The 55,949-nt window shown below is 63.1% G+C and carries 55 protein-coding genes and 2 pseudogenes (2 of these 57 cut by a window edge); 27 read left to right on the forward strand and 30 right to left on the reverse strand.

Translation table 11 applies throughout. The features are described 5' to 3' along the window. The 8 genes from paaB to paaZ all read left to right on the forward strand — a co-directional run. Positions 1-202, forward strand: partial view of a 1,2-phenylacetyl-CoA epoxidase subunit PaaB gene (gene paaB / locus QOS90_RS14345; RefSeq protein ID WP_004374528.1) — the 3' portion only. 80 nt of this gene lie to the left of the window's left edge; only the last 202 of its 282 coding nucleotides appear in the window; its start codon lies beyond the left edge, outside the window; it ends in the stop codon at positions 200-202. Positions 203-210: 8 nt separating this feature from the next. Next, positions 211-969: a 1,2-phenylacetyl-CoA epoxidase subunit PaaC gene (gene paaC, locus QOS90_RS14350; protein WP_027593243.1), complete on the forward strand. Its 759-nt coding sequence runs from the start codon at positions 211-213 to the stop codon at positions 967-969. Next, entirely contained in the window at positions 956-1,489 is a 534-nt protein-coding gene (paaD, locus tag QOS90_RS14355) for a 1,2-phenylacetyl-CoA epoxidase subunit PaaD (protein WP_085272846.1), read from the forward strand. Before paaC ends, paaD begins: the two co-directional genes overlap by 14 nt. Before the next feature lie 15 nt (positions 1,490-1,504). Further along, complete coding sequence (gene paaE, locus QOS90_RS14360; protein ID WP_085272845.1) at positions 1,505-2,581, forward strand: 1,2-phenylacetyl-CoA epoxidase subunit PaaE; 1,077 nt, start codon at positions 1,505-1,507, stop codon at positions 2,579-2,581. Positions 2,582-2,666: 85 nt separating this feature from the next. Then, a complete protein-coding gene (locus QOS90_RS14365) occupies positions 2,667-2,975 on the forward strand; it encodes a DUF485 domain-containing protein (protein ID WP_027593240.1) in 309 nt (102 codons plus the stop codon). Beyond that, positions 2,972-4,534, forward strand: coding sequence for a cation acetate symporter (locus QOS90_RS14370; RefSeq protein ID WP_027593239.1), 1,563 nt, complete (start codon positions 2,972-2,974; stop codon positions 4,532-4,534). The genes QOS90_RS14365 and QOS90_RS14370 overlap by 4 nt, the downstream gene beginning before the upstream one ends. A 32-nt stretch (positions 4,535-4,566) precedes the next feature. Further along, on the forward strand, positions 4,567-5,799 hold the full coding sequence (locus QOS90_RS14375; RefSeq protein ID WP_027593238.1) for an OprD family porin: 1,233 nt from the start codon (positions 4,567-4,569) through the stop codon (positions 5,797-5,799). A gap of 38 nt (positions 5,800-5,837) precedes the next feature. Further along, a complete protein-coding gene (gene paaZ, locus QOS90_RS14380) occupies positions 5,838-7,892 on the forward strand; it encodes a phenylacetic acid degradation bifunctional protein PaaZ (protein WP_085272844.1) in 2,055 nt (684 codons plus the stop codon). Positions 7,893-7,946: 54 nt separating this feature from the next. Here paaZ and QOS90_RS14385 read toward each other — a convergent pair whose 3' ends face one another. The 3 genes and pseudogenes from QOS90_RS14385 to QOS90_RS14395 form a co-directional block, all read right to left on the reverse strand. Then, positions 7,947-8,216: a DUF6555 family protein gene (locus tag QOS90_RS14385; RefSeq protein ID WP_027593236.1), complete on the reverse strand. Its 270-nt coding sequence runs from the start codon at positions 8,214-8,216 to the stop codon at positions 7,947-7,949. 90 nt (positions 8,217-8,306) lie between these two features. Continuing rightward, a pseudogene (locus QOS90_RS14390) lies at positions 8,307-8,462 on the reverse strand (con-10 family general stress protein); the annotation flags it as partial. Positions 8,463-8,655: 193 nt separating this feature from the next. Then, positions 8,656-9,207, reverse strand: coding sequence for an ATP-dependent Clp protease proteolytic subunit (locus tag QOS90_RS14395; protein ID WP_027593234.1), 552 nt, complete (start codon positions 9,205-9,207; stop codon positions 8,656-8,658). 216 nt (positions 9,208-9,423) lie between these two features. Between QOS90_RS14395 and QOS90_RS14400 the strand changes: the two genes are divergently transcribed. The 4 genes from QOS90_RS14400 to QOS90_RS14415 are packed head-to-tail and all read left to right on the forward strand — an operon-like array spanning position 9,424 to position 13,269. Continuing rightward, positions 9,424-10,341, forward strand: a complete 918-nt coding sequence (locus tag QOS90_RS14400; RefSeq protein ID WP_027593233.1) for a DUF72 domain-containing protein — start codon at positions 9,424-9,426, stop codon at positions 10,339-10,341. Further along, a complete protein-coding gene (locus QOS90_RS14405) occupies positions 10,338-11,123 on the forward strand; it encodes an endonuclease/exonuclease/phosphatase family protein (protein ID WP_027593232.1) in 786 nt (261 codons plus the stop codon). The genes QOS90_RS14400 and QOS90_RS14405 overlap by 4 nt, the downstream gene beginning before the upstream one ends. Continuing rightward, complete coding sequence (gene clsB, locus QOS90_RS14410) at positions 11,120-12,322, forward strand: cardiolipin synthase ClsB (protein ID WP_027593231.1); 1,203 nt, start codon at positions 11,120-11,122, stop codon at positions 12,320-12,322. Before QOS90_RS14405 ends, clsB begins: the two co-directional genes overlap by 4 nt. Next, the gene (locus QOS90_RS14415) at positions 12,322-13,269 is read left to right on the forward strand and encodes a lysylphosphatidylglycerol synthase domain-containing protein (RefSeq protein WP_027593230.1); all 948 of its coding nucleotides are present in this window, start codon (positions 12,322-12,324) and stop codon (positions 13,267-13,269) included. Before clsB ends, QOS90_RS14415 begins: the two co-directional genes overlap by 1 nt. 168 nt (positions 13,270-13,437) lie before the next feature. Here the strand turns inward: QOS90_RS14415 and QOS90_RS14420 are convergent, their stop codons facing one another. Together QOS90_RS14420 and QOS90_RS14425 are read right to left on the reverse strand one after the other, a co-directional pair. Beyond that, complete coding sequence (locus QOS90_RS14420; protein WP_027593229.1) at positions 13,438-13,899, reverse strand: hypothetical protein; 462 nt, start codon at positions 13,897-13,899, stop codon at positions 13,438-13,440. Positions 13,900-13,963: 64 nt separating this feature from the next. After that, on the reverse strand, positions 13,964-14,665 hold the full coding sequence (locus QOS90_RS14425; RefSeq protein WP_085272843.1) for a FadR/GntR family transcriptional regulator: 702 nt from the start codon (positions 14,663-14,665) through the stop codon (positions 13,964-13,966). Between the two features lie 97 nt (positions 14,666-14,762). Here QOS90_RS14425 and QOS90_RS14430 point away from each other — a divergent pair, with 97 nt between their 5' ends. After that, complete coding sequence (locus QOS90_RS14430; RefSeq protein ID WP_027593227.1) at positions 14,763-15,506, forward strand: FadR/GntR family transcriptional regulator; 744 nt, start codon at positions 14,763-14,765, stop codon at positions 15,504-15,506. Here the strand turns inward: QOS90_RS14430 and QOS90_RS14435 are convergent. The 8 genes from QOS90_RS14435 to QOS90_RS14470 all read right to left on the reverse strand — a co-directional run bounded on the left by QOS90_RS14435 (position 15,494) and on the right by QOS90_RS14470 (position 25,667). Then, on the reverse strand, positions 15,494-17,305 hold the full coding sequence (locus QOS90_RS14435; protein ID WP_085272842.1) for a glycosyl hydrolase family 28 protein: 1,812 nt from the start codon (positions 17,303-17,305) through the stop codon (positions 15,494-15,496). The genes QOS90_RS14430 and QOS90_RS14435 overlap by 13 nt on opposite strands. 143 nt (positions 17,306-17,448) lie before the next feature. Beyond that, positions 17,449-18,222: an ABC transporter ATP-binding protein gene (locus tag QOS90_RS14440; RefSeq protein ID WP_027593225.1), complete on the reverse strand. Its 774-nt coding sequence runs from the start codon at positions 18,220-18,222 to the stop codon at positions 17,449-17,451. A 10-nt stretch (positions 18,223-18,232) separates the two neighbouring features. Beyond that, entirely contained in the window at positions 18,233-19,072 is an 840-nt protein-coding gene (locus tag QOS90_RS14445) for an ABC transporter ATP-binding protein (RefSeq protein WP_027593224.1), read from the reverse strand. Positions 19,073-19,083: 11 nt separating this feature from the next. Then, positions 19,084-20,001: an ABC transporter permease gene (locus tag QOS90_RS14450; protein ID WP_033694009.1), complete on the reverse strand. Its 918-nt coding sequence runs from the start codon at positions 19,999-20,001 to the stop codon at positions 19,084-19,086. A 62-nt stretch (positions 20,002-20,063) separates the two neighbouring features. Next, the gene (locus QOS90_RS14455) at positions 20,064-21,674 is read right to left on the reverse strand and encodes an ABC transporter substrate-binding protein (RefSeq protein WP_085272841.1); all 1,611 of its coding nucleotides are present in this window, start codon (positions 21,672-21,674) and stop codon (positions 20,064-20,066) included. Positions 21,675-21,728: 54 nt separating this feature from the next. Continuing rightward, positions 21,729-22,766, reverse strand: coding sequence for an ABC transporter permease (locus tag QOS90_RS14460; RefSeq protein WP_027593221.1), 1,038 nt, complete (start codon positions 22,764-22,766; stop codon positions 21,729-21,731). A 66-nt stretch (positions 22,767-22,832) separates the two neighbouring features. Next, complete coding sequence (locus QOS90_RS14465; RefSeq protein WP_027593220.1) at positions 22,833-24,443, reverse strand: ABC transporter substrate-binding protein; 1,611 nt, start codon at positions 24,441-24,443, stop codon at positions 22,833-22,835. Positions 24,444-24,512: 69 nt separating this feature from the next. Next, positions 24,513-25,667, reverse strand: coding sequence for a mandelate racemase family protein (locus QOS90_RS14470; RefSeq protein WP_085272840.1), 1,155 nt, complete (start codon positions 25,665-25,667; stop codon positions 24,513-24,515). Between the two features lie 360 nt (positions 25,668-26,027). On the opposite strand from QOS90_RS14470, the gene QOS90_RS14475 reads away from it, so the two are divergent. Further along, positions 26,028-26,753 (forward strand): oligogalacturonate-specific porin KdgM family protein, encoded by a 726-nt coding sequence (locus QOS90_RS14475; RefSeq protein WP_027593218.1) that lies wholly within the window; start codon positions 26,028-26,030, stop codon positions 26,751-26,753. A gap of 84 nt (positions 26,754-26,837) precedes the next feature. Continuing rightward, positions 26,838-27,668: an NAD-dependent epimerase/dehydratase family protein gene (locus tag QOS90_RS14480; RefSeq protein WP_085272839.1), complete on the forward strand. Its 831-nt coding sequence runs from the start codon at positions 26,838-26,840 to the stop codon at positions 27,666-27,668. Between the two features lie 53 nt (positions 27,669-27,721). Here the strand turns inward: QOS90_RS14480 and QOS90_RS14485 are convergent, their stop codons facing one another. After that, positions 27,722-28,639, reverse strand: a complete 918-nt coding sequence (locus QOS90_RS14485) for a LysR family transcriptional regulator (RefSeq protein ID WP_027593216.1) — start codon at positions 28,637-28,639, stop codon at positions 27,722-27,724. A 107-nt stretch (positions 28,640-28,746) separates the two neighbouring features. Between QOS90_RS14485 and araD1 the strand changes: the two genes are divergently transcribed. The 9 genes from araD1 to QOS90_RS14530 all read left to right on the forward strand — a co-directional run bounded on the left by araD1 (position 28,747) and on the right by QOS90_RS14530 (position 39,998). After that, positions 28,747-29,745 carry an AraD1 family protein gene (araD1, locus tag QOS90_RS14490; protein WP_085272838.1) on the forward strand — a complete coding sequence of 333 codons (999 nt, stop codon included), beginning with the start codon at positions 28,747-28,749 and terminating at the stop codon, positions 29,743-29,745. A 64-nt stretch (positions 29,746-29,809) separates the two neighbouring features. Then, positions 29,810-31,126 carry an MFS transporter gene (locus tag QOS90_RS14495; protein WP_172960359.1) on the forward strand — a complete coding sequence of 439 codons (1,317 nt, stop codon included), beginning with the start codon at positions 29,810-29,812 and terminating at the stop codon, positions 31,124-31,126. Between the two features lie 27 nt (positions 31,127-31,153). Then, a complete protein-coding gene (locus QOS90_RS14500) occupies positions 31,154-32,707 on the forward strand; it encodes a UxaA family hydrolase (protein ID WP_085272836.1) in 1,554 nt (517 codons plus the stop codon). A gap of 44 nt (positions 32,708-32,751) precedes the next feature. Beyond that, complete coding sequence (locus QOS90_RS14505) at positions 32,752-34,332, forward strand: aldehyde dehydrogenase (NADP(+)) (RefSeq protein WP_085272835.1); 1,581 nt, start codon at positions 32,752-32,754, stop codon at positions 34,330-34,332. 114 nt (positions 34,333-34,446) lie between these two features. After that, complete coding sequence (gene ligD, locus QOS90_RS14510) at positions 34,447-36,939, forward strand: DNA ligase D (RefSeq protein ID WP_085272834.1); 2,493 nt, start codon at positions 34,447-34,449, stop codon at positions 36,937-36,939. Beyond that, complete coding sequence (locus tag QOS90_RS14515; RefSeq protein ID WP_027593210.1) at positions 36,939-37,982, forward strand: acyl-CoA dehydrogenase family protein; 1,044 nt, start codon at positions 36,939-36,941, stop codon at positions 37,980-37,982. Before ligD ends, QOS90_RS14515 begins: the two co-directional genes overlap by 1 nt. Beyond that, a complete protein-coding gene (locus tag QOS90_RS14520) occupies positions 37,979-38,728 on the forward strand; it encodes a PIG-L deacetylase family protein (RefSeq protein WP_033694007.1) in 750 nt (249 codons plus the stop codon). Before QOS90_RS14515 ends, QOS90_RS14520 begins: the two co-directional genes overlap by 4 nt. Before the next feature lie 11 nt (positions 38,729-38,739). After that, on the forward strand, positions 38,740-39,339 hold the full coding sequence (locus QOS90_RS14525; protein ID WP_085272833.1) for a class I SAM-dependent methyltransferase: 600 nt from the start codon (positions 38,740-38,742) through the stop codon (positions 39,337-39,339). Beyond that, positions 39,336-39,998, forward strand: coding sequence for a glycosyltransferase family 2 protein (locus QOS90_RS14530; protein ID WP_027593207.1), 663 nt, complete (start codon positions 39,336-39,338; stop codon positions 39,996-39,998). Before QOS90_RS14525 ends, QOS90_RS14530 begins: the two co-directional genes overlap by 4 nt. 56 nt (positions 39,999-40,054) lie before the next feature. Here the strand turns inward: QOS90_RS14530 and ku are convergent, their stop codons facing one another. The 9 genes and pseudogenes from ku to QOS90_RS14575 form a co-directional block, all read right to left on the reverse strand. Further along, on the reverse strand, positions 40,055-40,897 hold the full coding sequence (gene ku, locus QOS90_RS14535; RefSeq protein ID WP_027593206.1) for a non-homologous end joining protein Ku: 843 nt from the start codon (positions 40,895-40,897) through the stop codon (positions 40,055-40,057). A gap of 111 nt (positions 40,898-41,008) precedes the next feature. Next, on the reverse strand, positions 41,009-41,590 hold the full coding sequence (locus QOS90_RS14540) for a phosphorylase family protein (protein WP_027593205.1): 582 nt from the start codon (positions 41,588-41,590) through the stop codon (positions 41,009-41,011). A gap of 46 nt (positions 41,591-41,636) precedes the next feature. Beyond that, positions 41,637-42,788: a carboxylate-amine ligase gene (locus QOS90_RS14545; protein ID WP_085272832.1), complete on the reverse strand. Its 1,152-nt coding sequence runs from the start codon at positions 42,786-42,788 to the stop codon at positions 41,637-41,639. A gap of 6 nt (positions 42,789-42,794) precedes the next feature. After that, the gene (locus QOS90_RS14550; RefSeq protein WP_085272831.1) at positions 42,795-43,748 is read right to left on the reverse strand and encodes a methyltransferase; all 954 of its coding nucleotides are present in this window, start codon (positions 43,746-43,748) and stop codon (positions 42,795-42,797) included. Then, on the reverse strand, positions 43,748-45,082 hold the full coding sequence (locus tag QOS90_RS14555; RefSeq protein ID WP_085272830.1) for an iron-containing redox enzyme family protein: 1,335 nt from the start codon (positions 45,080-45,082) through the stop codon (positions 43,748-43,750). The genes QOS90_RS14550 and QOS90_RS14555 overlap by 1 nt, the downstream gene beginning before the upstream one ends. A 67-nt stretch (positions 45,083-45,149) precedes the next feature. Then, positions 45,150-45,269: pseudogene (locus QOS90_RS14560) on the reverse strand (con-10 family general stress protein); the annotation flags it as partial. Between the two features lie 223 nt (positions 45,270-45,492). Beyond that, positions 45,493-46,776, reverse strand: a complete 1,284-nt coding sequence (locus QOS90_RS14565) for an NTP/NDP exchange transporter (protein ID WP_085272829.1) — start codon at positions 46,774-46,776, stop codon at positions 45,493-45,495. A 4-nt stretch (positions 46,777-46,780) separates the two neighbouring features. Then, positions 46,781-47,689 (reverse strand): aldo/keto reductase, encoded by a 909-nt coding sequence (locus tag QOS90_RS14570; RefSeq protein ID WP_085272828.1) that lies wholly within the window; start codon positions 47,687-47,689, stop codon positions 46,781-46,783. Positions 47,690-47,777: 88 nt separating this feature from the next. Then, on the reverse strand, positions 47,778-48,659 hold the full coding sequence (locus QOS90_RS14575; protein ID WP_085272827.1) for a Dyp-type peroxidase: 882 nt from the start codon (positions 48,657-48,659) through the stop codon (positions 47,778-47,780). 197 nt (positions 48,660-48,856) lie between these two features. Between QOS90_RS14575 and QOS90_RS14580 the strand changes: the two genes are divergently transcribed. Beyond that, the gene (locus tag QOS90_RS14580; RefSeq protein WP_027593198.1) at positions 48,857-49,756 is read left to right on the forward strand and encodes a bile acid:sodium symporter family protein; all 900 of its coding nucleotides are present in this window, start codon (positions 48,857-48,859) and stop codon (positions 49,754-49,756) included. 12 nt (positions 49,757-49,768) lie between these two features. Here QOS90_RS14580 and QOS90_RS14585 read toward each other — a convergent pair whose 3' ends face one another. After that, positions 49,769-50,236: a sterol desaturase family protein gene (locus QOS90_RS14585; RefSeq protein ID WP_027593197.1), complete on the reverse strand. Its 468-nt coding sequence runs from the start codon at positions 50,234-50,236 to the stop codon at positions 49,769-49,771. Positions 50,237-50,651: 415 nt separating this feature from the next. Between QOS90_RS14585 and QOS90_RS14590 the strand changes: the two genes are divergently transcribed. Beyond that, the gene (locus QOS90_RS14590; protein ID WP_085272826.1) at positions 50,652-51,365 is read left to right on the forward strand and encodes an MgtC/SapB family protein; all 714 of its coding nucleotides are present in this window, start codon (positions 50,652-50,654) and stop codon (positions 51,363-51,365) included. Between the two features lie 34 nt (positions 51,366-51,399). Then, positions 51,400-51,906 (forward strand): GNAT family N-acetyltransferase, encoded by a 507-nt coding sequence (locus QOS90_RS14595; protein ID WP_085272825.1) that lies wholly within the window; start codon positions 51,400-51,402, stop codon positions 51,904-51,906. Between the two features lie 33 nt (positions 51,907-51,939). Here QOS90_RS14595 and QOS90_RS14600 read toward each other — a convergent pair whose 3' ends face one another. From QOS90_RS14600 to QOS90_RS14625, 6 genes are all read right to left on the reverse strand, one after another. Continuing rightward, positions 51,940-53,508 carry a sensor domain-containing diguanylate cyclase gene (locus tag QOS90_RS14600; protein ID WP_085272824.1) on the reverse strand — a complete coding sequence of 523 codons (1,569 nt, stop codon included), beginning with the start codon at positions 53,506-53,508 and terminating at the stop codon, positions 51,940-51,942. A 43-nt stretch (positions 53,509-53,551) separates the two neighbouring features. Then, positions 53,552-54,346 (reverse strand): exodeoxyribonuclease III, encoded by a 795-nt coding sequence (gene xth / locus QOS90_RS14605; protein ID WP_027593193.1) that lies wholly within the window; start codon positions 54,344-54,346, stop codon positions 53,552-53,554. Further along, positions 54,343-54,585 (reverse strand): hypothetical protein, encoded by a 243-nt coding sequence (locus tag QOS90_RS14610; protein ID WP_085272823.1) that lies wholly within the window; start codon positions 54,583-54,585, stop codon positions 54,343-54,345. The genes xth and QOS90_RS14610 overlap by 4 nt, the downstream gene beginning before the upstream one ends. A 172-nt stretch (positions 54,586-54,757) precedes the next feature. After that, complete coding sequence (locus QOS90_RS14615; protein ID WP_027593191.1) at positions 54,758-55,033, reverse strand: type II toxin-antitoxin system RelE/ParE family toxin; 276 nt, start codon at positions 55,031-55,033, stop codon at positions 54,758-54,760. Beyond that, on the reverse strand, positions 55,033-55,305 hold the full coding sequence (locus tag QOS90_RS14620) for a CopG family ribbon-helix-helix protein (protein ID WP_027593190.1): 273 nt from the start codon (positions 55,303-55,305) through the stop codon (positions 55,033-55,035). Before QOS90_RS14620 ends, QOS90_RS14615 begins: the two co-directional genes overlap by 1 nt. 74 nt (positions 55,306-55,379) lie before the next feature. Then, positions 55,380-55,949: the 3' portion of a DNA-binding protein gene (locus tag QOS90_RS14625; RefSeq protein ID WP_085272822.1), read on the reverse strand. It continues 408 nt past the right edge of the window; the window shows 570 of its 978 coding nt (coding positions 409-978); the start codon falls outside the window, past its right edge; the stop codon is at positions 55,380-55,382.

Raw genomic sequence — 55,949 nt, forward strand, 5'->3', positions numbered from 1 at the left:
CGCCGACGCCGCCATGGCCATCGAGAATGCCCGTGAGCTGTACACCCGCCGCAGCGAAGGCGTGAGCCTGTGGGTGGTGCCATCGGCGCTGATCACCGCCTCCTCCCCTGACGAGAAAGACCCGCTGTTCGCCCCCTCGGACGACAAGGTCTACCGCCATGCCAGCTTTTACGAGCTGCCCGACGAAGTCGGACACATGTGAGGTTGGCCATGCATAAAGAAGCGCTTATCCCCTATTTGCTGCTCCTGGGCGACAGTGCCCTGGTGCAGGGCCAGCGGCTCTGTGAATGGTGCGGCCACGCACCGGCCATCGAGGAAGAACTGGCCTTGATGAACGTCGGCCTCGACCTGGTCGGCCAAGCCCGCAATTGGCTGGACTACGCCGCCGAATTGCTCGACGACGGCCGTGACGCCGATGCCCTTGCCTACCGCCGTGACGAACGCGCCTACCGCAACCTGCTGCTGGTCGAACAACCCAATGGCGACTTCGCCGTGACCATGACCAAGCAGTTTTTATACGACGCCTGGCACTTCGCGGTGCTGCAGGGCCTGGCTGCGTCCCGCGATGAGCGTATCGCCGGCATTGCTGCCAAGGCACTCAAGGAGGTCACCTACCACCTGCGTCGCTCCGGTGAGTGGGTGCAACGCCTGGGCGGTGGCACCGACGAAAGCCGTCGGCGCATGCTAGACGCCATCCCAGCGCTGTGGCGCTTCACCGTTGAACTGACCGCGGGTAGCGACAGCGAAGTTCAGCTGGCCGAAGCCGGCATCGCTGCTGACCCGGCCGCCGTCGGCGCGGCCTGGCTCAAGCAGGTAAGCGCGATTTTCGACTCGGTCGAGCTGCCGCTGCCCAAAGCCGCCAGCTATTTCTACCTGGACGGTCGCAAAGGCCTGCACACCGAGCACTTGGGGCTGTTGCTGGCCGAAATGCAGTTCCTGCCACGGGCCTACCCCGATGCGACCTGGTGAGCTGATCGCCAGCGACCTCGGCGCCCGTGCCGCCCGAGGCGACGACCTGGCCCGGGCCTGGGCGGTGCTGGAGCAGGTCATGGACCCGGAAGTGCCGGTGGTGAGCGTGGTTGACCTGGGCATTGTCCGCGACCTGGACTGGCGCGCCGGCCACCTGCACCTGGTCGTCACGCCAACCTATTCCGGTTGCCCGGCGACCGAGGTGATCGAGGCCGATATCCGTGACGCGCTGCAACAGGCCGGTTTTGCTGCCCCCGCACTGGAGCGGCGCTTGACCCCGGCCTGGAGCACCGACTGGATCAGCGACCTGGGCCGCCAACGCTTGCGCACCTATGGCATAGCGCCGCCCGAAGGCAGCACCAGCAAGCGCAGCCTGCTCGGTGAGGCGCCCCAAGTGTGCTGCCCGCAGTGTGGCAGCGCGCATACCGAACTGCTCAGCCAGTTCGGCTCCACGGCTTGCAAGGCGCTGTACCGCTGCCGCGAGTGCCTGGAGCCATTCGACTATTTCAAATGCATTTGAGCCGTGGAGAACACCATGAGCCAGTTTCACAGCCTGACCATCAAGCAAGTACGCAACGAGACCCGCGACGCCGTGTCCATCGTCTTTGACGTACCCGAGCACCTGCAGACGCAATTCCGCTTCACCCAGGGCCAGTACCTGGTCATGCGTACCCAGCTGGATGACGAAGAAGTGCGTCGTTCCTATTCGATCTGCAGCGCCGTGCAGGACGGCGAACTGCGTGTGGCTGTCAAGCGCGTGCCAGGTGGGCGTTTTTCGGCCTTTGCCAATGAAGAGCTCAAGGCTGGCCAGCAACTGGAGGTGATGCCGCCGTCGGGCAGCTTCTTCGTGCCGCTCGACCCCGCCCGCGAAGGCCACTACCTGGGCGTTGCCGCCGGCAGCGGCATTACGCCGATCCTGTCGATCATCGCCACCACCCTGGCCACTGAACCGCACAGCCGTTTCACCCTGCTCTACGGCAACCGCTCAAGCTCCGGTGCGCTGTTCCGCGACAAGCTCGAAGACCTGAAAAACCGTTACCTGGACCGCCTGAACCTGATTTTCGTGTTCAGCCGCGAGCAGCAGGACGTCGACCTGTACAACGGCCGGATCGATGCCGACAAATGCGGCCAGCTGTTCTCCCGCTGGCTGGACGTCGCCACGCTGGACGCTGCGTTCATTTGCGGCCCCCAGGCCATGACTGAAACCGTGCGTGACAGCCTGCAGGCCAACGGCATGGCCAAGGACCGCATCCACTTCGAACTGTTCGCCGCCGCGGGCAGCGAAGCGCGCCGCGAAGCCCGTGAAGCTGCGCGCCAGGTGGATTCGGCGCTCAGCCATATCACCGTGATCAGCGATGGCCGGGCGCTGAGCTTCGACCTGCCGCGCAACAGCCAGAACGTGCTGGACGCCGGCAACGCCATCGGCGCCGAACTGCCGTACTCGTGCAAGGCCGGCGTGTGCTCGACCTGCAAGTGCCGGGTGATCGAAGGCGAGGTCGAGATGGACAGCAACCATGCGCTGGAAGACTACGAAGTGGCGGCGGGGTATGTGCTGTCGTGCCAGACCTACCCGGTGAGCGACAAAGTGGTGCTCGACTTCGACCAGCTCTGATACCTGGCCCGCGTTGAGGCCCTAAGCACCACCGCAACACCTGTGTGACCTCAAAAACAACTACAACACCAAGAGATCGCTTGCCATGACCCCCGAACGCATAGAAAGCATCGCCAACCATCCCGACTTCCAGCACCTGGTCCGGCGCAAACGTCGCCTCAACGGCACCCTGACCCTGGCCATGCTGGTGATCTATTACGGCTTCGTCCTGTTGGTGGCGTTCTCCCCCAGCACCCTCGGCCAATCGCTCAGCGGTGGCGTGACTACCGTCGGCATGCTGGTGGGCGTGCTCATGGTGCTGCTGTCGTTCGCCCTCACCGGCATCTACGTGCACCGCGCCAACAACGTGCTCGACCCGCTGAACGACAAGGTCAAGCAGGAGTGCGCGCAATGAACTGGACTGCCATTTCGATGTTCATGGTGTTCGTCTGCTTCACCCTGCTGGTGACCCGCTGGGCCGCATTGCGGACCCGCTCGGCGAGTGACTTCTACACCGCTGGCGGCGGCCTGACCGGCATGCAGAACGGCTTGGCGATCGCCGGCGACATGATCAGCGCAGCGTCCTTCCTGGGCATCTCGGCCATGATGTTCATGAACGGCTACGACGGCTTGCTCTACGCCCTGGGCGTACTGGCCGGCTGGCCAATCATCCTGTTCCTGATCGCCGAACGCCTGCGCAATTTGGGCAAGTACACGTTTGCCGACGTCGTGTCCTACCGCCTGGCGCAAACCCCAGTGCGCCTGACCTCGGCATTCGGCACCTTGGTCGTCGCGCTGATGTACCTGGTGGCCCAGATGGTCGGGGCCGGCAAGCTGATCGAACTGTTGTTTGGCATCAGTTACCTGTACGCGGTGATGCTGGTCGGGGTGTTGATGGTCGCCTACGTGACCTTCGGCGGCATGCTGGCAACCACCTGGGTGCAGATCATCAAGGCCGTGATGTTGCTGTCCGGCACCAGCTTCATGGCGTTCATGGTGCTCAAGCACTTTGGCTTCAGCACCGAAGCGATGTTTGCCAGCGCCGTGGCCGTGCATGCCAAGGGCCAGGCGATCATGGCGCCGGGTGGCTTGCTGTCGAACCCGATCGATGCGATTTCCCTGGGCCTGGGCATGATGTTCGGCACTGCGGGCCTGCCGCATATCCTGATGCGTTTCTTCACCGTCAGCGATGCCAAGGAAGCGCGCAAGAGTGTGTTCTACGCCACGGGTTTCATCGGCTACTTCTACTTGCTGCTGATTGTCATCGGCTTTGGCGCCATCGTCATGGTCGGCACCGAGCCGTCCTACCGCGATGCGGCAGGCGCGATCATCGGCGGCGGCAACATGGTCGCGGTGCACCTGGCCCAGGCGGTGGGTGGCAACCTGTTCCTGGGTTTCATCTCTGCCGTGGCCTTCGCCACCATTCTTGCGGTAGTGGCAGGCCTTGCGTTGTCCGGCGCTTCGGCGGTTTCCCACGACCTCTATGCCTGCGTGGTACGCAAAGGCCAGGCCACTGAACAGGAAGAAATGCGTGTCTCGCGTATCGCCACCCTGGTGATCGGCTTGCTGGCAGTGGTGCTGGGGCTGGTGTTCGAGTCGCAGAACATCGCCTTCCTCTCCGGCCTGGTACTGGCCGTGGCTGCATCGGTCAACTTCCCGGTGCTGCTGCTCTCGATGTTCTGGAAGGGCCTGACCACCCGTGGTGCAGTGTGCGGCAGCATGGCCGGTTTGCTCTCGGCCGTGGCGCTGGTGGTACTCGGCCCGGCAGTGTGGGTCAACGTGCTGCACAACGAACAGGCGCTGTTCCCTTACAGCAACCCGGCGCTGTTCTCGATGAGCCTGGCGTTTTTCGGCGCCTGGGTGTTCTCGGTCACCGACACCTCCGCGCGTGCCAGCGAGGAGCGTGGTCGCTACCTGGCGCAGTTCATTCGCTCCATGACCGGTATCGGCGCTGCCGGCGCCAGCAAGCACTGATTTCGAGAACAACCATGTCGGGTACAACAACAATGAACCGCACTCGCTTCTCTTCTGCCGCTTGGCTTGCCACGCTCGCCCTGCCCTTGCCGGCCATGGCCGACTTCGTCAGCGACAGCCATGCACGCCTGGAACTGCGCAACCACTACATCAACCGCGATTTCCGCCAGAGCAATGCTCCGCAGGCCAAGGCCGAGGAATGGGGCCAAGGCTTTACCGCCCGCGTGGAGTCCGGTTTTACCGAAGGCCGGGTGGGCTTCGGCGTGGACGCCATGGGCCAGCTGGGTCTCAAGCTTGACTCCAGCCGCGACCGCCGCAACACCGGCTTGCTGCCCTTTGGCCCGAACAGCCACGAGCCTGTCGATGACTACAGCGAGCTGGGCTTGACCGGTAAAGCACGGGTTTCCAAGAGCACCCTGCGCCTGGGCACCCTGCAGCCGATCCTGCCGGTGGTGGTGTACAACGACACCCGTCTGTTGTCTTCCACGTTCCAGGGCGGCCTGCTGACCAGCCAGGAGCTCAATGGCCTCACCGTCAACGCCGGGCGCCTCACCAAGGCCAACCTGCGCGATTCGTCCGGCCGCGATGACATGGGCTACGGCGCAGCCAGCAGCGACCACCTGGATTTCGGCGGCGGCAGCTATGCCATCACCCCACAGACCAGCGTCAGCTATTACTACGCCAAGCTCGAAGACATCTACCGCCAGCAGTTCGTCGGCCTGGTCGATACCCGTCCACTGGGCGAAGGCCTGAGCCTGCGCAGCGACCTGCGCTATTTCGACAGCCGTAACGACGGCGCCGAGCGTGCCGGCAACATCGACAACCGTAACTTCAACGCCATGTTCACCCTCGGCGTCAGGGCGCACAAGTTCACCGCCACCTGGCAACAGATGTCCGGCGACAGCGCCTTCCCCTTCGTCAACGGCGGCGACCCGTTCACCGTCAACCTGGTGACCTACAACACCTTCACCCGCGCCGGGCTCGATTCCTGGCAGGTGCGCTACGACTACGACTTCGTCGCCATGGGCATCCCGGGCCTGAGTTTCATGACCCGCTACACCGACGGCCGCCACGCCGAGACCGCCACGGTCAGCAACGGCCGTGAGCGCGAACGCGACACCGACCTCACCTACGTCATCCAGAGCGGCCCGTTCAAAGACGTCAGCCTGCGCTGGCGCAACGTCACCTTCCGTTCCGGCAATGGCCTGACCAATGCCGTGGACGAGAACCGCCTGATCATCGGCTACACCTTGGCGCTGTGGTAACAGCGCCCTTCCCCCATTAGAACAGCATGGAGAACAGCATGTCTGACGCCCCAACCCTGCAAAGCTTCATTGCCGGTCGCTGGATCGGCCAGCACGGCGCCCAGGCCCTGCGCAGCGCCTTGAACGGTCACGTTCTGGCCTACAGCCATGAAGAGCGCCCGGATTTCGCCGAAGCCGTGGACTTTGCCCGCGCCCGTGGCCTGGCCGCCCTCATGGCCATGGACTTCCAACAGCGCGCCGCACGCCTCAAGGCCCTGGCCTTGTACCTGGCCGAGCGCAAAGAGCAGCTGTACGCCTTGTCCCACCACAGTGGCGCCACCCGCGCCGACAGCTGGATCGACATCGAAGGCGGTAACGCCACACTGTTCGCCTATGCCGGCATCGGCAGCCGCGAACTGCCCTCCGGCAACCTGGTGCACGAAGGCCCTGCAATACCGCTGGGCAAGCAAGGCCACTTTGCCGGCAGCCATATCCTGGTGCCACGTGCCGGGGTCGCCGTGCACATCAACGCGTTCAACTTCCCGATCTGGGGCATGCTCGAGAAGTTCGCCCCGACCTTCCTGGCTGGCATGCCGTGCATCGTCAAACCCGCCACCTCGACCAGCTACCTGACTGAAGCCGTGGTGCGCCTGATGAACGCGTCGGGCCTGTTGCCCGACGGCAGCTTGCAGTTGGTGATCGGCAGCACCGGCGACTTGCTCGACCGCTTGCAGGGCCAGGATGTAGTGACCTTTACCGGCTCCGCCGATACCGCCGCCAAACTGCGCGTGACGCCGAACCTGATCCGCAACTCGGTACCGTTCACCGCCGAAGCGGATTCGCTGAACTGCGCGATTCTCGGCCCGGACGTGACCCCGGACAGCGAAGAGTTTGACCTGTACATCAAGGAGGTGGCCCGCGAGATGACCACCAAGGCCGGGCAGAAATGCACCGCCATCCGCCGCGCCATCGTCCCGGTCAAGCATATCGATGCCGTCGCTACCCGCCTGCGCGAACGCCTGAGCAAGGTGGTGGTGGGCGACCCTTCAGTGGAAGGCGTGCGCATGGGCGCCCTGGCCTCGCATGACCAGCAGCGCGACGTCGGCGAGCGTGTACGCAGCCTGCTGCAGAGCTGCGACCAGCTGTTCGGCGCCAGTGACGGTTTTGCGCCGCGTGGTGAGGGTGTTGCCGAGGGCGCGTTCTTTGCGCCGACCCTGCTCCAGGCCCGCTACCCGCATGCTGAAGGTGGTGCGCACGATATCGAAGCGTTCGGCCCGGTCAGCACGCTGATGGCCTACGATGACCTTGACGAAGCCCTGACCCTGGCTGCCCGCGGCAAGGGCAGCCTGGTGGCGACCCTGGTCACTGCCGACCGCGCCGTTGCCGCCAAAGCCATCCCGGTGGCGGCTGCCTGGCACGGCCGCCTGCTGGTGCTGGACCGCGAAGCCGCGCTGGAGTCCACCGGGCATGGCTCGCCGCTGCCGCAACTCAAGCACGGCGGCCCCGGCCGCGCGGGTGGCGGTGAAGAGCTGGGCGGCCTGCGCGCAGTCAAGCACTACCTGCAGCGTGCGGCCGTACAAGGCTCACCGAGCATGCTCACGGCAGTAACGGGCGAGTACGTGCGCGGCGCAGAAGTGATCGAGAGCGAAGTGCACCCGTTCCGTCGCTACTTCCAGGACTTGCGTATCGGCGAGTCACTGTTAACCCACCGCCGTACGGTAACTGAGGCAGACCTGGTCAACTTCGGCTGCTTGTCGGGTGACCACTTCTACATGCACTTCGACGAGATCGCCGCCAAGGAATCGCAGTTTGGCAAGCGTATCGCCCATGGCTACTTCGTGCTGTCGGCAGCGGCAGGCCTGTTTGTATCCCCTGGCGCCGGCCCGGTACTGGCCAACTACGGCCTGGATACCCTGCGCTTCATCAACCCTGTAGGCATTGGCGATACGATCCAGGCGCGCCTGACCTGCAAGCGCAAGATCGACCAGGGCAAGGCTAGCCCGTTGGGGCAGCCGCAAGGCGTGGTGGCGTGGGACGTTGAGGTTACCAACCAGCTGGGTGAGCTGGTGGCCAGCTATGACATTCTGACCTTGGTATTGAAGAAGGTTGACTGAGTAGCCTACCTGCCAAACGATGGGCTGCCTCGCAGCCCATCGCTCATTCATTCATCAACCCACCACGGCTGGGTCACCCACCGATTGATTGGGCTTGCTCCCGGAAATACGCCAGCTCACGGCGGTAATCCCATACCGTTCGGCCATTGGCCTGCTGACTTTCTTGATCTTTTCCCGCCCGAATTTCGGAATGATGCCGATGCCCGCATCACAGCTGGCCCAATGCCAGGCCTCGGCATTGTCCAACCGTTCCAGGCGGATGATGAAACTGCGCGGTTGGCCATGCAGTTGGTAGTCGATGATGTACAGCTGTGGACCAGGCATCGCAGGGGCCTCCTCTTCTCCATGGATGACCTTTTGATTGATCTGGGCAGTGCCAGAAAATTCAAAAAATTTGCCAACCTAGGTCAATCGCTACGGTCGCCGTCCGCCGCCATGGCTGTTCTGGCCACCCTTGCGGCCGGCTTCAGCGGCGCGTTCACGGTCGTTGGCGAAGTTGCCGCCCGACACCTTGCCGCCTTTGTGCCCGGCGCGGGAGGCTTTTTCCCGGTCGTTGGCGAAATTGCCCGAGTTGGTTTCCTTGGTGCCGCCGCGCTGGCTGGTACGTTCTTGATCACGTGCCATGTGGTATCTCCTTGCGATGGAAAGGTTGCTGGGCCGTACCTTGATTCCGAGCCAGCAAACACGGGCAATGCTCAATCGAATTGCACACGGCTGACGGGTGGCGCCAAACGTCCCCAGGCCAAATGCTTGCGTGGCGGCATTAGGCATGCACGCTCCACTGGGTGGAATCGGACTCGATCGGCAGTTCGTCGATGGCATGGATCAGCCCGCTCTCCAGTGCCTCCTCGGGCCCCAGTATTCGCGGGTAGGCCATCAGGTAACGGGGCACGTCCAGCACTTCGGCACTGCCTTCGGTTCGCTCTGCCACGATTTGAGCGTACAGCCGCAGGTCGTAATCCAGGCTCATGGCGTATTCGGCCATCCTGGCGTGGTCGACCGACCCGTGCAGCGTCCAATGGAAGGGGTGAAACAGGAACTTGCTGAACGCGCAGGCGGTGCGATGTTCGCCCGCCAGAAACAGGATGTTGCCCATCGATTCCACCGTCCCCAGGTTGTGGGTATGCAGCGGAATCGGCAGCGCCCGCAGGAAGTTGTACAAGGTAAACCCGTAGCTGCACTCCCCGCCCATGGTCGCGATGTTCAGTTGCAGCAGCTGTGCGCCCTGCTGCATGGCGCGCGAACAGGTGTTGATCAGGTTGCCGCAAGTGGATGAGTTGATCGGCCCGGTGAAATGGATGATGTGTCTGGCCATGTTTGCCTCCAGGGTTGGCGGTTCATGCCGGTGAATGGCCAATCCGTCATGGGGGTGTAGTCGTCTTTTGCACCCGCTATGCGGTGGAGACGCCAACCGCGGCAAAGTTCAACTCTGCGTGCATTCCCCGTTGGTCAACCGTGCTGAACCTCACGGCCGCGCATCAGTCGCACCTTCAGAGCGACCTCTCAAAAAGCTGGCAATGAGGAAGGCAGCGTGAGCGAGATCCGTATTGGTATATCAGGTTGGCGCTATGGCCCTTGGCGCAAGGATTTCTACCCCAAAGGGCTGCGCCAGGACAGTGAACTCGCGTTCGCCTCGCGGGCAGTCAACAGCATCGAGATCAATGGCTCGTTCTACAGCCTGCAGACGCCCGAACGGTATCGGGGGTGGCGTGAGGAGACGCCGGACGGCTTTGTATTCTCGGTAAAGGCACCGCGCTACATCACCCATGTACGGCGGCTCAAGGACATCGAAGCGCCGGTGGCCAATTTCTTTGCTTCCGGGCCTTTGTTGCTGGGCGACAAGCTGGGCCCGTTTCTGTGGCAGTTCCCACCCAACATGAAGTTCGACGAAGCACGCTTTGCGCGGTTTCTGGCGCTGCTGCCGCGTAACCGAAAAGCGGCGCGCGAATGCGCACAAGGGTGTGACGAGCGGCTCAAGGGCAATGGCGGCACTGACATCAAAGGCAACGCACGCTTGCGCCACGCCGTGGAAATCCGCCACGAGAGCTTTCTTTGCGAAGCCTTCGTGAAGCTGTTGCGCAAACACCGTGTGGCGCTGGTCGTGGCCGACAGTGCAGGGAAATGGCCCTATGTCGAAGATGTCACGGCCGATTTCGTCTACATGCGCCTGCACGGTGATGTGGAGCTCTACAGCAGTGGCTACACGGCGCAGGCCTTGCGCCGCTGGAAACAGCGCATTCTGCGCTGGAGCCAAGGCAGCCAGGCCGACGACGCACACACCGTGCTACCCGGCGCACCGCCCAAGCGGGCCACGCGTGATATCTACTGCTACTTCGACAACGACCAGAAGGTCCATGCGCCCTACGATGCCCGGCGCCTTCTGGAGAAGTTGAAGCTGGACTATGACCTGCTCACCGAACCCGGTGTCGAGCCGGAGGTTGAGCTGTGAACAAGACCTTGCCCACACCGCGCTGCATTATCGACAACGTCACCACGGTGCAAAGGCTGACCGTGCTGACCCTCAACGTGCACAAGGGCTTCACCGCCTTCAACCGGCGTTTCATCCTGCCTGAGCTGCGCGATGCTGTGCGCGCCACCGGCGCCGACCTGGTGTTTCTTCAGGAGGTGCACGGCAGCCACCAGCAGCATGCCGAGCGCCACGCAGCCTGGCCGGAAACGCCGCAGTACGAGTTTCTGGCCGACAGCATGTGGCCGCAGTTCGCCTATGGCCGTAACGCTGTGTACCCCCATGGCGACCACGGCAATGCCTTGCTGTCGAAATTCCCCATCAGCCAGTTCGACAACCGGGATGTTTCCATCGACGGCAATGAGCAGCGTGGCCTGCTCCATTGCCGCCTGGAGGTGCCTGGGCATAAAGAGGTGCATGCAGTGTGCGTGCACCTGGGCCTGCGGGAATCACACCGCCAGCGCCAGGTGCGCCTGTTGCTGGAGCTGCTCGACAGCTTGCCGCCCGATGCGCCGGTGATCATTGCCGGCGATTTCAATGACTGGCGCCTGAAAGCGGATGTGGCGCTGTCCGAACACCTGGTCGAAGCCTTTGGCGAGCGTTTCGGCACCCCGGCGCGCAGTTTTCCGGCGCGCTTGCCGCTGCTGCGGCTTGACCGCATCTACCTGCGCAATGCCATGCCGAGCAAGGCGCAGGTGCTGTCGAAATACCCATGGTCGCACCTTTCCGACCATGCCCCCCTCACTGCGGAGATCAGCCTATGAACCGACCTTGGCTAGAGGGCAACAGCGTGCAGCTGTTGATCAATGGCGAACAGTATTACCCACGCGTGTTTGAAGCGATGGCCCAGGCGCGGGAGGAAATCCTGCTGGAGACGTTCATCATCTTCGATGACAAGGTCGGCCAGCAGTTGCAGCAGGTGTTGATAGACGCCGCGCAGCGCGGCGTGCGCGTCGAAGTGGCGGTCGATGGTTACGGCACTGCCGACCTGCCCGACACCTTCATCTCGGCCATGACCGAAGCCGGCGTCAACTTTCATGCCTTCGACCCACAGCCCAGGCTGGTGGGCATGCGCACCAACCTGTTCCGCCGCCTGCACCGCAAGATCGTGGTCATCGATGGGCAGCGCGCGTTCATCGGCGGTATCAACTACAGTGCCGATCACCTGGGCGACTACGGCCCCATGGCCAAACAGGACTATGCCGTGGAGGTTACCGGCCCGGTGGTTGCGCAAGTGCATGCCACCAGCCGTCGCCTGATGTCCCCCGTGCTGCAGCCACCCAGTGAGGTGCGGCCTGTCACCGAGCCCACCGGGGCTATCACTGCCCTGCTGGTCGAGCGCGACAATGGCCAGCGCAGAACGGCCATCGAAGCCCAGTACCTGCAAGCCTTCCGCGCTGCCCGGCAGCGTATCGTGGTGGCCAATGCCTATTTCTTTCCGGGTTACCGGTTGCTGCGGGAGCTGCGCAATGCGGCGCGGCGTGGGGTGGACGTGACCTTGATCTTGCAAGGCCAGCCAGACATGCGCTGGGTGCGGGCCTTGTCGCGGCTGCTGTACAACTACCTGCTGCGTGACGGTGTGCACATTCATGAATACTGCCGCCGGCCTTTGCATGGCAAGGTCGCGCTGGTCGATGACCAGTGGGCCACTGTCGGCTCGAGCAATCTCGACCCCTTGAGCCTGTCGTTGAACCTTGAAGCCAACCTGTTCATCCGCGATCACGGCTTCAACCAACAATTGCATCAGCACCTGCAGTCGCTGGCCAGCGAACAGTGCAAGGCCGTCACCCTGGAGCGCATGGTCCGCGGTTACTGGTGGCGGGCGCCGCTGATTTTCCTGTGCTTCCACGCCATACGTCACTTTCCGCGCATTGCCGGCTGGTTCCCGGCGCACCGCCAGCGCCTGCGCTCGGTGCAGCCGGAGGTGGAAGCCCACGGCGATATGCATGAGGGCCAGACGTGATGGCCCGTAAACGTTGGCAAATCTGGGCCAAGCGCCTGTTCACCTTGCTCTTCCTTTTGTTGATTCCAGCCTTGCTGTTCATGCTGGCGCGCAACCTGGACTGGAACGAGGTGCGCCAGTCGCTGCTGGCCTACAAGCCTGGCACTTTAGCGATCGGGTTGGCGGTTGCGCTGTTCAGCTACCTGACGTTTGCCAGCTACGACCTGCTGGCGCGTGCCTATACAGGCCACAACCTGCCTGCCAGGCAGGTGTTGCCTGTGGCTTTCGTCTGTTATGCCTTCAACCTCAACTTCACCACCTGGGTGGGCGGCGTCGCGTTGCGTTATCGGCTGTACGGCCGGCTAGGTCTGGATACCGCGACCATCACCCGCATCCTGACCCTTGGCTTACTCACCAACTGGATGGGCTACATGCTGTTGGCGGGTACGGTATTCGCCCTGCGCCTGGTAGACCTGCCGGACAGCTGGGCAGTCGGGGCAACGGGGTTGCAACTGATCGGTTTTGGCTTGCTGGCAATCGCCATCGGCTACTTGCTGGCCTGCGGCTTTGCGAAAAAACGCACCTGGCAATGGCGTGAGCACGAAGTCACCTTGCCTGGCTGGCGTCTGGCGCTGGCCCAAGTTGCCCTTGGCGCCAGCAACTGGGCGTTGATGGCCCTGCTGATCTTCTGGTTGCTGCCTGGGGAAGCCTTCTACCCGTCGATCCTCGGGATACTGCTGATCAGTTGCGTAGCGGGCGTGGTTGCGCACATCCCGGCCGGGCTTGGGGTGCTTGAAACGGTATTTCTGGCATTGCTGCATGGCCAGATGCAACAGGGCACGCTGGTAGCGGCATTGCTGGGGTATCGCACGCTGTACTACCTGCTTCCGCTGCTGTTGGCAGTGATCACGTACCTGATTCTGGAGAAACGCGCCAAGGCCATGCGCCAGCGTGATAATCCGGCCTAGCGCTCTACAGGGCCTCGGCGCGGGGAATTGGGGCTGCTGCGCAGCCCATCGCCGGCAAGCCAGCTCCTACACGGAATCTCGCTCTCCTGTAGGAGCTGGCTTGCCTGCGATGGGCCGCGCAGCGGCCCCCTTGGCCCTAACAAACGGCCAGCGTGGTACAGCGAGCGCTTAGGACTTATCCTCCTCATCAACCACATCATCGGTCCACGGCTCACCGTCCAATGGCGCCGAACGCGCCAGTTCAGCCTCATCCAACCCAAAGCCGCCGCCAATCTCATTAGCATTGACCTGCCGCAACGACTGGTCTGCCGGCCCTTCGCCGTCACCCTCTTCAAACGGGTCGCGAGCACCGGTCTCGTCCAGCAAGGTATCCGGGCTCATGTCGTCATAAGTGACGTTGTCTTCGTGCAGGCTGTCGCTCAACGCTTCGCCACCCGTCATGCCGCTTTCGGCGACGCGCTGTGGCGGAAACTCCTGCTCATCTTCACGCGCAGGTCGTTCGTCGCCCACCCGCCCTTCGCGTTCGTCGTGACGGTCACTGAAGTCCAGCTCATGGACACTGCCCATGCGGTCTTCGGTGTCGTCGATTTCGGTAGGTGTGTAAGGCTTGGGTTCATCGGGGCGAGACATGTGCGTTCTCCGTCAGTGGGCTATACACGGTCGACTGCGCCTACCACGGGAAAATTCAGAGTTTTTACGCCGGGGGCTGGGCCGCTTGTTGCGCACGGTGCAGTTCGTTGGTCAGGTGCAGCCGCATCGCTGCCCGGGCGGCATCGGCGTCCTGGTGCGCGAGTGCAGCATAAATCTGCTCGCGCTCACGCACCTGTTGTGCGCGTTGCTGTTGGGTAACGTTGCTCTGCGCGCCACGCATCAGGGTATCGGCCAGGTGGCGCATGGCATCGATAAAGAAGCTGTTGCCGGTGCACAGGGCAATTTGCAGGTGAAACTCGAATACGATGCGCGTGCTGTCCTGGTGCAACGGCCCCACAGCATTGGCTTCGCCCAGGGCGTCGGCAATGGCCTGCAACTGGCTTGACGTAGCACGCTGCGCAGCAAGCGCAGCACACTCCACCTCCAGGCTCAAGCGCAATTCGATGAGCGCCACCGCATCGAGGGCGCTGCCCTTCTCGTGCTGGCTGTCCTGAAAGTCGCCTGGCCGGGTGGTGTCGACCACGAACGTGCCGATGCCTCGGCGGGTTTCGACCAGGCCCTCTGCCTGCAGCCGCGACATCGCTTCGCGAACCACGGTACGGCTGACCTTGCGCGCCTCGGTAAAGGCTTGTTCGGTCGGCAACTTGGTGCCCGCCGGTAGCTCGCCGGCCAGAATGCTACGTGACAGTTCAAGCACCAGTTGCTGGGCCAGGCTGACACGTCGTTCAGGGTTGACACGCTCCATCAGAGGATCCATTCAAAAACCAGACGATGAACGATTGTAACCGCAGTTTTACGTCAAAACGCACTATAATGCCCGCTGATCTCACAAGAGCACGATGATGTCTGACCTCACGGCTATTGCCCGAATCAAACCTCGCCGCCTGGCCGAATCGTTGGTCGAACGCTTTGCCCAACGCATGCGTGACGGCACCCTCAAACGCGGCGACAAACTGCCCACCGAAACGCAGATCATGGCCGCCGAAAGCGTCAGTCGCTCGGTAGTGCGTGATGCCTTGTCGCGTATGCAGGCGGCAGGCCTGGTCGAGACCCAGCATGGCGTCGGCACCTTCGTCCTCGACATGCCGGCACCCGAAGGCTTCAACGTCGGGCCCGCCACCATTGTGCTGTTATCCGACGTCCTCGACCTGCTGGAGTTCCGCCTAAGCCTGGAAGTCCAGGCTGCAGGCATGGCCGCCGAACGGGCCACGCCACAGGCCATCGACGAGCTGGAGCAAGCGTTGCAGGCGTTGCTGCAAGGCCCGGAAAAGTCGGGCAGTACCACCAACGCCGACTTCCAGTTCCACCTGAAGATCGCCAAAGCGGCCGGCAACCCCTACCTCATCGACATCATGAAACACCTGGGCACCAAGCTGATCCCACGCACCCGGATGAACTCCGCCTATACCGGGCAGAGCAACCGCAGCACCTACCTGGCGGGGATCAACGCCGAACACCAGCAAATCTTCGACGCCATCGTCAGCAAGCAGGTCGATGCGGCGCGTGCGGCCATGTTCCTGCATTTGAGCAATAGCCGCATGCGCCTGCGCGAGGCGCAGAAACACCAGGCGGTCTACAGCGAGTGAGCCGCTTCAGGCGCCGGTTGCACATCCTCGAAGACCAACCCGTCGCTGGCACTGACCTGCCACGGGTTGGCACTGCCGGTTTCGCTGAAGTGGACCGTGTCGAACCGTGAGCCCTTCAAGCCATCGATCTTGGCCTTGGCCGGCCCGCTGAAACGCACGCGCTCGAAGGACAGGCCTTGGTGATAAGCGCCGTGCAGGCTGTCGCCCTTGACCTCGATCGCCGCCAGTTGGGCATTCTCGACCGTGACATTGCTAACCCGCACATCGCGGAACTGGCCGGCGATGGTCGACTTCTTGTAGTCCAGCTTGGCGTTCGGGTCGTTGTAGTCGAGGGTGAAGATGAACGCCTGCTTGACCGTATTGCGCATCGCCGAATCGCGGAACACCACGTTACGCGCGCCACCGCCCATGAAGTTGGTGCTCTTCATGCGTAAGCCGGTATCGGTGCCGTCAGAAACGTTATCTTCGGCCAGGATGTTCTGGATCCACGCCCCCGTGTGGCTGCCGGCCACGACCATGCCGTGGCCCTTGCGGAAGTAGTTGTTGAAGATCCACGCGTCTTCTTGGGGCTTTTGCTTGACCGCATCGGCGCCGGTGCCGGCTGCGAAGTTGACGCAGTCATCGCCGGTGTCGAAGAAGTTGTTGAACACCAATGCGCCGCGGCTGTTGGCGAATTCGATGCCATCGCCGTTGTTGGCGTCGTAGGTCTTGTGCGTGGTGTTGGCCAGCACCACGTTCTCGGTCTCCAGGTTCATGATGCCGTGATAAGCCGGGTTGAGCACCGTGAAGCCGCCGTAGAACACGTTCTTGACGTTGCGCAAGGTAACCAGCGACGAGCGCATTTGGCCATAGGCGTCCTTGACGTTCATGCCTTCGGCCACGGCGCGAGCGACCTGGGCCTTGGCCAGCACGCCGTCCTGCAGGTAGCGGGTGTTGTCGCTCGGCAGGTAGAACGGCAGCGGTTGGCCACGTTCATCAACGATGTCGGCGTTGCGCTTCCAGCCATTGCCATCAATGACCCCCTTGCCGACGATGCGTATGTTCTCGAATGCTTGGTGCGCACGCGGGTCACGCGGCAAGGCGTTAATCAGCGAGGCCGGGCGTACGGTGGTGGAGTACGGGTACTGGATATAGCCATCGCGGGGGTAGTCTTCGGCGCGCTCGGACCCGAGCAGGGTCGCGCCCTCGGCGATTTCCAGGGTCATGTTGCTTTTGAGGTACAGCGCGCCGCTTTTGTAGGTACCTGCTGGCAGCAGCACTTTGCAGCCGACGGTACAGGCGTCGATGGCCTTCTGGATGGCGGCGGTATCGAGGGTCTGGCCGTCGCCCTTGGCGCCATAGTGGCGCACGTCGAACAGTGCCGGCACGGCGGTCGTACGTTGGACGATTACCGGGCTGTCGGCCGATTCCTTGCCGGCGTGGTCCACCGAACGCACGGTGAAGCGGTATTCAGTGTCGGGGGCTAGGCCAACTGCGGTGTAGCTGTGGATGGCGATACGGTGGTGGAAATTGCGCGTGTCCTGCTCGTAGAAGCGGTCGATATAGGGTTTGGCCGGGGACACGTGCCCGTTGTTGGCGTTGCTGCCACCGAGCAGCTTGCCATTGGCGTAGACGTGGTAATCGGCGATGTCGGCAGGGTCGGCGGGTTTCTCCCAGACCAGGATTATCTGCTGGTCGTCGTAGGCCAGCGTCGGGACCAGGACTTTGCTCGGCGCTTCGAGTGCCCAAAGGGGTGAACTGAAGCCGAGTGCCAGGACAGTCAGCAGTGATTGGGTGGTCGCGGTGTTTGCATGCGGCATGGGGTTATCTTCCTTGTTATAGCGCTATGCACAGTCGTTGTAGGAGCAGCCTTGTGCTGCGAAGAGGCCATCCCAGCCAAAGAAAAACGGTGGGTAATACAGGCCTCTTCGCAGCGCAAGGCTGCTCCTACACAAAGCGTGTGTCAGCTGACGTTACGTACTGATTCAGCACTGAAATCGCGGCTGGCCTGCACCAGCATGCGGGTGTAGTCGTGGCTGGCCAGGTCCTGGCTCAAGGCTTGGCTGTCCAGGCGCTCGACAATCCGCCCCTGTTGCATCACCGCGACCTTGTCGCACAAATGGCTGACCACACCCAGGTCGTGGGTCACCATCAGGTAGGTGAGTTTCTCGCGCTGACGCAGGTCCGCCAGCAGGTTGAGAATCTCTGCCTGCACCGACACATCGAGCGCCGACGTCGGCTCGTCCAGCAGCAACACCCGGGGTTCGAGAATCAGCGCCCGGGCGATCGCCACGCGCTGACGTTGCCCGCCTGACAGCTGGTGCGGGTAGCGGTAACGGAAGCTGTCGTTCAAGCCGACCTTGACCAGGATGTCGTTGATGCGGTCATCGCGCTCGCCCAGGCCATGAATGGTCAATGGCTCGCGCAACGCGGTGTCGATGGTGTGCCGCGGGTGCAGCGAACCGTAAGGGTCTTGGAACACCATCTGGACCTTGCGAAAGTGCTCCTTGGGCAGTTTGTGCTGCAGCGGGACGCCGGCAATGCTCAGCGCCCCGCTCCAGTGCCGGTACTGCCCGGCCAGGCAGCGCAAGACCGTGGTCTTGCCCGAACCCGACTCGCCCACCAGGCCGAACGACTCGCCGTCTTCGACCGTCAGGTCGACATCGTGCAGCACCTGGTTGCAGGCGGCGCCCACACCAAAACTCAGGTTCAGCGATTGTGCTTGGATCATGCTCATGTCAGTTCCCTCAGCAGGTGAGCCACAGCGGGTCGCGTTGCAGGACCGGCAGGCGTGGGCGGCGGTTGTCCATGCTCGGCAGGGCCGCCAGCAGGCCACGGGTATAGGGGTGTTCGGCATATTGCAGGTCGCAGGCGGCCAGCGACTCGACCACCCGCCCGGCGTACATCACCAGCACTCGGTCGCAGTAATTGCGAACCAGGTTGAGGTCGTGGCTGACGAAAATCAGCCCCATCTGCTGGTCCACCACCAGTTCTTCGAGCACATTGAGCACCTGCTGGCGTACCGACACATCCAGCGCCGAGGTCGGTTCATCCGCGATGATCACCTCCGGGTTGGTGATGACCATCATGGCGATCATGATGCGCTGGCCCATGCCGCCGCTGACTTCATGCGGGTACAGGTTGTAGACCCGCTTGGGGTCACGGATATGAACCTTTTCCAGCATCAGCAAGACCCGCTCGCGGGCCTCGCTGCGGCTGGCCTTGTGGTGCGCCAGGTAGGCTTCGGCAATCTGATCGCCCACCTTGACCACCGGGTTGAGCGAGTACTTGGGGTCTTGCATGATCATCGAAATGCGCTGGCCGCGAATCTTCTGCATGGCCTTTTCGCTGGCACTGAGCAAGTCGACATCGCCGAACTGCAGGGCCTTGGCAGTGATCTGCGTGCTATTGGGGTGCAGCTTGAGCAAGCTGCGCCCGACGGTGGACTTGCCCGAACCGGACTCGCCGACAATGGCGAGCTTCTCGCGGCCCAAGGTGAACGACACATCGCGTACCGCGTGCATTTCTTTCTTGCCATTGACGAAGCGCACATTGAGCGAATCGACAGTGAGTTTGAGCGTCGACATAAAGCCTCCAGTTACTCGCTACGCGGGTCGAGAATGTCCCGCAGGCCATCGCCCAACAGGTTGAACGCCAGGCTCACCAGCATGATCGCAGCCCCCGGTACGGCCACCAGCCACCAGCATTCGAGCATGTAGCGTCGGCCGGTGGAGATCATCGCGCCCCACTCCGGCAACGGCGCCTGCGCGCCCAGGCCAAGAAAGCCCAATGCAGCCGCGGTGAGGATGATGCCGGCCATGTTCATGGTCAGGCGGATGATCACCGACGACAGGCACATCGGCACGATGTGGCGCAGGATGATCCGCGTCGACGACGCGCCCTGCAGCTCGACCGCAACGACGAAGTCAGCCTTGCGCAGCGACAGCGTTTCGGCCCGCGCCAGGCGAGCGATCGGCGGCCATGAGGTCAGCGCGATGGCGACCACGGCATGCTCCAGACCAGGGCCGAGCGCAGCAATGAACGCCAGCGCCAGCACCAGGCTTGGGAACGAGATGAAAATATCGGTGATGCGCATGAACACGGTGTCGACGACGCCACCGAAATACCCCGACACCGTGCCGATGAACAACCCGATCGGGCCGACGATCACGGTCACCAGGGTAATGATGTACAGGGTGATGCGTGAGCCGTACACCAGCCGGCTGAAGATGTCGCGGCCGTACTCGTCGGTGCCGAACCAGTGCGCGGCACCGGGTGCCTGCAGGGCGTTGGCGAGGTTCTGCACGACCGGGTCATGGGTGGCGATCCACGGCGCGAAGGCGGCGACCACCACCAGCAGCAAGGCCACCAGCAGGCCAGCCAGGGTCATCGGGTTGCGCAGCAGGTGGCGCAGCACCCGCAGGCTGCTTTTGTACAGCGCATCGACACTGGACGCAGGTGTGTTGTCGGCCTGCGGCTTGTCGCTTGAAACGGTAGAAGACAGGTTGGCAATCATCGGCATGTTCTCGATGTGAAATCATGGCCACCTGGGGCGCCCGCAGACGCCCTCGGCAGTGTTCAGCGTTGCTTGTAGACGCCCAGGTAACGGGTCGCCTCGGCGTCATCGCCGGTGAAGCCCTTGACGTCCACTGCACTGACGGCGGTGTCGGTCATCTGCGAGATCATCATGATCGGGCCGACCTGTTGGTCGTAACGCTGCTGTGCCTGGTGGTACAGGTTCAGGCGCTTGCCGGCGTCACGCTCGACCCCAGCCTGGTCGATCAGCGCATTCAGCTGTTGGTCGAAGAACGACGCGCGCCAGCCCTGGAAGTTGGGCAGCCCGGCGGCATCACTGTTGTCGGGGTTGTAGACGAAGGTGCGCAGGCTGAAGTACGGGTGCGGGTAGCGTTCGGCCCCACGGGCCACGATCATTTCGAAGTTGCGCGCACGCATGGCGCCGTACACCTGGTTGCCGGTGCCGGTGACGATGCTGGCCTTGATGCCGCCTTCGGCCAGGGTCGATTGCATGCGCGCGGCAATGTCGATAAAGGGCGGTTCGGACAGCGTCCTTAGGGTGGTGCTGAAGCCTTGCGGGTAGCCGGCTTCGCTCAGCAACGCCTTGGCTTTGGCCACGTCGAGCCGGTAGCCAGGGTCTGGCAGGCGCGCGTCCAGGCCCAGTTGCATCGGCTGCTGGTTGAGCATGCCGTAATGCGGCATGACCTGTTCGTCGATGCCTTTGTAGTCGATCAGGTAACGTACGGCTTCGCGCACCTTCGGGTTGGCGAACTCGGGCTGCTTCATGCTCATCGCCACGTAGTACATGGTGCCGCGCTGCAGGGGCTGCACCTGCAACTGGTCAGAGCGCTCGACGGCTTTGATATCCGGTGCGGCCATGCCGTAGGCGAGGTCCAGGTCGCCGCGTTCGAGCATCAGGCGCAGCGATTGCGACTCGGTCATGTGCCGCACCAGCACCCGCTTCATTTTCGCCGGGCCAGCCCAGTAGCCGTCGAAACGGTTCATCACCAACGCATCGTTGGCACTCCACTTGGCCAGCGTGAACGGGCCGCTCCCCGCTTCATGGGTGACCAGCCAGGCGGCGCCGAGGTCGCCGTTTTTTTCATGCTTCAGCACTTCTAGGCGGTCGATAATGACCGCACTGGGCGAGGTCGCCAGCGAGTCGATCAGCAGCAGCGGGTCGGTCGGTTGTGGCAAGTCGACCACCAGGGTCTGCGCATCGGTGGCGCGAATCAGCGCCTGGATGTTGTCCACGTTGTAGCCGTAGGCCTTCCAGGTGGTGGCCAGGCCGAAGTTGAGCTTCATCACCCGGTACAGCGACCAGGCCACGTCCTCGGCGGTCAGCGGGTTGCCGGAATGGAATTTGACGTCGTTGCGCAAATGGAAGGTGATCTGCTTGCCGTCTTCGCTGATGTCCCAGCGTTCGGCCAGCTGTGGCAGGTGTTTTTCCGGGTTGCCCTGGTCGCGCTTGACCAAGGTGTCGTACAGGTTGGCGTTGACCCCGGAGGCATCCAGGCCCGGCGCATTGGCCGGGTCGATGGAAAACAGGTTGACCATGCTCATGCCGACGATCAACTGGTCGGCAGGGGTCTTGGCCTGCACGGCGGCCATCGGCGCCAGGGCCAGGATTGCACCCAGCAGGCTCATGTGCAGCGGGGGAAGTGCAGTCTTCATGTGGGCGTCCTTCTTTTTATAGTTATGCAATGTGTTCACGCAGCCCCTGGGGGCTTAGCGGGTCCTTGGGTCGAACACCTTGTACAGGGCATCGCTGATCAGGTTGAGGGCGACGAAGATCAGGCCGATCACCAGCACGCAGCCCATCACCGCGTTCATGTCACCGAGCATCAGGCTGCTGGTGAGGTATTGGCCAAAGCCCGGCCAGGCGAACACCGTCTCGATCAGCACCGCGCCTTCGAGCAGCGAGCCGTAGGCCAGCGCCACCACGGTCAGCAGTTGCACGAGGATGTTGCGAAACGCATGGCCCCACACCACCTGGCGACGCGACAGGCCCTTGACCCGCGCCGTGATGATGTATTCCTGCGACAACTGCTCGAGCATGAAGCTGCGCGTCATGCGGCTGATATAGGCCACCGAGTTCAAGCCCAGGATCAGCCCCGGCAAGATGATGTGGCGCAAGGCACTGCTGAACGCCTCCCAGTCACGCGCCAGGGCGGTGTCGATCAGCAGCAGTCCGGTCACGTCCGGGACCATGCCGTCGTAGGCGAGGTCGATACGCCCTGCCCCGCCCGCCCAGCCGAGCCAGGCGTAGAACACCAGCAGGCCCATCATGCCCACCCAGAAAATCGGCGTGGAGTAACCGAACAACGTGATCACCCGGGCCACATGGTCGCCCAGCTTGCCCTGGTTGCTGGCGGCAACCACACCCAGCGGCAGGCCGATGAGGATGCCGAACAGGATCGCCAGCGTGGCCAGCTCGATGGTCGCCGGGAACACCCGCTTGATGTCCTCCAGCACCGGGTGGCCAGTGAGCAGCGCATTGCCGAAATCACCGTGCAGCAAATCGTTGAGGTACAGCCCGAACTGGGTCCAGATCGGCTTGTCCAGGCCCATCGCCTGGTAGACCTGATCATAGGTGGAGCTGTCGGCGTCCGGCCCGACCACGGCCAGCACCGGGTCCAGCGGCATCACCCGACCAATGAAGAATGTCAGCGCCAACAGGCCGAGCAAGGTCACCAGGACCGTGCTGGCCCGTCGGGCAGTGGCAGACACGCGCGTGCCCAGCACAGAGGCAGTCGAAAGCAACATAACAGGCTCCTGAAAAAGCGTTCAGCAAACACCGAGGCGTTAGGGGCGCGGGCGCCCCCGTCCCGCTCATCGCGACTTGTAGACGTCTTTGTAACGGGTGGTGGCCGCGCTGTGGGCCTGATAGTTCTGCACGTCGTGGTACAGCACCACGGTGTCGGTCATCTGCGACACCGGCAGAATCGCGCCCACCTGGGCGTCCAGGGACGTCTGGATCTGCTGGTACTGGGCCAACTGCCGCGCCTTGTCCGGTTCGACTTCGGCCTGTTCGATGAGGGTGTTCAACTCAGGGCTGTAGAACGACGTGCGCCAGCCCTGGAAGTTGCTCAGCTTGGCTTCATCACGGTTGTCCGGGTTGTACACCAGGGTGCGCAAGCTGGAATGCGGGTGCCGCTCGGCACCGCCGCCGCCGCGGCCTACCAGGATGTCGAAACTGCGTTCGCGCATGGCGCCGTAGATCTGGTTGCCGGTGCCGGTGACGATGGTGGCCTGGATGCCGGCCTGGGCCAGGGTGGCCTGCAGGCTGGAGGCAATGTTGATGAACGGGGGTTCGGTGAGCACGCGGATGGTGGTCTTGAAACCATTGGGGTAACCGGCTTCTGCCAGCAGTTTTTTCGCTTCGGCCACGTTCAGGCTGTAGCCAGGGTCGTCCAGGCGTGCCGGCAGGCCCAGTGGCAGCGGGCGTTGATTGAGCTGGCCGTAATGCGGCATGACGGTCTGGTTGATGCCCTGATAGTCGATCAGCGAACGCACGGCCTTGCGCACGCGGGCGTCGTCGTAGGGTTTTTGTTTGACGCTCAGCGCCACGTAGTAGAGCGTGCCGCGCTGCACGGTCTCGGTGCGCACCTTGTCGGACTTCTCCAGCGCCTCGATGTCCGGGGCGGACATGCCCTTGGCCAGGTCCAGGTCGCCGCGTTCCACCATCAGCCGCAACGACTGCGATTCGGTCATGTTGCGCATGACGATGCGCTTGAGCTTGGCCGGGCCACCCCAATAGCCGTCGAAACGGCTCATCAGGATCACGTCGTTGGCACGCCAGTCATTAAGAATGAACGGGCCGCTGCCAGCGGCATGGGTGGTCAGCCAGGCGGCGCCCATGTCGTCGCCCTTCTGGTGTTGCTGGACGACCTTGCGGTCGAGGATGAACGCGCTGGGCGAGGTCGCCAGGGTGTTCAGCACCAACAGCGGGTCGGTCGGCCGCGGCAGCTCGAGGACAAAGGTGTGTTCATCGCTGGCGCGCATGTATTGGGCGACGTTGCCCGCCGTGAAGCCGTAGGCCTTCCAGGTCGAGGCCAGGGCCAGGTTGAGCTTGAGGATGCGCTGCAGCGACCAGGCGACGTCCTCGGCGCTGAACGCGTTGCCGGACTGGAACTTCACGCCTTCGCGCAGCTTGAAGGTGAGGGTCTTGCGGTCATCGCTGACCTGCCAGCTTTGCGCCAGCGCCGGCACCAGTTGGTCCGGTTGCTGCGCGTCCTGCACCAGCAGCATGTCGTACAGGTTGGCGTTGACCTCGGAAACGTCCAGCCCGGTGGCACCGGCTGGGTCGAGGGACAACAGGTTGATCATGCTCATGCCGACGATCAACTGGTCGGCCGGCGTCTTGGCGAAAGCAGCAGGTACCGAGGTCATTGCCAGCGATGCAGCAAGGACCCCTGCCCAGAATGTGGGGAGAACGCTCATGTGAGATTGCCTTTTTATAGTTATTGGACTCTCGGGCGGCACGCGAGGGCGCGTGCCGCCATGCACGAATCAGAAGCGTTGCAGCGTGTGGGTCTCGACGTAGTCAAAATCGATCTCTTCACCCAGGCCCGGCAGGTCCGACAGGTGCACGAAGCCGTCCTTGTCCATCGGGTCGACCAGGCGCTTGAGGTAGGCCGGTACTTCGTCGTAGTCGAGGAACGGGTGCAGCAGGCCGCGCTCGTACCAGGTGCAGTTCTTGATCGCCCCGACCACGGCCAGGTTGGCTGCGCCGTTGCCGTGGATCTCGCAATCCATGCCAAATGACTCGGCCATGTGCGCCACCTTCAGGCATGGGGCGATGCCACCGACCCCGGCAACCCCGGCACGCAGGATGTCACACACATCGTTCTTGACCCAGCTGGCCCGGCTCAGGTGCTTGCCACCCAGGCTTTCCGGGCCCAGTACCGGGATGTCCAACTGGCTAGACAGCCAGGCATAGGATTCGGCGGAGTCTTCCATCATCGGCTCTTCGAACCAGGCGAAGTCGAGCTTTTCCAGGGCGCGGCCGATGGTCAGGGCGTCGGTGCGGCTGTACCAGTGGTAGCCGTCGATCATCAGGGCGATGTCCGGGCCGACTGCCTCGCGCACCGCGGCGCAGGCCTTGATATCCATGCTCACGCTGGGCGCGAACGACACAGGCGGCATCCAGGTGTGCAGCTTGATCGCTTTATAGCCGCGCTTGACCAGGGTTTCGGCAAAGCGCCCGTATTCCTCAGGGGTCGACAGGCCACCTTCAAGCTCGTCGCCACACATGGTCGAGCCATACGCAGGCACCTTGTCGCGGTAGCCACCAATCAACTTGTGCACCGGCACATTGAGCTTGCGCCCGGCCCAGTCCCACAAGGCCTGCTCGACCAACGCCAGGGCGCGATCGGTCAACTGGCTGGCACTGCCGCGCTGCCAGTGGGCGAGGTCGTGCCAGATCTTCTCGCGGTCGAAGGCGTTTGCGCCGACCAGCACTTTGCGCACGAAACCATCGAGCACGTAGGGGCGGATCAGTTCAGGGGCACCCAGTGCATAGCCTTCGTTACCGCATTCGGTGGTGATGCGCAGCAGCGCCATCTTGGCCTGGGTTACGTCACCGGGGTGGGCATGGCCGGCGCTGTCGACAGCGCGGCGCGTGGGGTAGGAAAAAACCTGGACGTTTACAGCAGTGATGATCATGGACGTCTGAGCCTTCTTATTGGATTTGTGGCGGGTGAGTCACGCTCTGGAGGTCATCCTACGTCATCATACAACTTTTGAAAAGCACCCCTTAAAAACTTTAAAAAATGGCTTCGCCTTCTGATTTTTTACCTCTTTTGGGATACCTATCGCATTCCTATGGTTGCAGTAAAGCCTCTATATCAGGCATTTCAAAGGCGAGCCGAAAGGTCATCCGACAACCACTGAAGAAATCGTAGACAACCGAAATGTTGTACGATAACTTTGGCGCATCTGATCGCGGCGCCCTGCCCCTTACCGCATCCGATCGTGACCACCCGCTTCAAAACGACCTCAACAAAAACAAGAAAAGAAGATCGAATGAACACCACACTCCGCAACCTCATTGCTGTCAGTACACTCGGCCTGTCGTTTTATGCCTGCGCAGACTCGGCCAGCATCAACTACCGCCACGGCTACACCGAAGACGACAGCATCCATTCCGACCGGATCAAGCTGAACTACCGGATGGACACTGGCCTGGGCTTCGCCGCCGAGATCAAGTACAAGACCGCCGGCGACCGCGAGGACGTGGCGTACGACAACATGGTCAACAACGGCCATGAGTTCACCGTGGACTACAACTACAAGCTGAGTCCCAAGTCGACCCTTACCCCCGCGTTCCAGATGGACAGTTCCAAGGACGCCACCACCTACAAGTTCGGTTTGAAGTACAACTACAAGATCAGCGACACCTGGTACGTCGCCACCCGTGTGCGGCACGACGCGCGCAACCTCGACCGCGACCAGATCGACCACTCCAAGGCAGATCGCGCCAAGGACAACCAGAACACCACTCGGCTCGAAGGCTGGCTCGGCTACACCCCGAAAGGGCCGTGGGCCTTCGAGTACCAGTACATTTATTTCGACACCGACTACATCCGCTACGACAACAAGAAGAGCGACTACGAGCAGAACCTGATCGTCAAGTACAAGCTCAACAAGCAGTGGGCGCCGTTCATGGAAGTGGGTGACATCAAGGTCAACGCCTACACCGACGACCGCCAGGCCCGCTGGCGCCTGGGCATCCAGTACAACTTCATGTAATGCCGCGCTGCCGGGTGCCTGCCAGGTGGCCCGGCGTTGTCGCCCAACTACCCCCCAACCACCCCTCACGCCAAGGCGCTCGCCATGACCACACCCTCCTCGCCCACCCTGGGCAAACCGTTCAACCGCCTGCTGCTGACCGGCGCCGCCGGCGGTCTCGGGCAGATCCTGCGCGAAGCCCTGCAGGCGCACGCCAACGTCGTACGGGCTTCCGATATCAGTGCGATGGCGCCCGCAGCGGGCGCCCATGAAGAAGTGATCAGTTGCAACCTTGCGGACAAGGCCGGTGTACTGGCGCTTGCCCAAGGCGTGGATGCCATCGTCCACTTGGGTGGGATTTCCACGGAGCGTGCGTTCGAAGAAATTCTCGACGCCAATATCCGCGGCACTTTTCATATCTATGAAGCCGCACGCAAACACGGGATCCCACGGGTGGTGTTCGCCAGCTCCAACCACGTCACCGGGTTTTATCCGCAAGACGAGCAGGTGGATGCGCAGTCTGTGCGTCGCCCAGACTGCTATTACGGGTTGTCGAAATCGTATGGCGAAGACCTCGCCACCTTCTATTTCCACCGTTACGGCATCGAGACCGTGAGCCTGCGCATCGGCTCGTCATTCCCAGAACCGCGCAACATGCGCATGCTCTCGACCTGGCTGAGCTATGCAGACCTTTCGCACCTGGTAGAACGGGCCTTGCTCGCTGAAAACGTTGGCCACACCGTGGTGTATGGCGTGTCGGCCAACCGCGAGCTGTGGTGGGACAACCGCTACGCGGTGCACCTGGGCTTCAATCCGCAGGACAGCTCGGAGCGCTTTCGCGCAAAACTCGAGCAACAGCCAAAACCTGCCACTGACGATGCCAGCGCGCACCTGCAAGGTGGCGCCTTCACCGTCGCTGGTCCATTCGGCGACTGACCCCGCGCTCTGCCACCCTTTAAAGCCCCTTGCACCCGAGCGGTGCAGCGGGCTCATGCCATCAGAATGCTCACCAGCATCTGCGCAGGCCGGCTCAACTCCACGCCCTTGCGCGTGACCACTTCGTACGGCTCGCTGCGCGACTTGAGCTGCAGCGGCAGGCGCACCAGCATGCCATGGTCCAGTGCGACCTTGGCCACATCCCACGGCATCACAGCGAGCAAGCCCGGGTCCTGCAGCAGCATCGACAAAGTAGTGAAGGTCGATGACGTTTCAATCGGGTATTGCGGAAAGCTCAGGCCCGCTTCGCGGAATTCGCGCTCCAACGTCAGGCGCATGGGCATGTTGACCGGGAATACCACCCAACGTGAACTGGCCAGCTGCGCAAGGCTCAAGGTCTCGCTGCCGGCCAGGGCGTGTGCAGGGTTGGCTACCAGCACCAATTGCTCCTGGTGTTTCGGCACACTGTCGTAGGCGGCGGGCCGCGGGCTGACACTGGTCCGGCAGATCACCACGTCCAGGCGGCCCTGGTCGAGCAGGTTGAGCAGGCGGTCGCTGGTGTCCTCAACTACCGACACCGACAGGTCTGGCTGGCTTTCACGCAAGCGCGCCAACCCCTCCACCAATATCGGCACCGCCCCCATGATCGTGCCGACCGACAAACGCCCCCCATGGCCCTGCAGAATACCCAGCATCTCTTCACGCAGGTGTGCCAGGTCGTTACTGATCAGGCGCGCGTAGCGCAGCACGCAACGGCCCAGGTCATTGGCCTCGAGGCCCTTGCTGGTGCGCTCGAACAGCACCGCGCCCAGGGTCGATTCAATTTCGTTGAGGGCTTTTGTCGCCCCCGGTTGGGTGATCGACATGGCCTCGGCCGCTTTATGAATCGAGCCCAGCTCATCCAGGCTGATCAATAACCGCAACTGGCGCAGGCGAAGGCGCGAGGCCATGGAACTCAGGGGTGGCAGCATAGGGGATCACTTAAAGTTATCACGGGGTCAGCAGGTCTCATTAGGCAGCAACGGCGGGGAAAATTAAAGTGACCTGCATCTTCAACAAGAACAACACAGGAACCCGCATGCGCCTGATCCAATTTGAAACCGCACCCGGCCAACGCCACGTCGGCGTGGTCGAAGGCGACCTGATCCAGGTCGTGCGTGATACCCACTCCATGCGTGAGCTGGCCTTGGCCGCGATCCGCAACCACACCAGCCTGGCCGCAGAAGTGCTCGAACGCGGCCTGGACAGCACGCAACACAGTTACCGCCAGGCCCTGAGCGACTGCCGCGTACTGCCCCCGCTGGACCACGAAGACCCAGCCCATTGCCTGATCAGCGGCACCGGCCTGACCCACCTGGGCAGTGCTGCCACCCGCGACAAGATGCACCAGCAAAAAATCGACGATGCGGCGGCGTTGACCGACACCGCGCGGATCTTCCAGTGGGGCATCGAAGGCGGCCGCCCTGCACCGGGCACCGCGGGCGTACAACCGGAGTGGTTCTACAAGGGCGACGGCTCCATTGTGGTCCGCCCTGGCCAGGCCTTGCAGCGCCCGGCCTTTGCTGAAGATGCCGGTGAAGAACCCGAGCTGGCCGGCCTGTATGTGATCGGAGATGATGGCCAGCCCTACCGCCTCGGTTTTGCCATCGGCAACGAGTTTTCCGACCATGTGATGGAACGACGCAACTACCTGTACCTGGCTCACTCCAAATTGCGCAGTTGCGCCTTTGGCCCTGAACTGCGGGTCGGTGAGCTGCCGCGCCACCTCGATGGCATCAGCCGGATTCGTCGCGGCGACCAGGTGATCTGGGAAAAGGCCTTCCTCAGCGGTGAGGACAACATGTGCCACTCGCTGGACAACCTGGAGTATCACCACTTCAAGTACGCCCAGTTCCTGCGCCCAGGCGATGTGCACGTGCACTTCTTCGGCACGGCGACCTTGTCGTTCGCCGACCAGATCAAGCCCGCCGAGGGCGATGTGTTCGAGATCAGCCTGCCTGATTTCGGCGCCCCCCTGTGCAATGGCATTGCCGGGACGCCTTCGGCCATCTCACCTGGCGAGGTGAAGACGCTCTGAACCGACGGCGGCGCAGGGCCGCGCCGCCGCGGCATTTCATAACAATCACAACAGTGAGATGAGCATGAAACACACCCCTTACCCGGCGGCCACAGCCGCCACGGCCAGCACAGACACCGCCAAGCCGACCACCGTGCGCTGGCGGATCTTCCTGATCCTGCTGTTGCTGGCAGCGATCAACTACATCGACCGGGCGTCGCTGTCGGTGGCCCTGCCCTTGATTTCTGCCGAGTTCGAACTCACCCCAGCACTTGAAGGGTTGATCCTCAGCGCGTTCTTCTGGTCCTACGCCCTGATGCAGATCCCGGCCGGTGTGCTGCTCGACCGCTTCCAGGTGCGCAACATCATTGGTGTCGCCACCATCGGCTGGGGTGCCTTCCAGGCGCTGGGCGGCTTTGCCCACAACTGGATTACCCTGCTGGTCACCCGCATTGGCCTGGGCGTGGCCGAGTCGCCGATCATGCCGGCGGGCGCCAAACTCAACGGCGCTTGGTTGACCCCCAACGAACGTGGCCGCGGCGCCACCCTGGTCGACGGCGGCGCGCCGCTGGGCACAGCGTTTGGCGCGATCATCATCGCCGGGCTGATCACCTGGTTCGACTCCTGGCGCATCGCCTTCATCATCGCCGGTGTCGGCACCGTCGCAGCAGGCATCTGGGCCTGGTGGTACATCCGCAACCACCCCAGCGAACACCCGCAGGTCAACGCCGCCGAACTGGCCTACATCACCCAAGCCAACGACGCCGCGACCCAGGCCAACGGCAACCGCAAGGCGGTACTCAAAGAGCTGCTGAAAAGCCGCTCGGTGCTGTGCATGTTCGCCGGCTACGCCTGCTACAACAGCGTGTTCTATGGCCTGCTGACCTGGATGCCAAGCTACCTGCACCAAGCCCACAACCTGGACATCAAGGCCATGGGTGGCGCGACGTTCCTAATCTTCATGTGCGGTTTTGTCGGCGAGCTGGTGGGCGGCTGGATCTCGGACAAGTGGAAAGCCAATGGCGGCCAGCCGAACACGGTCATGCGCAGCATGTTCGCAGGCTCCGCTGCCGTCGCCGCGCTGTGCATCCTGCTGGTGGCCTACACCCCAGATGCTGCGCGGGTGATCGCCCTGCTGTGCGTGGCGCTGTTCTTCATCCGCTGGTGCGGCATGTACTGGTGCCTGCCGGCCATTCTCGGCGGTAAATCCAAAGCCGGCGTTCTGGGCGGCAGCATGAACTTCTGCGGCAACATGGTCGGCGTGCTGGTACCGATCCTGATCGGCCTGATCGTGCAGTTCACCGGTTCGTACTTCTTGGCCCTGATCTTCTTCGTGGTCATGGCCTTCGGCCTGATGCTGTTCTCTGGCCTGATCGACTATCGCGAGCGCGGGCTGGCCTGAGCCACGCGCCCTATTGAGGGAACTGTCATGCAACTCATTACAACAACAGGCAGTGAACGCGCTGCCAACGCCGTGATCCGACTCAACCCGCTCGACGACGTGCTCATCGCCCGCCAGGCCTTGCCCGAAGGGTTGCTGCTGGACGAGGGCATCACCGTTCGCCAGCCAATCCCTGCTGGGCACAAGGTGGCGGCGCGCGACATTGCGGCCGGCCAACCGCTGCGCCGCTACGGGCAGATCATCGGCTTTGCCAGCCAGGCCATCACCGCAGGCGAGCATGTGCACGTGCATAACCTGGCAATGGGTGACTTTGCCCGTGACTACGCCTTTGGCGTCGATGCCCGTGGCGCGCAGGCGCCCAACGACGACACTTTCAGGGGTATCGTCCGGGCCGATGGCCGGGTCGCCACGCGCAACTATGTCGGCATCCTCACCTCGGTGAACTGCTCGGCCACCGTGGCCCGGGCAATCGCCGACCATTTTCGCCGTGACATTCACCCCGAAGCGTTGGCGCCGTACCCGAACGTCGACGGCGTGGTGGCCCTGACCCATGGCGTCGGTTGCGCCGTCGACCCCTCTGGCGAGGCCTTGGCCATGCTGCGCCGGACCTTGGGCGGCTATGCCGTGCATGCCAACTTCGCCTCGGTGCTGCTGATCGGCCTGGGTTGCGAAACCAACCAGATCCCTGAGCTGCTCGCCGCCCAAGGGTTGCAAAGCAGCCACACTCTGCGCACCTTCACCATCCAGGGCACCGGTGGCACCAGCAAGACCATCGCCAGCGGCATTGCCCAGGTCAAGGCGTTGCTCGCCGAAGCCAACCAGGTCGAGCGCCAGCCAGTCAGCGTGCGCCACCTTACCGTGGGCCTTCAATGCGGGGGTTCGGACGGCTACTCGGGCATCACCGCCAACCCTGCGCTGGGCAATGCCGTGGACCGGCTGGTAGCCGCAGGCGGTACCGCGATCCTGTCGGAAACCCCCGAAATCTACGGTGCCGAGCACCTGCTGACGCGCCGCGCCGTAAGCCAGCAGGTCGGTGAAAAGCTGATCGCCCGCATCCAGTGGTGGGAAGCCTATTGCCAGCGCATGGGCGCCGAGCTGAACAACAACCCTTCGGCCGGCAACAAGGCCGGTGGCTTGACCACCATCCTGGAAAAATCACTGGGTGCGGTCGCCAAGGCCGGCTCCAGTGACCTGGTGGATGTGTACGAATACGCAGAGCCGGTGCGCGCCCATGGCCTGGTGTTCATGGACACCCCCGGTTATGACCCGATTTCGGCCACTGGCCAAGTCGCCGGGGGGGCCAACTTGATCGCTTTCACCACCGGCCGCGGTTCCGCCTATGGCTGTGCGCCCTCGCCGTCCATCAAGCTGGCGACCAACACGCGGCTGTGGGAAACCCAGGAAGACGACATGGACGTCAACTGCGGCGGCATTGCCGACGGCAGCATGACCATCGAAGAGCGCGGCGAGCACATCTACCAGATGATGCTCCGCATCGCATCGGGGGAGCGCAGCAAGAGCGAACAGCATGGCTACGGGCAGAACGAGTTCGTGCCGTGGCAGATCGGCGCCATTACCTGACTGCTTGCCTTGATGTACCTGCCTTAACGTTTATCGGAGCCCTCATGACCCAGATCCTTGGTCACAATTACATCGGCGGCCAGCGCTCGGCGCAAGGCAATACGCTACTCAAGAGCCTGGATGCCAGCACTGGCGAAGCGCTGCCCGGCGTATTCAGCCAAGCCACCGAAGCTGAAGTGGATGCGGCCGCAACGGCTGCTGCCGCGGCCTTCCCGGCCTACCGCAACCTGCCGGCCGAGCAACGTGCAGTGTTTCTGGAGGCGATTGCCGACGAACTCGATGCACTGGGTGACGCCTTCATCGCCACGGTATGCCGGGAAACGGCCCTGCCCGCCGGCCGAATCCAGGGGGAACGTGCCCGCACCAGCGGCCAGATGCGCCAGTTCGCCACGGTGCTGCGCCGGGGTGATTTTTACGGCGCCCGCATCGACCGCGCGCTGGCACAGCGCCAGCCGCTGCCGCGCCCGGACATACGTCAGTACCGTATCGGGGTGGGCCCGGTTGCCGTGTTCGGGGCCAGCAACTTCCCGCTGGCGTTCTCGACCGCAGGCGGCGATACCGCGTCGGCCCTGGCCGCCGGCTGCCCGGTGGTGTTCAAGGCGCACAGCGGCCACATGGCCACCGCTGAAGGTGTAGCGGATGCCATCTTGCGCGCCGCGACGCGCAGTGGCATGCCGGCGGGCGTCTTCAACATGGTCTACGGTGCGGGCGTCGGCGAGTGGCTGGTCAAGCACCCGGCCATCCAGGCCGTCGGTTTCACCGGCTCGCTCAAGGGCGGTAACGCGCTGATGCGCATGGCTGCGGAGCGGGCACAACCGATCCCAGTGTTTGCCGAGATGTCCAGCATCAACCCGGTGATCCTGCTGCCTGAAGCGCTGGCTCAGCGAGGCGCTGCACTGGCCCGCGAGCTCGCCGCGTCCGTGACCCTGGGCTGTGGCCAGTTCTGCACCAACCCAGGCCTGGTGCTGGGCATGCGCTCTGCTGCATTCAGCCATTTTGTCGAGCACCTGCAAGCACAAATGGCTGCGCAAGGCGCCCAGACCATGCTCAACGCCGGCACCCTGGCCAGCTACCGCCAGTGCCTACAACACTTGCACGCGCACCCCGGCATCACCCACCTGGCCGGCGCCGAGCAAGGCGAGCGGCAGGCGCAGCCGCAACTGTTCAAGGCCGATGTCAGCCTGCTGCTGAACGGCGACCCGCTGCTGCAGGAAGAAGTGTTCGGGCCCACGACCCTGGTCATTGAAGTTGAAGATCAGGCGCAACTCAGCGCCGCCGTGCAAGCCCTGCGCGGGCAACTGACCGCCACGGTCATTGGCGAAGCAGCAGAACTGACAGGCTTCAGCTGGTTGAGTGAATTGCTCCAGGACAAGGTCGGCCGTGTGTTGTTCAACGGCTACCCCACCGGCGTCGAGGTGTGCGATGCGATGGTCCACGGCGGCCCATACCCTGCCACCTCGGACGCCCGCGGCACCTCGGTGGGGTCGCTGGCGATCGATCGCTTCCTGCGGCCAGTGTGCTTCCAGAACTACCCTGATGCGATGCTGCCCCCTGCGTTGCAGAACGCCAATCCACTGGGTATCTGGCGCTTGATCGATGGTGAGGGTAGCCGCTCAAGCTGCTAAAGGGCCGTGTGCCCCCTGTCGAGCCGTCAGGCGCTCGACGGGGGGAAATTTTGAACTCCCCTCACCGCACCCTCTCCCACCTGAAGAGCCCCCGCGATTCTTCAGGACCCCGCCATGGCAAAGCCCCTGCAGGAATACCAGCGCAAACGTGACTTCAATGCCTCGCCCGAGCCGAGCGGTAAACGTGGCCGGGGCCGGAAGCCTCATGCCCTGCAGTTCTGCATCCAGAAGCACGACGCCAGCCACCTGCACTACGACTTCCGGCTGGAGCTCGACGGCACGCTCAAGAGCTGGGCCATCCCCAAGGGCCCGTCGCTGGACCCGAAGGTGCGGCGCTTGGCCGTGCACGTCGAAGATCACCCGCTGGACTACGCCGATTTCGAGGGCAATATCCCCGAAGGCCATTACGGCGCAGGCGACGTGATTGTCTGGGACCGTGGCATTTGGGAGCCTGAAGGTGATGCGCAGCAGGCCTACGCCAAGGGCAAGCTGCGCTTTCGCCTGCAAGGCGAGAAGCTCAACGGCGTCTGGAACCTGTTCCGCACCCACCTGGCGGGCAAAAAAGAGCAATGGATGCTGGTCAAGTCGCACGATGGCGAAGCCCGTAGCGAGGCCGATTACAGCATCGTCGAGGCCCAGCCCGACAGCGTGCTCAGCGAGCGCACCCTGGTCCCCAGGCGTAGCAAGCCTGCCGAAAAAGCGGCGCCGCGTACCCGCAAACGCAAGGCAGGCGCACAGAAGGCCCCGTTACCCGACACGTTGCAACCGCAACTGGCGACGCTGGTCGACTCGCCACCCGCCGGCGACTGGTTGTACGAGGTCAAGTTCGATGGCTACCGGATTCTCGCGCGCATCGACGGCGATGACGTGCGTCTTTTTACCCGCAATGGCCACGACTGGACCGCCAAGCTGCCCCATCAGCGAGATGCACTGCGCACGCTGGGCCTCGACTCGGCCTGGTTGGACGGCGAAATGGTGGTCAATGGCGAACACGGTGTGGCCGACTTCCAGGCCCTGCAGAACGCATTCGATGTCGAGGACGATCAGCACATTCTCTACTACCTGTTCGACCTGCCCTTCCTGGGCGGCGAGGACCTGCGCCAGTTACCGCTGCAAGCGCGGCGCAAAACCCTGCAACAGCTGCTTGAACGGGCCGACTCAGAGTGGCTGAGGTTTTCCGAAAGTTTCGATCAACCGGTCGACTCCCTGCTCGACAGCGCCTGCCGCATGAACCTGGAAGGCCTGATCGGCAAGCGCGCCGACAGCCCTTACACCGGGCGTCGCAGCGCCGACTGGGTCAAGCTCAAGTGCCAGCAGCGCCAGGAGTTCGTGATTGTCGGCTACACCGACCCCAAGGGCAGCCGCAGCGGTTTTGGCGCCTTGCTGCTGGCCGTGCACGACGACAGCGGCGCGCTGCGCTACGCCGGCAAAGTCGGTACAGGGTTCAGTGCTGCCACCCTGGAAACCATTCATGCGCGACTCAAACCGTTGGAAACCCCCAAGCCGATGCTGAGCAAGCCACCGACCGGCGCCGAAGGCCGGGGGGTGCACTGGCTCAAGCCGACGCTGCTGGCCGAAGTCGCCTACGCACAGATGACCCGAGACGGCGTGGTGCGCCATGCGGTGTTCCACGGCCTGCGTGATGACAAACCCGCGACCGCGATCGACCTGGAGCACGCCATGCCTGGCAAGTCCGTGGCCAAAACCAAAGCTCAACACAAGCCCGAGGCGTTTGGCGAATTGCGCCTGACCCACCCTGACCGCGTCATCGACGCCACCCGCGCCACCACCAAACGCCAAGTCGCCGAATACTATGCGCAGGTGAGCCAATGGATCCTGCCCCAGCTGAAAAACCGCCCCGTGGCGCTGGTACGCGCGCCCGATGGCCTCGGTGGTGAGTTGTTCTTCCAGAAAAACGCTGGCCAGCTGCACATCCCCAACGTGGTCAGCTATGACAAGAAACAGGCCGGCCAGGCTGCCATGGTCATCAACCGCGCCGATACCCTGCTGGGCGCGGTGCAGATGAACATGCTCGAACTGCACACCTGGAACGCCACCGACAAGGACTTCGACAAACCGGACCGCTTCGTGCTCGACCTGGACCCGGACCCGGCGCTGCCCTGGAAGGCCATGCTGGAGGCCACGCAGCTGACCTTGACCCTGCTCGACGAACTTGGCCTGAAGGTGTTCCTGAAGACCAGTGGTGGCAAGGGCATTCACATTGTCGTGCCGCTGACCCGAAAAGCGGGCTGGGACGAGGTGAAGGACTTCAGCCATGCGATCGTCGATTACCTGGCCAACCTGTTCCCTGATCGCCTCAGCGCCGTGTCGGGGCCGAAGAACAGGGTCGGGCGCATTTTCATCGACTATCTGCGCAATGGCAAAGGCGCCACCACCGCCTGTGCCTACTCCTTGCGTGCGCGGGAGGGCCTGCCGGTGTCCGTGCCGATCTGGCGTGAAGAGCTGGCCGGGCTCAAGGGAGCCAATCAATGGCACATCGGCAACCTGCACGAGCGCCTGGCCGAGGTGGACGACCCCTGGGCCGACATGGGCAAGACCCGTCAATCGATCACTGCGCGCATGCGCAAACAGCTAGGGCTGGGCTGATGAGCATCATTCAGGACTTTGATTTGAACACCCTCGACCGCCTGTTGCGCACCTTCACCGAACGGCCGCAGGCGCTGAACCTCGATACCCAACTGCCAGCGCTGATGCAGGCGCTGCAGGCCGACCACCTTGACCTGCTGCCCCTGCCCGGCCAGGGCAACACGCTGCGCCGCTGGCAGAGCCTAGCCCGCATTGCTGGCTGTGACATGGCCTTGGCCAAGCTCTACGAAGGCCACACCGATGCCTTGGCGATCTTGGCCGAATGTGGCGCCGCGCACCATGCGCAGGACGGCATCTGGGGTGTATGGGCGGCGGAACCGCCAGATGCCCGCGCACGTATCGTCGAGCGCCAGGGCGAGCAGGTGCGGCTTTCGGGCCGCAAGGCGTGGTGCTCGGGCGCCTTGCAAATCGACCGCGCCCTGATCACGGCATGGGGTGAAGACGACCAACCGCAGCTGGTGGCCATAGAGCTGTCGCACCCCAGCCAAGGCTTGCGTATCGAACAGTGGCAGGCGGTCGGCATGGCCATTACCGCGAGCGTCGAGGTCGAGTTCAACCATACGCCTGGTATCGCCATCGGCCGGCCCGGGCAGTACCTCTCCAGACCCGGTTTTTGGCACGGAGGTGGTGGCATCGCGGCGTGCTGGTACGGCGGCGCCGAGGCCCTGGCGGACTACCTGCGCGAACACTGTCGCAACCCGCGGCCAGACCCGCACGCCGACGCGCACTTGGGGGCTGTGGACGCCGCCTTGTGCGGTGCCAGGGCGGCGCTGCGCGAGTGTGCGGGCTGGATCGACCGCCAGCCGGGCGCAGACGCCTGTTTCGAAGTACGGCGTACCCGCGCACAGGTCGAACAGGCCGTCGAGCACGTGATCCATCACGTGGGGCGCGCCTTGGGCGCCTCGCCGTTTTGCCGCAGCAGCCACTTTGCCCGGTTGAGTGCCGACTTGCCGGTGTTCCTGCGCCAGAGCCACGCCGAGCGTGACCTGGCCGCCCTCGGACAGCAGCTGGCTACCCTGCCGGCAGGAGCCTGGCAACTATGAATTTGATCGAGTCGAGTAGCGGTACCCCCTGGTCGGCCTGGCAGCACGCCGCGCACCTGGCCAGGGCCACCTGGATCGACCCAGGGCAACTGTGCCCGCCTGGCCGCCGGCTTGTAATGATCGCCCCGCACCCGGATGACGAAATTCTTATGGCGGGTGGTTTGCTGGCAGGCTTTCATGGGCGCGAGGACGACCTGGTGTTGGTCTCTGCTACCGATGGCGAAGGCAGCCACCCAGGCTCCAGCCACTGGACCGAGCACCGCTTGCGCAGGCAGCGGCCGCTGGAGAGCCGCCACGCCCTGCAACAGCTCGAACTTGACCTCAACCGGCTGGACTGGCGCAGGTTGCACCTGAAGGACGGCGCGCTGCCGCGGGACGAGGCGTTTCTAGTCAACCACCTGAGCCAGTTGCTCAAGCCTGACGACGTGCTGATGGCGACCTGGCGCAACGACGGCCACTGCGACCACGAGGCGGTGGGCAGGGCCGCCGCGCAAGCGGCAATGGCGCGCAAGGTGCAATTGGTGGAGGTGCCGGTCTGGGCCTGGCACTGGGCGCAACCTGACGACCCTCGCCTGCCCTGGCCACGGGCTCATCGCGTGCAGCTGGATGAAACCCGCCTGGCCCGCAAGCGCAAGGCCTTGGCCGCGCACATCAGCCAACTCGTGCCAGATGAAGGCCAACCGCCCGTGCTGCCAGCGAACTTGCAGGAGTGCCTGCTACAGCCTTTCGAATTGGTGTTCTTGTAAAGGGAGTTGTCATGAGCCTCGACGCACAGTATTTCGCCGACCTGTACGCCAGCAGCGAAGACCCTTGGGCCTTTCGCACCCGCTGGTACGAAAAGCGCAAACGCGAGCTGGTCATGGCCAGCCTGCCCCGCCAATGCTATGAGCGCGTGTTCGAGCCTGCGTGCGCCAATGGCGAGCTGAGTGCCTTGCTGGCCGAGCGGTGTGCAGACTTGTTGTGCCAGGACTTGAACCCAACTGCCGTAGGCCTGGCGCGGGAACGCTTGGCCGGGGTCAGCCACGCCTCGGTCGAACTCGGCAGGCTTCCGGGTGATTGGCCCGGTGGGCGCTTTGACCTGATCGTGCTGAGTGAGTTGGGTTACTACCTTGATCCCACCGATTGGTTGCAAGTGATCGAACAGTCAGCCGCCAGCCTCAGCGACGACGGCGGCCTGCTGGCCTGCCACTGGAAACACCCGATCGCGGGCTGCCCCCAGGACGGGCGTGAAGTGCATCGCATGCTGGGCAAGCATCTGCCGCTGTACCCCGTCTATCGCCATGAAGAAGCGGACTTTCTGCTCGAGTACTGGTCTTGCCAGCCCAGCGTGGTCGACCTTGACGAGACCTGCCCATGATTGCCGTGGTCATACCCGCGCACAACGAAGCGCGCCGCCTGGGTCGTTGCCTCAAGTCCGTGCGGGCGGCTGCAGACCAGGCTGAGTTGGCGGGCTATCGGGTCGAAATACTGGTGGTGCTGGACCGCTGCAGCGATGGTAGTGCGGCGGTTGCCAGGCGGCACCAGGTGCAGACACTGGAAGTGCACGCAGGCAATGTTGGCATGGCGCGCAGTGCCGGCGCGGCACAGATGATCGAACAGGGCGCCAGCTGGCTGGCCTGTACCGATGCCGACAGCCAGGTGCCTCCGCATTGGTTGCTGTCGCAACTGGCGTGTGGTGCGGACGTGGTCTGTGGCACCGTGCATGTGGAGCGCTGGCAGCCCTGGCAGAAAGCCGCGTTGCGCCGGTTGTACCTGAGCCATTACCAGGCGCGAGAGGGGCACCGGCATATCCACGGCGCCAACCTTGGGGTCAGTGCGCAGGCGTATTTGCGTATCGGGGGGTTCCAGCCGTTGCCGGCCCATGAAGACGTACAACTGGTGCGCGACCTGGAGGCGCACGGTGCGCAGATCTCCTGGACGGCACGGCACAGCGTGGCGACCAGTAGCCGACGCGACAGCCGCGCCCGGGAGGGGTTTGGGGATTTCCTGGCGGGCCTTGAAGCCTCCCCCTCCTGAATCGCAGGCTTATAGCGCTCCCACAGGCGTGGGCTGCCGATACATAGATGGAAAGATCAAGAAGCCTTCCGGGTCCGCTTGGTAGGTTTCTTCTTGCCAGTAGCCCCAGCCTTGCCCCCCAAACTGCGCTTGAGCAACTCGGTAAGGTCGATGATGTCGGCACTTTTCTCCGCACTGCCGCCCTCGCCCTTCTCGACCACGCTGATCTTGCCTTTACTGGCCTTCTCTTCCACCAGGTCCATGATCGTCTGGCGGAACGCATCGTGGTATTCATCCGGCTGCCACGGCCCGCTCATGTCCTCCACCAGCCGCTTGGCCATGTCCAGTTCACGCTTGTCTACCTTGGTGTCGGTCACGCTCTTGTCCAGCTCCAGCGTCTCCAGCCCTCGCACTTCCTCTGGCCAGCGCAAGGTGATCATCACCAGTGCATCGTCCAGCGGGCGCAGCAGCGTCAGGTGCTGACGGGTATGCAACACCACCGTGGCCAAGGCCACCTTGCCGGTACTCGCCAGGGTTTCGCGCAGCAGCGCGTAAACCTTGCCGCCACGGCGGTCGGGGGCCAGGTAATACGGGGTATCGAAATGCTGAAGGGGGATTTCGCCAGCATCGACGAACGAGAAAATATCAATGGTCTGGGTGGCTTCAGGCCGGGCCGTGCGGATCTCCTCCTCGCTGATCACCACATAGCGGCCTTTTTCATACTCCACACCTTTGACGATGTGCTCCTTGTCGATTTCCTTGCCTGTGACCTTGTTGACCCGCTTGTACCCGACCGGCTCCATGCTGCGTTTGTCGAGCCAGTCGAAATCCACCCGCTCGGTGCGCACAGCGGTATTGAGCGAGACAGGGATGTGCACCAGCCCAAAGCTGATCGCGCCTTTCCAGATTGCCCTAGCCATCGTTAATCACCTCCCGCCAGGCCCCGCGTCTATCGGGGCTTCTACTGGAAGTGACTGCGGCGCGCCGGGAAGGTTTAGTCAGGCTGCCCTGCGGCGGGCAGCGCCGCTTTTTTAGCTGAACAACACACGCTTGAAGGCTTCGGCGGCCAGGTGCACCTGCACCGACCAGTCGTCTGCCGCGTCGCTGCCGGCATCGTCTGAAATGTACTTGAGGCACACGAACGGAATGCCTTCGTCACGGGCGATCAGGGCCAGCACATAGGCTTCCATGTCGACGATATCGTAAGGTGCCTCGCCGTGACTGACTTCGAAGCTGTCACCACTGCCGCAGGTACCCAGGGCAAGCCCGGGGATTTCCTCGCCGTGTTCCAGCAGCACCGGGATGTCAGACAGCGGCGTCTCGTACCGGGCGAAGCCCAAAGGCGTGACGTCCATGTCGCGCTGCACGAAACGGGTACAGCACACTACCTCGCCCTTGCCATAGCGTTGGCTGCCGGCAGAGCCCAGGTTGACGATCAACTTGGGCTTGCGCTGGGCAATGGCCTTGGTCAGTGCGATGGCGGCATTGACCTTGCCGATGCCGGTGAACACGGTGTTCACATCGGCAAACACAGTGCCCGCCTCTGCCTCGAGGGCGAAGACAAAAAGCGTGTCGGTCGGGGTGATCTGGGGAAATTGCTTGATCAGCATCATGGCGCAGGACGTTCCGAGTGGCTGCAAAGGGCGCGGCCATTTTCGGTCAACCCTGTGTAATTGCAACCCCAGCCGTTGGCAATGCGGCGTTTCCTTGCGTCACCACCTGCTCGACCACGGCCTGTAAAGCGTGTGCTGCGCTTTGCCCATCGGCGTGTGCGCGCGCCAGGCAGTGCAATTGCCGGTCCGCGCTGGTGCCCTCGCGCAGAATGCCGTGGGCATGCTGGAAGGCGCGTTCGGCGTCGACAGTGTCGACCGGAAACTGGCCCTGCAACTGCCCAAGCCAGCCTTGCGCCGTGACCGGCTGCTGCGCATCGGCACCGATGAATTGGCCATGGCGCCCATAGCGCATGGCTCGCCAGTAGTTTTCCTGTGCGACCCAGCGCAGCTCGCGATTGAAGGGGCTACGTTCATGCCTTGGCTGCAGGCTGTGCTCGACCAAGTGACGAAACACGCCGGCAATGCTCAATGCGTCCTCAAGGCAAGGGCAACCATCGCAGATACGCAACTCGACTGTCGGAAAGCGCTGCGAAGGCCTGATCGCCCACCAGAAATCACCCTTTTCTGCCAGTGAGCCGCTCCTTTGCAGCAAGGCTCGGTAGCGCTCGTAGGCGGGCCAATCAGCTAATGGCTCTGGCAGCCCCATGTGCGGCCACTCGCCACAAATGACCCGCCGGTAGCTCATGTAGCCGGTCGCCTGGCCCAGCCATAAGGGTGACGATGTGCTGAGCACCAGTAGCAACGGCAACCAGGGCACCAGGCGATTGATCAGTTGCATGCGATCGCAGTCAGCCGGTACGCCTACGTGCACGTGCAACCCGTTGAGCAGGCTGCGCCGTGCCACATGCCGGTAGTCGTCGAACAGCTGGCGGTAGTGTGCCGAGGCTGCCGGCTTATGCCGTAACCAAGGTGCATTGGGGTGGCTGGCTGCGCCATACAGGCCCATACCCTGCGCCGCCAGCACGTCGGTCAGCCGCTGCCGCGCATGCACGAAAAATTCCCGTGCCTGGTACAGGTTCGAAAACACCGGCGAGGCGACTTCTATCTGGCTGCGGAACATCTCCTGCACAAAGTACGGCCCCACTGCCTCTCGGCAGTGCCTTGCCAGGCTGGGCGCCGGCATCGCTGGGACTTTGCCAGTGGCAAGGTCCACCAACAAATACTCCTCTTCGATGCCGAACGTGCAAGGCCGCGGCATAGGCCTTCAGCCGTTGCGAGTGACAGTGAGCGCTACGGCGGCAATGCGCTCCACCTGTTCATAGCCGGGCTCGGCCAGTTGTTCGCCGAACACATCGGGGTCCATTTCCCGGTAGACCCAAGACCACTCCGGGCCCGCCAGGCGTAAACGAACAGCTTCAAGCAAGGCATCGCGGCCTTCGACGATCGCAACACCGGTGTAGAGCAACAAGGTGCCCCGCGCACTCAAGCGCTCCAGCGCCTGCTCGACGATACGCAGCGACAACGCTTCGCCCAGCGCCCCACCGCCGTGGCGGTAGGTGCGCGTGCTGAGGTCGAGCATATAGGGGGGATTGGCGACAATCAGGTCGAAAGGCCCGGTTATGCCATCGAGCAGGTCACTGGCGGCCACCGACACGTTGTTGATACCCGCCAATGCGGCATTGATGGCGGTGTAGCGTAGCGCAAGCGGATTGATGTCCACCGCGCTGACCTGTGCGTGCTGGGCGGCGCGCGCGATGATCAAGGCGCCCACGCCGGTACCGCAACCGATGTCGACCGCATGCTCCACCCGAGACAAGCGGTGTTTCAGGTGATCGTGGATGACCTGGGCAAAGCGGTAACTGTCGGGGCCGAAGAAAACTGCGTCACTGGCGTGGGTCGGGTAAGCCGAATGGACCAGCAGCAGGTCGTCCAGGCTTGACCAGCGCACCGTGCTGGCCATCAGCTCGCAGCATTGCGTCAGCACCTGCGCGCGCTCCAGCTGGTGTAGTAGGTCAGCAGGCATCAGCGAAGGCGCGAAGGGGCGGCTCCAGCCGAACACGTCGCGCACGTTCGTCGCCTGCCTGGCGGCATCGCGGGCATTGTTGCGGGCATGGGTGGCCGGGCTGACGCAGGTGAAGCGGTAGCCGTCGGCTCGCAGGCATTTGCCTAGTTGCAGCAAGGCCTCATCTGCCTGGCCTTGAACCGAGTCGAGCACCATCAATGGCATCCCTCTTGAATCAGGCCGGTTGCGCGGACGAAGGCTTGAGTAGCCTGCAAACCTTCCGGCAACGCGTGACGGTTACCGGACATCCGCTCCATAAGGGTAGCAAGCGCTTCTGGGGCAATGCTGGCGTTCGGTACTTCGCTCAAAGCTGAAGGTGTATCCCAACTGCCAGGCACGACGCGGCGGGTCGTGGCCTGCCAGTCGTCGGCGATCCAGTCATGCCACAATTGTTTTTCGTACGCCGTGAACACCCCGAACATGGCCGCCGTTGGCCCTTCGATCAGCTTCCACCAGCGGCTGTTCGCCGGGTCCTCGCCGCGGCGAATCCAGCCCTGGGCCTGCAGGGCACTGACAAAGGCCGGGATGGCCCCAGGCTCGGCTAGCCATTGATTAATGGTGCGTTGCTGCAAGCGGCAATGATCGGAGTGCATGAACTGACCATACTGGCGCTTGCACTCCAAAGCCGCGAACAGCTGCGCTTGAAGGTCAAACTGGCTGACCAGGGTGGCAGCCGAGATGCCCAGGTCGTTCAGGCGGTAACCCCGCCGCACCCGCTGATAGAACGCCTGTGGGTCTTCTGCGGGGCACAGTTGGTGCAACGCCTGGATAGACAACTGCGCGTGACCACTGGCAGCGTTGTCGATGGTCACGTGCAACTGGAAGTAGTGGCCATCGATACCCAGCTCCGCCAGCTCGTAGGTGGTGATCAGCAAATGCAGCGGCGGTTGTTCGTAGCCAAGGTTGTAGCCCAGCACTTCGGGCAGAAATTCGTCGCAGTTCTGCCCCAAGGCCAGTTGCACGGCACCTTGCAGATAACGGTCGTCATCCAGTGGCGGGAGTTCCAGGCAGCCGAGGCGGCTGAGCAGCCGTTGGTAGATCAACACATGGTTACAGCGCGGGTCGCCATTGCCCAGCTCTTCCAGGTAGGTGCGGATCAGCCCGTGGTAACGCGGGTCTTGCCAATGCTGCAGCGTGCCGTGCAACCAGGCCCCGTCCACGGCCTTGGTCGGCGCGATTTGCTGGAGGAACCACAACGCATGGGCGCGGTTGCTGAAAAACTGGCGTGGCCCACCTTGATGGCGCTGCTGGAGGTATTCGGCATAGGCCTTGGCCACCTCAGCGGCATGCTGGGCGCTCCAGGCAGGCAGCTGTGAAGGGTTGGCCGGCAGGTCGTCGGGGGACTGCTCGACGCGGGCGATCTGTTCATTAAGCCACGCAGCGCTGGTGGCGTCGTGGCCTTGCAATAGGGTCTGGTACCGGTGCTGCAGGCTATGGCTTGGGGTCATAGACCTTTCATGAGTAACGGTCTTGCAGGTCATCACCGTCATGCCGTGCGCCTCTGAATGCAGTGCCAGGTCGCCCTGGCACTGCGGATCCCTCGGATACAAACGACGGTTACGAACGACCGCCTTTGCGGCTGGTGTCGTGAGGCATGTTGCCCCCCGAAGACTGGCCGCCTTTACGCCCGGCTTCGGACGCTTTTTCACGGTCGTTGGCGAAGTTGCCTGGGTTCTTGCTGCCGCCTTGGCTGCCTTCCTTGCCTTGGGTGCCGGTGCGGCTGTTCTCTTTGTTAGCCATGGTCTTCAAGCCTCGTATGACTTCAGGATGCACGGCACTGGGCCGTACATAGCTTCGGAGTTCGGCGATATCGAGGGATTCGTTTTATTGCCGCACGTTCGGACCGGTGGCGTTAAATAAGGGAAGGTTACGTATTTGGTGCGCCAAGCGACCGCCCGCCTCACTCGGCATCGGGTGCATCGAGCTGCGCCTGGCGGCGACCCAGCCAGGCGCCGGTGCCGGCCCAGCCCAACGCGATCGCCGCGCCAATCAGCATCGCCAGTTGCGGGTGCTCCCCCAGCACATCCAGTGCCCGCTTGAGCCAGCCGCTGAGGGCGTCACCGCCGCGGTAGACCACGGTGTCGATGAAGTTCTTGGCTTTGTACTTGTCCTCTGTCGACAAAACGGTGAAGAGCATCTCCCGTCCCGGCCGGACCAGCGCATATTCACCGGCCCGGCGCACCACCATCACCACCACGAAGGCGGCGAACACCGGGGCCACTGCCAGCCAGGCAAAGCCTGCGGCCATGATCAACGGCACCGCCACCAGCAATATGCCCACGCCCATCCTTCGCGCTAGCCGCCCCGTCAGAAACACCTGCGTGAGAATCGCCAAGGCCTGGACCACGGTGTCGATCAGGCCGAATACCTGGGTTTGCCGGGTGCGGTCGGTGAAGGTCTCGCTGACGATACGCGCCTGTTCGAAGTACAGGAACGTGCTGACACTGGCCAGCAGCACCACGAACAGCGCGATGCCCAACAGGTAAGGAGCGCGCAGCACGGCGGTAGCCCCCGCGAATGGGTTGCCACCCAACGGCTTGGACGTCGAGCGCTGCAGATGAACTGGCAGCGGATGACGGTCTCGCCAGCGCTGCAAAAACAAAGCAGCGCCGGTGCTGCCTAGCAAACATAGCCCGGCCAGTACTAACAGGCCTGCATGCCCCAGCGGGCCCACCAGCAAGGTACCCAGGATCGGCCCGCAGAGGCCGCCCAGGCTGGCACCTGATGCCAGCAGGCCAAACAACCGTTTGCCTTGTTCGGTGGCAAACAGGTCGGCAAGCACGCTCCAGGCCAGTGAAATGGTCAGCAAGTTGAACACCGACAGCCAGATATAGAACGCGCGCGCAGTCCATACATCGTCCGGGGCCCGGGCAAACAGCACCGCGAACAGCAACAGGTTGCTGGTGAAGAACCCGTAGGTCCAGGGCAGGATGTGCCGCCGCCGCACCTTGGATGCCAGCCAGCCGAACAGCGGCAGGCATGCCAGGGTGGCGACGAAGGTGCCAGTGAACAGCCACTGCAGGTTATCCACGCCACCGGCCACACCCATGGTCTCGCGCACCGGGCGCAGCATGAAGTAGCCGGTGAACAGCAAGTAGAACAACAACAGGCCGGCAACCACCGCCGGCCCTTCGCCCGGTTGTATGTTCAGCCCTTGGTCCAGACGCCGCCGCCAGCCTTGCATGGTGTCAGCCGAACTGTTTGATCAGCGCCTGTTGCTGCGCCTGGCTGAGCAATGGCGTATGCCCGGCCTTGAGCTGATCGAGCTGGCGATCAGGGCGGCTGGTGGCGGGAATGACCGTGGTCACTGCCGGGTGGCTGATGGCGAACTTCAGAAACAGCTGTGCCCAGCTGCCGATACCTACTTCCGACGCCCAGCCAGGCAACGGTTGATCCTTGACCCGGGCAAACAGCCGGCCGTCATCGAACGCCCGGTTGATCAGCACCGCGACGCCCTTGTCTTGGCACAATGGCAGCAGCTCACGCGCGGCCTGTGGGGCGTTGACCGAGTAGTTGATCTGAATGAAGTCGAGCGGTTCGCTACGTACGATCCTGGCCACTTCATCCTGGCCGCTGTTCAGGTAATGGGTGATGCCGACGTAGCGGGTCTTGCCCTGCTGCTTGAGTTCACGGGCGTAGGGCAGTTGGGTCTGCCAATCGCGCAGGTTGTGGATCTGCAGCAAGTCGACTTTGTCGGTGCGCAAGCTGCGCAGGCTGCCTTGCCACTGCGCTTGTGCGTCGGCCTGGCTGTCGGCGGCGATCTTGGTGGCTAGAAAGCACTGCTTGTGCCAGCCCCCCTCTTCCAGCAACTGGCCCAGAATGCTGTCGGCCCCTCCGTAGTTAGGCGAGGTGTCGATGACCCTGCCGCCACCTTCGAAGAAGGCCTTGAGCACCGCGCCGAGCTGTTGGTACTGAGGCGAGCCGGCCTCGACCTCGAAACTGCCAGAGGTACCGGCACCGATGACCGGCAAGGCCTCGCCGGTGGAAGGGATAGTGCGCGTCAGCAGGCCACTCGCCGCCCCTGCGTGCAGCCAAGGGCTTGCGGCCAGCAACCCCAAGGCTGCACCGGCGCGTAGGACATCACGACGTGCATACATGGAAAAGCCCCCGTCATGAACCGGAAACTTTCAAGGCTAGCCGCTCTACCCCGCCTCGGCGAGTGATTCTGTATCTGGATGTTAGCGATCAGGCCTGCAACAGCAGGCGCAGGTCCAGGCCGGTTTCACCCATCGGCGGGCACCAGTAATAACCACCGGTCAGTGGCCGGCTGAAGCGGTAGAGGCCGTCGATGATGCCGTCTTCCAGGCCGCTCATGCGCCGCAGTTGCACTTCGAAGGCATCGAAGCTGTGGCCCAGCGCCACGAAGGCAAGGCCAGCACCACGGGCGTCAGCCCAGGCGACCGAGCGACGGACCATGAACGCCTCAGGTTCGAAGCTTTCCTGGGCGGTGCGTTTGACGTGCGCGGACGCCGGGGCGTCGTCAAGCTCTTCGTTGTCGCTGAGGCGGCGGCCGATGATGTTGTCCTGGTCCGCCTGGGGCAGCGACTTGAAGTACTCCAAGTCATGCTTCCACAGTTGGAACGCGGCAAAGCTGGAACCGTTGAGGCCAGGGGGCGCGTCGTCAACGATGGCGGCTTGCACGGCGTCTTCGTCCACCGGGTTCTCGGTGCCGTCTTCATAGCCGGTCAGGTCGTGGCCACCCCGGTGCAAAAAGCCATCGACGCTGTCTGCCAGGCGCAACGCCGGTGCCAGCGCGTGTTCCAGGGCCTGGGCCCGCAGCAGCAGGTCGCCACGCTCGTTACCCCGCAGCCACAGCCACAAGGCGTGCTGGGTGCTGGGGTTCTCCACGGCGGCGTCCAGCAGCGGGAAGGCACGCAAACCCGGCACGTCACGGCCCAGGGCCTTGGCCAGGGTCGCGCCGACGCCCAGGATCAACTGTTGGCCGTCGACCTGCGGCAGCAAGGCGTCGAGTGCGGCGGGCAGCGCTTCGGGCGAGTGCAGCGTGAAGAACAGGTGGCGGGCATGGGCCGGCACCGGCGTGGCAAGCAGACCTTGCTGAAACGGCATGACAGGCTAATCCTCGGTAAAAGCGCGCATGCTACTGCGCCGGGACGCCCATCGCAACGCGGCATGCAGACGCTGCGCACGGTGCACTCGGTAACAAAAGGTTACCAAGAGGTGGCGCTTTGCAATTAGCTATCAATGCAGTGCCACCTACACTCCTCGGAATCCTTTGTGCGACTCCCTGATCCGAGAGCCCCTTCATGACTGCCTCGCCCCTGCTCACTGCATTTCTGCCCCTGGCCCTGGGCATCATCATGCTCGGCCTTGGGCTGTCGCTGACCCTGGCCGATTTCGCCCGTGTGGTGAAGTACCCCAAGCCTGTGGTGATTGGCCTGGTCTGCCAGATCCTGTTGCTGCCGCTGGTGTGCTTCCTGATCGCCAACGGCTTTGGCCTGGAGTCCGCCCTGGCGGTGGGGCTGATGCTGCTGGCGGCCTCGCCGGGGGGGACCACGGCCAATCTATTCAGCCACCTGGCCCACGGCGATGTGGCATTGAACATCACCTTGACGGCGGTCAACTCGTTGATTGCGATCCTCACCATGCCGCTGCTGGTGAACCTGTCGCTAGGCTGGTTCATGGCCTCGGACCAGGCCATCCCGCTGCAGTTTGCCAAGGTGTTGCAGGTGTTCGCGATTGTCCTGCTGCCGGTGGCGCTGGGCATGTTGATCCGCCACTTTGCCCCGCGCTTTGCCGCACGCATGGAAAAACCGATGAAGCTGGTGGCGGCGCTGTTTCTGGCCTTCACCATCATCCTCGCGCTGGCCAAGGACTGGCAGACGGTGGTCGAGTACGCCCCCGTGGTAGGCCTGGCTGCCCTGTTGTTCAACGTACTGAGCCTGGCCGTAGGCTACTGGGTGCCCCGGCTGTTGAAGATTCCCAAGCGCCAGGCCATCGCCATCGGCATGGAAATCGGCATCCACAACGGTACCCTGGCGATCGCGCTGGCCTTGAGCCCTTCGTTGCTGAACAACGCCACCATGGCCGTGCCGGCGGCGCTTTACAGCCTGATCATGTTCTTCACGGCGGCAGGGTTTGGCTGGTGGGTGAGCCGCGGGCACGTGGCAGAAACCGTTGAGGCTGAGGGCAACGCGGTCAACTGACCGCAGTGACGGTCAGGGCCGCTCGCGTCGGTCGCGCAACTGGCGCTTGAGCACCGCAAGGGGCGGAGCGTAGAAAAAGCCGAACGACACGCTGCCTTGCCGGCCTTTGACCGCATGGTGAAGCCGATGGGCGCGATGCAGGCGCTTGAGGTAGCGGCTGACTGGCCGCGGCTTTTTCGGCCAGTGGCGATGAAAGAAGCCGTCGTGGGCCAGCACATACAACAGGCCGTACCCCGCCACGCCCCCACCCACCCACTGCAAGGGGGCGTACCCGGCTTTACCCAGCGCCACCAGGCCGGCGGCGATCAGCCCCAGCGCAAGCAGGTAAATGTCATTGGTCTCGAGCATACCCAGGTGTGGCTCATGATGCGAGCGGTGCAGCCACCAGCCCCAGCCATGCATGATGTACTTGTGCGCCAGTGTGCCGACACCCTCCATGGCCACCAGTGTGCCGAGCAGCACGGCGAGATTGAACAGCATGTAACGGGTCCGGGTGATCGCAAGGGAAGGCGCAAGGTTACCGACTACCCGCCTATTTTTCCATGCAGGCGTGACGGGCTGTAGGCACTTTCCTGATGAAGCCCTTGTCATGTTTTTACCCTTGACCTCGCCTATCTCGGGGCGTAAGGTCCGCGACGCAATTTCGCATCCCCCAAACAGGAGTCCTGCATTGGACAGTAGCCCCAGTCGCTTGCGACAGGCCCACTTGGCGAGCTAGTCCGGCAGTGCCCTGCCACTGTCTCGCCGTCATGGCTTGATGGTGGATTTCTTCAGCCCCCGTGGCTGCAGCTTCCTCTTTTCTTCCCTTCTGTGGTCCTGCGCATTTTCTGGTTATTCAACCACGCCAACACCCGATGGCGTTCATGCGGGCGTGTGCCCGTGGAAGAGGTTTGCTATGGATTGGAAAGTCTTTCTGCTGCGCGTCAGCATCGCCCTGCTGCTGGGTGCCCTGATCGGCGCCGAGCGTCAACTGCGTCAACGCCTCACTGGCTTGCGTACCAATGCGCTGGTCAGTACCGGCGCTTGCCTGTTCGTACTGATGACCCAGGCCGTACCGGGCATGGCCCCTAACGATGCCTCGCGCGTGGCCGCTTATGTGGTGTCGGGGATCGGCTTTCTCGGGGGCGGCGTGATCATGCGCGACGGTTTCAACGTGCGCGGCCTGAACACTGCCGCCACGCTGTGGTGCACGGCGGCCGTCGGCGTATTGTGCAGCCTTGGGCTGCTGCTGGAAGCGACACTGGGCAGCCTGGCCGTGTTGTGCGCCAACATCCTGCTGCGCGACATCGCCCAGCGCCTGGACCGCCAGGACATTGTCCCGGCCACTGAAGTGGAGCAGCGTTTCGAAGTGCGGGTTGTGTGCCGTGCCGAGGATGAAATCCAGGTTCGCAGCCTGATGCTGCACAGCCTCGGCGACCCGGAGCTGCGCCTGCAATCGCTGCATAGCGAGGACTTGCCCAACCCGACCCGCCTCGAAGTACGCGCCGAACTGCTGGGCAACCCGCAGGCACCGGCGCAGCTGGAACGGCTGGTCAGCCGGGTGAGCCTGGAAAAAGGTGTAAGCTCGGTGCGCTGGCAGTTGCAGCCGCAAGAGGTGGCGGCAGACTGACGCCCACCCATCCCAAGGTTTGCAGGACCCGACTGTGCACATACGCCCTACCCTCACCCGCGATATCCCCTGGCTGGCCGAGGTCGAGCGTTCAGCCGCCCAGGCTTTCGCCCAACTGCCGGCGCTGGCGTGGCTGGCACAAGGCGAAGTACTGGACAGCACAGCGCATCAAGGATTCGTCGATGCAGGCGCAAGCTGGCTGGCGGAGGGTGACGCCGGGCAGATCCTAGGCTTTGTGTGCGCACGGCGGGAGCATCAGGCATTGCACATTCATGAAATTTCCGTGCGCCGGGAGGCTCAAGGGCAAGGGATCGGGCGCCTGCTGCTGAATCAACTGGTCGATGCGGCGCAAGCCGCCGGCGTTCGAGAACTGACCTTGACCACCTTTGTCGACGTGCCCTGGAATGCACCTTTCTATGCACGCTATGGGTTCGAGGCTATTGATGAAGGCCTGTTGTGCACGCGGCTGCGGGACATTCTGGCCAACGAGCATGCCCATGGGCTTGTCGGGCGTTGTGCAATGCGCATGAGCATCGATTGAACAGCGCCTGCCGTGCTCGCCCTTGATGGGCGATCATGGGTCTACACCTGACGAGGCATTGTTAGCCACGCAGTAACCGTCCCGCCCCTGCCCCTTGGCCTGGTACAACGCGCTATCTGCCGCCGCCATCAGGCGCTCGGGCGTTATGGCTTGCCGAGCCGGGTCGCCGATCGCCATGCCGGCACTGAACGTCACCCGCCCCAAGGGGCTGCCACCGTGCTCGATCACATGGCGGCGCAACACCTGCTGTATTTCCTGCACGACAAGCTCGGCACCCGGCCCATCGGTGTCGGGCATCAATAGCGTGAACTCTTCGCCACCGAAGCGCACCGCCAGGTCTGCCGGGCGCTTCAACGCCTGTTGCAGCAGCTCGGCGAAACGCCGCAGGCACTGGTCGCCGGCAAGGTGCCCGTAACGGTCGTTGTAAGCCTTGAAGTAGTCGAGGTCGAGCATCACCAGCGCTACCGGGTAACCTTGCCGTCGAGCCCGCCGCACCTCGGGCTCGAACACTGCATCCAGCCGCCGGCGGTTGCCAAGCCCAGTCAGGCTGTCGGTCATGGCCAGGGATTTCAGCGTCTGGTGCGCCTGGTGCAAGGCGCGCTCTATCACAATGCGTTCGCGCAGTTGGCGCAACACTACCCCGCCGAACGCTGCCAACCCCACCAACAACAGCAACAGCACAGCCACTGATTTGATCGCGTCGTGCCGCCAGGGCGCCACTATGGATTCCCGCGACAGGCCAGCCTCTACCACCAACGGGTAACTCGACAGCGCCCGGTAGGCATATAGGCGAGGCGTGCCATCGACTACCGCGACTGCCTCGACCAGCCCTTCATCGGCATAGGGCAAGTGGTTGCGAAAGACTTCGCTGTTGGCCAATGTGCGCCCAACGACCCTCGAAACGAACGGGCGACGGACCAGAATCGTACCGTCACGCTTGGCCAGCACCAGCGCGCCACGCTCGTCGATCTTGAAATCGCCGTAATAGCGCACGAACCAGTCCACTTTGATCGTGCCCAACAGCACCCCGGCAAAATGCCCGTCGGGGTATTCCAGACGCCGCGAGATGGGAATGATCAAGTCGCCGGTCGAGCGGCTGCGCACCACCGAACCGATGCGTACCTGCCGGTCGCGATGATTGCGGTGGTAAACGAAATAGTCGCGGTCAGCATTGTTGAGGTTGGGCGGTAGGGTCGCCTGGTCGGTAACCAGCCAGCGGCCATCCGCGCCATACACGAACAGCCCGTGCAGCTGCGGCATGAGCGCTTTTTGTCGCGCGAGCAACGCCTGCAGGCGCGGGCGGTTCATATGCTCGAAGCCATCGCCCTCCAGGCGCTCGGCCAAGGACGCGCTGACGACATCCACTTGGCGAATAGCGTCCTCGGCGTGTTGCGCCGTCGCCCGAGCCAGGTTGGTCACCATGTTTTCGGCATTGCTGAACGCGTGACGGTAATCACGCCAGATACGCCAGCCTTCCACCATCACGAAGGCCAGCATCACCACCACCATGAATGCCAGGACCTGGCGGAACAATGCCACGGCGCGGCCCTCGCCCGCTACCGCGAGGTGCCCATCGTCATCCTGTTTCCTGGCTGCGCACATCCTATTCCCTTGTCGTCTCGCGTTCGCCGCTTATGACTATAGTTCAGCGCTGCTTACGCGAAGCCAGCTCGATCCACACCGGTGCATGGTCGCTGGCCTTGGGTTCGTTGCGTACCCAGGCATCCACGCCTGCGGTCTTGAGGTAAGGCGCAAGCTCAGGGTTGAGCAACACATGATCGATACGCAACCCGGCGTTACGCTGCCAGTGATTGCGAAAATAGTCCCAGAAGGTATAAACCCGCTCGTCAGGGTGCAGGTGGCGCAGCGCATCTGTCCAGCCCTGGTTGAGCAAACGCTGGTAGCAATCGCGGGTCTCAGGTTGCAGCAACGCGTCCTTGAGCCAGGAGCGCGGGTTATAGATGTCGAAATCGGTGGGGACGACGTTGAAATCGCCGGCTAACACTGCCGGGTGCCCGCTCTTTTGCAAACTGGCCGCATGGTCGATCAGGCATTGGAACCAGCGCAGTTTGTAGTCGAACTTAGGCCCGGGTTGCGGGTTGCCGTTGGGCAGGTAGAGGCAGCCGATGATCAGCCCCTGCACCGCTGCCTCCAGGTAGCGGCTCTGGGCGTCATCCTCCATGCCGGGTAGGCCGCGGCGCACTTCGAGTGGCTCACTGCCACGCGCGAGAATGGCAACGCCGTTCCACGAAGGCTGCCCTTGGTACAAACACCCGTAGCCCACTGCTTCAAGCGCTTCACGCGGGAACTGCTGGTCGGGCGCTTTCAGCTCTTGCAGGCAGGCAATGTCAGGCTTCTCTCGCTCTAGCCAGGCGATCAATGCCGGCAATCGGCTGCGAATGCCGTTGATATTGAAGGTGGCGATCTTCAGCGCTTTCATGCGTCAGGGTCGTCGACATGCGCCTGTACTGCATCTTCGAGCGCGTTGATGTGCGCCTGGTCGGCCAAGGCCTTCAGCTGCAACCAGTCATCCCAGTCGATGGCGCCGTCATCACGCAGGGCTTCGGCCGTGCGCACCAGTCCATGGTGATAGGCATCTGGCGATTCGCGGCGGTAACTGATGTCGTCGTACTGCGCGTACCAGGCCTCAAGCTCGGGAATGCTGCGTTCGATGCTCATGTACGTGGCTCCTCGCTACCCACTTTGAATGTGTGAGCGCAGGTCTTGGCCAACGTTCAACCACGCTGAGAAAGCAGAGGACAGAAAGGCGGTGCTGAACAACTACCGTGGAGAAAAAGCTGTGGCAAAGCGTCGATAATGTGACTACTACGGACTTCTGCGCTCAGCGCTACTATCGCTCCTCACGGGTGTGCCACAGTCGCAGCAGGTAAATAGTGGAGTCCACGATCTCGTAGCGCATTTCGTAAAGACCTATCTGAATTCGGCGCACATCCCGGGGCTCGAACTCTTCTAGACGTTCACCAATGCGCGGGTTGGCGATCAACGTGGTCGGCGCTGCTGTAAGTTGCTGAACCGTGCGTGCAGCGGCAGGTTGATTCACAGATGCCAGAAACTCGTACAGCCTGGCAATGTCGGACAGTGCCTTGCTTGTCCACTTCAACACCATCAGCGCGGTACCGGCAACGGAGTATCGGTGCTGAGGCTGTCAGCCCAGGCCTGCACAGCTTGGTGGTCAATCACGCTACCCGCGTCAACATCAGCCAAGGCCTCTCGGGTCAGGCGGCTACGCTCTTCTTCTTGGTCTATCCAGGCGGACAGGGCCTGCTTGACTATCCAATTTTTGGAGCGCTCAAGACGCTCTGCCATTAAATCGACTTTTTGGGCGAGTTGCTCAGGGACATGAGCTGTGACAGTACGGGTTTTCGCGGCAGTTGCCATGATAGGGTTGCTCCTGAACATTACGTGATTCAAAGTTAATCATAGTGAGTAATCAAGTGCCGTCAAGAGCACTTTCAGGTGCTCAACTGCGCTCGACAAGCGCTCAATGCCTCATCGCGCTCTAGCAGCTCATCCTGCAGACGCTGCACTTGGCGCACCTGTTCGGCATACAGTTCGCGCTTGTCTTCCAGGTTTTGCGTTTGCACATCCAACTGCCGCCGCATTTCCTCGGTCGCCCCTTGGGCTTGAGCCAAAATCGTTCGCAGGCCCTGAATCTGCGCGTCCCGCTGTTCAAGCAGTTCGTCACGTGCCTTGCGTTCGCTGGTGGCCTGGCGATGCTCGCCGAGCAAGCGCTCGTTATCACGGTGCAGGCGGGTCAGTTCGTCCTGCTTGACCATCATGCCCTGCTGCAGTTGCCGTACTTCAACTTGCAACTGTTGCAGTTGCGCCTCGTGGCGGCGCTGGTCCTGCTCGCGCTGTTCGCGGCTGGCGCTGCGGTAGTGCTCCAGGGCATCGCGGGCGTGGCGATGCTTGTCTTCGAGTGACCGCACCTGCTCTTCCTTGTCGTTCAGGCGCAGCTGCAACTCGCCCAATGACTGATTGAGGCTGGCACTGCGCAGTTGCTCAGCCTGCAAGGTGCTTTG

This window comes from Pseudomonas sp. LAIL14HWK12:I10, from assembly GCF_900184205.1.
Classification (GTDB): Bacteria; Pseudomonadota; Gammaproteobacteria; order Pseudomonadales; family Pseudomonadaceae; genus Aquipseudomonas; species Aquipseudomonas kermanshahensis.

Excerpts from the sequence above, each read along its gene's own strand:
- paaC (WP_027593243.1), top strand. The coding sequence starts at position 211 with ATGCATAAAGAAGCGCTTATCCCCTATTTGCTGCTCCTGGGCGACAGT.
- paaD (WP_085272846.1), top strand. The coding sequence starts at position 956 with ATGCGACCTGGTGAGCTGATCGCCAGCGACCTCGGCGCCCGTGCCGCC.
- paaE (WP_085272845.1), top strand. The coding sequence starts at position 1,505 with ATGAGCCAGTTTCACAGCCTGACCATCAAGCAAGTACGCAACGAGACC.
- QOS90_RS14365 (WP_027593240.1), top strand. The coding sequence starts at position 2,667 with ATGACCCCCGAACGCATAGAAAGCATCGCCAACCATCCCGACTTCCAG.
- QOS90_RS14370 (WP_027593239.1), top strand. The coding sequence starts at position 2,972 with ATGAACTGGACTGCCATTTCGATGTTCATGGTGTTCGTCTGCTTCACC.
- QOS90_RS14375 (WP_027593238.1), top strand. The coding sequence starts at position 4,567 with ATGAACCGCACTCGCTTCTCTTCTGCCGCTTGGCTTGCCACGCTCGCC.
- paaZ (WP_085272844.1), top strand. The coding sequence starts at position 5,838 with ATGTCTGACGCCCCAACCCTGCAAAGCTTCATTGCCGGTCGCTGGATC.
- QOS90_RS14385 (WP_027593236.1), bottom strand. The coding sequence starts at position 8,216 with ATGCCTGGTCCACAGCTGTACATCATCGACTACCAACTGCATGGCCAA.
- QOS90_RS14395 (WP_027593234.1), bottom strand. The coding sequence starts at position 9,207 with ATGGCCAGACACATCATCCATTTCACCGGGCCGATCAACTCATCCACT.
- clsB (WP_027593231.1), top strand. The coding sequence starts at position 11,120 with ATGAACCGACCTTGGCTAGAGGGCAACAGCGTGCAGCTGTTGATCAAT.
- QOS90_RS14415 (WP_027593230.1), top strand. The coding sequence starts at position 12,322 with ATGGCCCGTAAACGTTGGCAAATCTGGGCCAAGCGCCTGTTCACCTTG.
- QOS90_RS14420 (WP_027593229.1), bottom strand. The coding sequence starts at position 13,899 with ATGTCTCGCCCCGATGAACCCAAGCCTTACACACCTACCGAAATCGAC.
- QOS90_RS14425 (WP_085272843.1), bottom strand. The coding sequence starts at position 14,665 with ATGGAGCGTGTCAACCCTGAACGACGTGTCAGCCTGGCCCAGCAACTG.
- QOS90_RS14430 (WP_027593227.1), top strand. The coding sequence starts at position 14,763 with ATGTCTGACCTCACGGCTATTGCCCGAATCAAACCTCGCCGCCTGGCC.
- QOS90_RS14435 (WP_085272842.1), bottom strand. The coding sequence starts at position 17,305 with ATGCCGCATGCAAACACCGCGACCACCCAATCACTGCTGACTGTCCTG.
- QOS90_RS14440 (WP_027593225.1), bottom strand. The coding sequence starts at position 18,222 with ATGAGCATGATCCAAGCACAATCGCTGAACCTGAGTTTTGGTGTGGGC.
- QOS90_RS14445 (WP_027593224.1), bottom strand. The coding sequence starts at position 19,072 with ATGTCGACGCTCAAACTCACTGTCGATTCGCTCAATGTGCGCTTCGTC.
- QOS90_RS14450 (WP_033694009.1), bottom strand. The coding sequence starts at position 20,001 with ATGATTGCCAACCTGTCTTCTACCGTTTCAAGCGACAAGCCGCAGGCC.
- QOS90_RS14455 (WP_085272841.1), bottom strand. The coding sequence starts at position 21,674 with ATGAAGACTGCACTTCCCCCGCTGCACATGAGCCTGCTGGGTGCAATC.
- QOS90_RS14460 (WP_027593221.1), bottom strand. The coding sequence starts at position 22,766 with ATGTTGCTTTCGACTGCCTCTGTGCTGGGCACGCGCGTGTCTGCCACT.
- QOS90_RS14465 (WP_027593220.1), bottom strand. The coding sequence starts at position 24,443 with ATGAGCGTTCTCCCCACATTCTGGGCAGGGGTCCTTGCTGCATCGCTG.
- QOS90_RS14470 (WP_085272840.1), bottom strand. The coding sequence starts at position 25,667 with ATGATCATCACTGCTGTAAACGTCCAGGTTTTTTCCTACCCCACGCGC.
- QOS90_RS14475 (WP_027593218.1), top strand. The coding sequence starts at position 26,028 with ATGAACACCACACTCCGCAACCTCATTGCTGTCAGTACACTCGGCCTG.
- QOS90_RS14480 (WP_085272839.1), top strand. The coding sequence starts at position 26,838 with ATGACCACACCCTCCTCGCCCACCCTGGGCAAACCGTTCAACCGCCTG.
- QOS90_RS14485 (WP_027593216.1), bottom strand. The coding sequence starts at position 28,639 with ATGCTGCCACCCCTGAGTTCCATGGCCTCGCGCCTTCGCCTGCGCCAG.
- araD1 (WP_085272838.1), top strand. The coding sequence starts at position 28,747 with ATGCGCCTGATCCAATTTGAAACCGCACCCGGCCAACGCCACGTCGGC.
- QOS90_RS14495 (WP_172960359.1), top strand. The coding sequence starts at position 29,810 with ATGAAACACACCCCTTACCCGGCGGCCACAGCCGCCACGGCCAGCACA.
- QOS90_RS14500 (WP_085272836.1), top strand. The coding sequence starts at position 31,154 with ATGCAACTCATTACAACAACAGGCAGTGAACGCGCTGCCAACGCCGTG.
- QOS90_RS14505 (WP_085272835.1), top strand. The coding sequence starts at position 32,752 with ATGACCCAGATCCTTGGTCACAATTACATCGGCGGCCAGCGCTCGGCG.
- ligD (WP_085272834.1), top strand. The coding sequence starts at position 34,447 with ATGGCAAAGCCCCTGCAGGAATACCAGCGCAAACGTGACTTCAATGCC.
- QOS90_RS14515 (WP_027593210.1), top strand. The coding sequence starts at position 36,939 with ATGAGCATCATTCAGGACTTTGATTTGAACACCCTCGACCGCCTGTTG.
- QOS90_RS14520 (WP_033694007.1), top strand. The coding sequence starts at position 37,979 with ATGAATTTGATCGAGTCGAGTAGCGGTACCCCCTGGTCGGCCTGGCAG.
- QOS90_RS14525 (WP_085272833.1), top strand. The coding sequence starts at position 38,740 with ATGAGCCTCGACGCACAGTATTTCGCCGACCTGTACGCCAGCAGCGAA.
- QOS90_RS14530 (WP_027593207.1), top strand. The coding sequence starts at position 39,336 with ATGATTGCCGTGGTCATACCCGCGCACAACGAAGCGCGCCGCCTGGGT.
- ku (WP_027593206.1), bottom strand. The coding sequence starts at position 40,897 with ATGGCTAGGGCAATCTGGAAAGGCGCGATCAGCTTTGGGCTGGTGCAC.
- QOS90_RS14540 (WP_027593205.1), bottom strand. The coding sequence starts at position 41,590 with ATGATGCTGATCAAGCAATTTCCCCAGATCACCCCGACCGACACGCTT.
- QOS90_RS14545 (WP_085272832.1), bottom strand. The coding sequence starts at position 42,788 with ATGCCGCGGCCTTGCACGTTCGGCATCGAAGAGGAGTATTTGTTGGTG.
- QOS90_RS14550 (WP_085272831.1), bottom strand. The coding sequence starts at position 43,748 with ATGGTGCTCGACTCGGTTCAAGGCCAGGCAGATGAGGCCTTGCTGCAA.
- QOS90_RS14555 (WP_085272830.1), bottom strand. The coding sequence starts at position 45,082 with ATGACGGTGATGACCTGCAAGACCGTTACTCATGAAAGGTCTATGACC.
- QOS90_RS14565 (WP_085272829.1), bottom strand. The coding sequence starts at position 46,776 with ATGCAAGGCTGGCGGCGGCGTCTGGACCAAGGGCTGAACATACAACCG.
- QOS90_RS14570 (WP_085272828.1), bottom strand. The coding sequence starts at position 47,689 with ATGTATGCACGTCGTGATGTCCTACGCGCCGGTGCAGCCTTGGGGTTG.
- QOS90_RS14575 (WP_085272827.1), bottom strand. The coding sequence starts at position 48,659 with ATGCCGTTTCAGCAAGGTCTGCTTGCCACGCCGGTGCCGGCCCATGCC.
- QOS90_RS14580 (WP_027593198.1), top strand. The coding sequence starts at position 48,857 with ATGACTGCCTCGCCCCTGCTCACTGCATTTCTGCCCCTGGCCCTGGGC.
- QOS90_RS14585 (WP_027593197.1), bottom strand. The coding sequence starts at position 50,236 with ATGCTGTTCAATCTCGCCGTGCTGCTCGGCACACTGGTGGCCATGGAG.
- QOS90_RS14590 (WP_085272826.1), top strand. The coding sequence starts at position 50,652 with ATGGATTGGAAAGTCTTTCTGCTGCGCGTCAGCATCGCCCTGCTGCTG.
- QOS90_RS14600 (WP_085272824.1), bottom strand. The coding sequence starts at position 53,508 with ATGTGCGCAGCCAGGAAACAGGATGACGATGGGCACCTCGCGGTAGCG.
- xth (WP_027593193.1), bottom strand. The coding sequence starts at position 54,346 with ATGAAAGCGCTGAAGATCGCCACCTTCAATATCAACGGCATTCGCAGC.
- QOS90_RS14610 (WP_085272823.1), bottom strand. The coding sequence starts at position 54,585 with ATGAGCATCGAACGCAGCATTCCCGAGCTTGAGGCCTGGTACGCGCAG.
- QOS90_RS14615 (WP_027593191.1), bottom strand. The coding sequence starts at position 55,033 with ATGGTGTTGAAGTGGACAAGCAAGGCACTGTCCGACATTGCCAGGCTG.
- QOS90_RS14620 (WP_027593190.1), bottom strand. The coding sequence starts at position 55,305 with ATGGCAACTGCCGCGAAAACCCGTACTGTCACAGCTCATGTCCCTGAG.